This is a genomic window from Breoghania sp. (assembly GCF_030066895.1).
In the GTDB taxonomy this organism is placed as follows: Bacteria; Pseudomonadota; Alphaproteobacteria; order Rhizobiales; family Stappiaceae; genus Breoghania.
Window position 1 is genome coordinate 1 of the sequence record NZ_JASJAV010000007.1, and the last position, 56484, is coordinate 56484.

At 60.8% G+C, this 56484-nt stretch carries 58 protein-coding genes and 11 pseudogenes (1 of these 69 only partly in view); 32 read left to right on the forward strand and 37 right to left on the reverse strand.

Translation table 11 applies throughout. The annotated features are described in order from the left end of the window. On the forward strand, positions 1 to 801 hold an 801-nt coding region (locus QNJ43_RS09095), incomplete at its 5' end, for a radical SAM protein (protein WP_300469286.1). Positions 802 to 804: 3 nt separating this feature from the next. Beyond that, positions 805 to 1188 carry a DUF4070 domain-containing protein gene (locus tag QNJ43_RS09100; RefSeq protein ID WP_300469599.1) on the forward strand — a complete coding sequence of 128 codons (384 nt, stop codon included), beginning with the start codon at positions 805 to 807 and terminating at the stop codon, positions 1186 to 1188. A 48-nt stretch (positions 1189 to 1236) separates the two neighbouring features. Here the strand turns inward: QNJ43_RS09100 and QNJ43_RS09105 are convergent, their stop codons facing one another. From QNJ43_RS09105 to QNJ43_RS09140, 8 genes and pseudogenes are all read right to left on the reverse strand, one after another. After that, positions 1237 to 1860 carry a class I SAM-dependent methyltransferase gene (locus QNJ43_RS09105; RefSeq protein WP_300469288.1) on the reverse strand — a complete coding sequence of 208 codons (624 nt, stop codon included), beginning with the start codon at positions 1858 to 1860 and terminating at the stop codon, positions 1237 to 1239. 88 nt (positions 1861 to 1948) lie between these two features. After that, positions 1949 to 2723: pseudogene (gene cobM / locus QNJ43_RS09110) on the reverse strand (precorrin-4 C(11)-methyltransferase). Positions 2724 to 2728: 5 nt separating this feature from the next. Further along, positions 2729 to 4585 carry a precorrin-3B C(17)-methyltransferase gene (gene cobJ, locus QNJ43_RS09115; RefSeq protein ID WP_300469290.1) on the reverse strand — a complete coding sequence of 619 codons (1857 nt, stop codon included), beginning with the start codon at positions 4583 to 4585 and terminating at the stop codon, positions 2729 to 2731. Then, positions 4555 to 5112 carry an SAM-dependent methyltransferase gene (locus QNJ43_RS09120; RefSeq protein WP_300469292.1) on the reverse strand — a complete coding sequence of 186 codons (558 nt, stop codon included), beginning with the start codon at positions 5110 to 5112 and terminating at the stop codon, positions 4555 to 4557. The genes cobJ and QNJ43_RS09120 overlap by 31 nt, the downstream gene beginning before the upstream one ends. A 164-nt stretch (positions 5113 to 5276) precedes the next feature. Beyond that, positions 5277 to 6488: pseudogene (gene cbiE / locus QNJ43_RS09125) on the reverse strand (precorrin-6y C5,15-methyltransferase (decarboxylating) subunit CbiE). Then, complete coding sequence (locus QNJ43_RS09130) at positions 6485 to 6634, reverse strand: hypothetical protein (RefSeq protein ID WP_300469293.1); 150 nt, start codon at positions 6632 to 6634, stop codon at positions 6485 to 6487. The pseudogene cbiE and the gene QNJ43_RS09130 overlap by 4 nt, the downstream one beginning before the upstream one ends. After that, positions 6634 to 7295 (reverse strand): annotated as a pseudogene (locus QNJ43_RS09135) (precorrin-8X methylmutase). The gene QNJ43_RS09130 and the pseudogene QNJ43_RS09135 overlap by 1 nt, the downstream one beginning before the upstream one ends. Beyond that, positions 7292 to 8410: pseudogene (locus QNJ43_RS09140) on the reverse strand (sirohydrochlorin chelatase). The pseudogenes QNJ43_RS09135 and QNJ43_RS09140 overlap by 4 nt, the downstream one beginning before the upstream one ends. 430 nt (positions 8411 to 8840) lie before the next feature. Here QNJ43_RS09140 and fmt point away from each other — a divergent pair. From fmt to truA, 4 genes are all read left to right on the forward strand, one after another. Further along, on the forward strand, positions 8841 to 9770 hold the full coding sequence (gene fmt / locus QNJ43_RS09145) for a methionyl-tRNA formyltransferase (protein ID WP_300469294.1): 930 nt from the start codon (positions 8841 to 8843) through the stop codon (positions 9768 to 9770). A gap of 52 nt (positions 9771 to 9822) precedes the next feature. Then, positions 9823 to 10362 (forward strand): N-acetyltransferase, encoded by a 540-nt coding sequence (locus QNJ43_RS09150; RefSeq protein ID WP_300469296.1) that lies wholly within the window; start codon positions 9823 to 9825, stop codon positions 10360 to 10362. Positions 10363 to 10443: 81 nt separating this feature from the next. After that, positions 10444 to 10941 (forward strand): hypothetical protein, encoded by a 498-nt coding sequence (locus QNJ43_RS09155; RefSeq protein WP_300469298.1) that lies wholly within the window; start codon positions 10444 to 10446, stop codon positions 10939 to 10941. Then, positions 10910 to 11647: a tRNA pseudouridine(38-40) synthase TruA gene (gene truA, locus QNJ43_RS09160; protein WP_300469300.1), complete on the forward strand. Its 738-nt coding sequence runs from the start codon at positions 10910 to 10912 to the stop codon at positions 11645 to 11647. Before QNJ43_RS09155 ends, truA begins: the two co-directional genes overlap by 32 nt. A gap of 8 nt (positions 11648 to 11655) precedes the next feature. Here the strand turns inward: truA and QNJ43_RS09165 are convergent, their stop codons facing one another. From QNJ43_RS09165 to QNJ43_RS09180, 4 genes are all read right to left on the reverse strand, one after another. Continuing rightward, on the reverse strand, positions 11656 to 12249 hold the full coding sequence (locus QNJ43_RS09165; RefSeq protein WP_300469302.1) for a hypothetical protein: 594 nt from the start codon (positions 12247 to 12249) through the stop codon (positions 11656 to 11658). A 3-nt stretch (positions 12250 to 12252) separates the two neighbouring features. Then, positions 12253 to 13452 (reverse strand): succinyl-diaminopimelate desuccinylase, encoded by a 1200-nt coding sequence (gene dapE / locus QNJ43_RS09170; protein WP_300469304.1) that lies wholly within the window; start codon positions 13450 to 13452, stop codon positions 12253 to 12255. A 37-nt stretch (positions 13453 to 13489) separates the two neighbouring features. After that, positions 13490 to 13912, reverse strand: coding sequence for a DUF805 domain-containing protein (locus QNJ43_RS09175; RefSeq protein WP_300469307.1), 423 nt, complete (start codon positions 13910 to 13912; stop codon positions 13490 to 13492). Positions 13913 to 14025: 113 nt separating this feature from the next. Further along, the gene (locus QNJ43_RS09180) at positions 14026 to 14700 is read right to left on the reverse strand and encodes a LysR substrate-binding domain-containing protein (RefSeq protein ID WP_346432914.1); all 675 of its coding nucleotides are present in this window, start codon (positions 14698 to 14700) and stop codon (positions 14026 to 14028) included. Positions 14701 to 14883: 183 nt separating this feature from the next. On the opposite strand from QNJ43_RS09180, the gene QNJ43_RS09185 reads away from it, so the two are divergent. After that, positions 14884 to 15495 (forward strand): cysteine hydrolase family protein, encoded by a 612-nt coding sequence (locus QNJ43_RS09185; RefSeq protein WP_300469311.1) that lies wholly within the window; start codon positions 14884 to 14886, stop codon positions 15493 to 15495. A 101-nt stretch (positions 15496 to 15596) separates the two neighbouring features. Here the strand turns inward: QNJ43_RS09185 and dapD are convergent, their stop codons facing one another. Next, entirely contained in the window at positions 15597 to 16451 is an 855-nt protein-coding gene (gene dapD, locus QNJ43_RS09190; protein WP_300469313.1) for a 2,3,4,5-tetrahydropyridine-2,6-dicarboxylate N-succinyltransferase, read from the reverse strand. Positions 16452 to 16633: 182 nt separating this feature from the next. On the opposite strand from dapD, the pseudogene QNJ43_RS09195 reads away from it, so the two are divergent. Further along, positions 16634 to 17518: pseudogene (locus tag QNJ43_RS09195) on the forward strand (DMT family transporter); the annotation flags it as partial. A gap of 16 nt (positions 17519 to 17534) precedes the next feature. Here QNJ43_RS09195 and queF read toward each other — a convergent pair. The 6 genes and pseudogenes from queF to ilvD form a co-directional block, all read right to left on the reverse strand. Further along, complete coding sequence (queF, locus tag QNJ43_RS09200) at positions 17535 to 18002, reverse strand: preQ(1) synthase (protein ID WP_300469601.1); 468 nt, start codon at positions 18000 to 18002, stop codon at positions 17535 to 17537. 82 nt (positions 18003 to 18084) lie between these two features. Then, the gene (locus tag QNJ43_RS09205; RefSeq protein WP_300469315.1) at positions 18085 to 18900 is read right to left on the reverse strand and encodes a methyl-accepting chemotaxis protein; all 816 of its coding nucleotides are present in this window, start codon (positions 18898 to 18900) and stop codon (positions 18085 to 18087) included. Then, the gene (locus QNJ43_RS09210; protein WP_300469317.1) at positions 18839 to 19246 is read right to left on the reverse strand and encodes a HAMP domain-containing protein; all 408 of its coding nucleotides are present in this window, start codon (positions 19244 to 19246) and stop codon (positions 18839 to 18841) included. The genes QNJ43_RS09205 and QNJ43_RS09210 overlap by 62 nt, the downstream gene beginning before the upstream one ends. A gap of 29 nt (positions 19247 to 19275) precedes the next feature. Beyond that, entirely contained in the window at positions 19276 to 19830 is a 555-nt protein-coding gene (locus QNJ43_RS09215) for a PAS domain-containing protein (RefSeq protein WP_300469319.1), read from the reverse strand. Between the two features lie 386 nt (positions 19831 to 20216). Further along, positions 20217 to 20744: a peptide deformylase gene (gene def, locus QNJ43_RS09220; protein ID WP_300469321.1), complete on the reverse strand. Its 528-nt coding sequence runs from the start codon at positions 20742 to 20744 to the stop codon at positions 20217 to 20219. Between the two features lie 142 nt (positions 20745 to 20886). Further along, positions 20887 to 22767: pseudogene (gene ilvD, locus QNJ43_RS09225) on the reverse strand (dihydroxy-acid dehydratase). Between the two features lie 375 nt (positions 22768 to 23142). On the opposite strand from ilvD, the pseudogene rmuC reads away from it, so the two are divergent. The 7 genes and pseudogenes from rmuC to QNJ43_RS09260 form a co-directional block, all read left to right on the forward strand. Further along, positions 23143 to 24198, forward strand: a pseudogene (rmuC, locus tag QNJ43_RS09230) (DNA recombination protein RmuC); the annotation flags it as partial. 424 nt (positions 24199 to 24622) lie between these two features. Further along, positions 24623 to 25983 (forward strand): annotated as a pseudogene (locus QNJ43_RS09235) (esterase-like activity of phytase family protein). Between the two features lie 325 nt (positions 25984 to 26308). Further along, positions 26309 to 26803 (forward strand): hypothetical protein, encoded by a 495-nt coding sequence (locus QNJ43_RS09240; protein WP_300469323.1) that lies wholly within the window; start codon positions 26309 to 26311, stop codon positions 26801 to 26803. Then, the gene (locus tag QNJ43_RS09245; protein ID WP_300469325.1) at positions 26751 to 27494 is read left to right on the forward strand and encodes a hypothetical protein; all 744 of its coding nucleotides are present in this window, start codon (positions 26751 to 26753) and stop codon (positions 27492 to 27494) included. Before QNJ43_RS09240 ends, QNJ43_RS09245 begins: the two co-directional genes overlap by 53 nt. Beyond that, the gene (locus QNJ43_RS09250) at positions 27455 to 27709 is read left to right on the forward strand and encodes a hypothetical protein (RefSeq protein ID WP_300469327.1); all 255 of its coding nucleotides are present in this window, start codon (positions 27455 to 27457) and stop codon (positions 27707 to 27709) included. Before QNJ43_RS09245 ends, QNJ43_RS09250 begins: the two co-directional genes overlap by 40 nt. A gap of 60 nt (positions 27710 to 27769) precedes the next feature. After that, positions 27770 to 28060: a hypothetical protein gene (locus tag QNJ43_RS09255; RefSeq protein ID WP_300469329.1), complete on the forward strand. Its 291-nt coding sequence runs from the start codon at positions 27770 to 27772 to the stop codon at positions 28058 to 28060. Positions 28061 to 28125: 65 nt separating this feature from the next. Continuing rightward, positions 28126 to 28677: a hypothetical protein gene (locus QNJ43_RS09260; RefSeq protein WP_300469331.1), complete on the forward strand. Its 552-nt coding sequence runs from the start codon at positions 28126 to 28128 to the stop codon at positions 28675 to 28677. Here the strand turns inward: QNJ43_RS09260 and QNJ43_RS09265 are convergent. Continuing rightward, positions 28667 to 29890, reverse strand: a complete 1224-nt coding sequence (locus QNJ43_RS09265) for a hypothetical protein (RefSeq protein WP_300469333.1) — start codon at positions 29888 to 29890, stop codon at positions 28667 to 28669. The genes QNJ43_RS09260 and QNJ43_RS09265 overlap by 11 nt on opposite strands. Before the next feature lie 170 nt (positions 29891 to 30060). Here QNJ43_RS09265 and QNJ43_RS09270 point away from each other — a divergent pair, with 170 nt between their 5' ends. Further along, positions 30061 to 30627, forward strand: a complete 567-nt coding sequence (locus QNJ43_RS09270) for a polysaccharide deacetylase family protein (protein ID WP_300469335.1) — start codon at positions 30061 to 30063, stop codon at positions 30625 to 30627. Continuing rightward, the gene (locus QNJ43_RS09275) at positions 30609 to 30740 is read left to right on the forward strand and encodes a hypothetical protein (RefSeq protein WP_300469337.1); all 132 of its coding nucleotides are present in this window, start codon (positions 30609 to 30611) and stop codon (positions 30738 to 30740) included. The genes QNJ43_RS09270 and QNJ43_RS09275 overlap by 19 nt, the downstream gene beginning before the upstream one ends. On the opposite strand, the gene QNJ43_RS09280 is transcribed toward QNJ43_RS09275, so the two are convergent. Beyond that, positions 30728 to 31753 (reverse strand): glycosyltransferase, encoded by a 1026-nt coding sequence (locus QNJ43_RS09280; RefSeq protein WP_300469339.1) that lies wholly within the window; start codon positions 31751 to 31753, stop codon positions 30728 to 30730. The genes QNJ43_RS09275 and QNJ43_RS09280 overlap by 13 nt on opposite strands. A gap of 319 nt (positions 31754 to 32072) precedes the next feature. Between QNJ43_RS09280 and QNJ43_RS09285 the strand changes: the two genes are divergently transcribed. Next, entirely contained in the window at positions 32073 to 32603 is a 531-nt protein-coding gene (locus QNJ43_RS09285) for an alpha/beta fold hydrolase (RefSeq protein ID WP_300469341.1), read from the forward strand. Next, on the forward strand, positions 32597 to 32809 hold the full coding sequence (locus QNJ43_RS09290; RefSeq protein WP_300469343.1) for a hypothetical protein: 213 nt from the start codon (positions 32597 to 32599) through the stop codon (positions 32807 to 32809). The genes QNJ43_RS09285 and QNJ43_RS09290 overlap by 7 nt, the downstream gene beginning before the upstream one ends. A gap of 156 nt (positions 32810 to 32965) precedes the next feature. Here QNJ43_RS09290 and QNJ43_RS09295 read toward each other — a convergent pair whose 3' ends face one another. Further along, a complete protein-coding gene (locus tag QNJ43_RS09295; protein ID WP_300469346.1) occupies positions 32966 to 33202 on the reverse strand; it encodes a hypothetical protein in 237 nt (78 codons plus the stop codon). On the opposite strand from QNJ43_RS09295, the gene QNJ43_RS09300 reads away from it, so the two are divergent. Further along, positions 33189 to 33461, forward strand: coding sequence for a hypothetical protein (locus QNJ43_RS09300; protein ID WP_300469348.1), 273 nt, complete (start codon positions 33189 to 33191; stop codon positions 33459 to 33461). The genes QNJ43_RS09295 and QNJ43_RS09300 overlap by 14 nt on opposite strands. 307 nt (positions 33462 to 33768) lie before the next feature. Here the strand turns inward: QNJ43_RS09300 and QNJ43_RS09305 are convergent, their stop codons facing one another. The 5 genes from QNJ43_RS09305 to QNJ43_RS09325 all read right to left on the reverse strand — a co-directional run bounded on the left by QNJ43_RS09305 (position 33769) and on the right by QNJ43_RS09325 (position 39613). Continuing rightward, positions 33769 to 35331, reverse strand: coding sequence for a GumC family protein (locus tag QNJ43_RS09305; RefSeq protein WP_300469351.1), 1563 nt, complete (start codon positions 35329 to 35331; stop codon positions 33769 to 33771). Between the two features lie 134 nt (positions 35332 to 35465). Then, the gene (locus QNJ43_RS09310; RefSeq protein ID WP_300469353.1) at positions 35466 to 36212 is read right to left on the reverse strand and encodes a hypothetical protein; all 747 of its coding nucleotides are present in this window, start codon (positions 36210 to 36212) and stop codon (positions 35466 to 35468) included. A 140-nt stretch (positions 36213 to 36352) separates the two neighbouring features. Continuing rightward, positions 36353 to 36886 carry a hypothetical protein gene (locus QNJ43_RS09315; protein WP_300469355.1) on the reverse strand — a complete coding sequence of 178 codons (534 nt, stop codon included), beginning with the start codon at positions 36884 to 36886 and terminating at the stop codon, positions 36353 to 36355. A gap of 105 nt (positions 36887 to 36991) precedes the next feature. After that, positions 36992 to 37159, reverse strand: coding sequence for a hypothetical protein (locus QNJ43_RS09320; RefSeq protein ID WP_300469357.1), 168 nt, complete (start codon positions 37157 to 37159; stop codon positions 36992 to 36994). Between the two features lie 30 nt (positions 37160 to 37189). Continuing rightward, entirely contained in the window at positions 37190 to 39613 is a 2424-nt protein-coding gene (locus QNJ43_RS09325) for a cellulase family glycosylhydrolase (RefSeq protein WP_300469359.1), read from the reverse strand. 204 nt (positions 39614 to 39817) lie between these two features. On the opposite strand from QNJ43_RS09325, the gene QNJ43_RS09330 reads away from it, so the two are divergent. From QNJ43_RS09330 to QNJ43_RS09360, 7 genes are all read left to right on the forward strand, one after another. Next, positions 39818 to 40339, forward strand: a complete 522-nt coding sequence (locus tag QNJ43_RS09330; RefSeq protein ID WP_300469361.1) for a hypothetical protein — start codon at positions 39818 to 39820, stop codon at positions 40337 to 40339. Between the two features lie 58 nt (positions 40340 to 40397). Continuing rightward, positions 40398 to 40961 carry a glycosyltransferase gene (locus QNJ43_RS09335; protein WP_300469363.1) on the forward strand — a complete coding sequence of 188 codons (564 nt, stop codon included), beginning with the start codon at positions 40398 to 40400 and terminating at the stop codon, positions 40959 to 40961. A 225-nt stretch (positions 40962 to 41186) separates the two neighbouring features. Further along, on the forward strand, positions 41187 to 41645 hold the full coding sequence (locus QNJ43_RS09340; protein ID WP_300469365.1) for a WecB/TagA/CpsF family glycosyltransferase: 459 nt from the start codon (positions 41187 to 41189) through the stop codon (positions 41643 to 41645). Continuing rightward, complete coding sequence (locus QNJ43_RS09345) at positions 41638 to 41952, forward strand: WecB/TagA/CpsF family glycosyltransferase (RefSeq protein WP_300469367.1); 315 nt, start codon at positions 41638 to 41640, stop codon at positions 41950 to 41952. Before QNJ43_RS09340 ends, QNJ43_RS09345 begins: the two co-directional genes overlap by 8 nt. Before the next feature lie 518 nt (positions 41953 to 42470). Beyond that, complete coding sequence (locus QNJ43_RS09350; protein WP_300469370.1) at positions 42471 to 42713, forward strand: hypothetical protein; 243 nt, start codon at positions 42471 to 42473, stop codon at positions 42711 to 42713. 233 nt (positions 42714 to 42946) lie between these two features. Further along, complete coding sequence (locus QNJ43_RS09355) at positions 42947 to 43201, forward strand: hypothetical protein (protein WP_300469372.1); 255 nt, start codon at positions 42947 to 42949, stop codon at positions 43199 to 43201. 317 nt (positions 43202 to 43518) lie between these two features. Further along, complete coding sequence (locus tag QNJ43_RS09360) at positions 43519 to 44265, forward strand: hypothetical protein (protein WP_300469375.1); 747 nt, start codon at positions 43519 to 43521, stop codon at positions 44263 to 44265. Between the two features lie 52 nt (positions 44266 to 44317). Here the strand turns inward: QNJ43_RS09360 and QNJ43_RS09365 are convergent. The 4 genes and pseudogenes from QNJ43_RS09365 to QNJ43_RS09380 form a co-directional block, all read right to left on the reverse strand. Beyond that, positions 44318 to 47209, reverse strand: a pseudogene (locus QNJ43_RS09365) (efflux RND transporter permease subunit). After that, positions 47208 to 47420: pseudogene (locus QNJ43_RS09370) on the reverse strand (efflux RND transporter permease subunit); the annotation flags it as partial. The pseudogenes QNJ43_RS09365 and QNJ43_RS09370, both read right to left, overlap by 2 nt. 156 nt (positions 47421 to 47576) lie before the next feature. Beyond that, positions 47577 to 47870: a hypothetical protein gene (locus tag QNJ43_RS09375; RefSeq protein WP_300469378.1), complete on the reverse strand. Its 294-nt coding sequence runs from the start codon at positions 47868 to 47870 to the stop codon at positions 47577 to 47579. Continuing rightward, complete coding sequence (locus tag QNJ43_RS09380; protein WP_300469379.1) at positions 47809 to 48528, reverse strand: efflux RND transporter periplasmic adaptor subunit; 720 nt, start codon at positions 48526 to 48528, stop codon at positions 47809 to 47811. The genes QNJ43_RS09375 and QNJ43_RS09380 overlap by 62 nt, the downstream gene beginning before the upstream one ends. Positions 48529 to 48889: 361 nt before the next feature. On the opposite strand from QNJ43_RS09380, the gene QNJ43_RS26925 reads away from it, so the two are divergent. The 5 genes from QNJ43_RS26925 to QNJ43_RS09400 all read left to right on the forward strand — a co-directional run bounded on the left by QNJ43_RS26925 (position 48890) and on the right by QNJ43_RS09400 (position 52922). Then, positions 48890 to 49306 carry a response regulator gene (locus QNJ43_RS26925; protein WP_346432915.1) on the forward strand — a complete coding sequence of 139 codons (417 nt, stop codon included), beginning with the start codon at positions 48890 to 48892 and terminating at the stop codon, positions 49304 to 49306. A gap of 76 nt (positions 49307 to 49382) precedes the next feature. Further along, on the forward strand, positions 49383 to 49562 hold the full coding sequence (locus QNJ43_RS26930; protein ID WP_346432920.1) for a winged helix-turn-helix domain-containing protein: 180 nt from the start codon (positions 49383 to 49385) through the stop codon (positions 49560 to 49562). Beyond that, entirely contained in the window at positions 49559 to 51016 is a 1458-nt protein-coding gene (locus QNJ43_RS09390; RefSeq protein ID WP_300469382.1) for an ATP-binding protein, read from the forward strand. Before QNJ43_RS26930 ends, QNJ43_RS09390 begins: the two co-directional genes overlap by 4 nt. Before the next feature lie 278 nt (positions 51017 to 51294). After that, positions 51295 to 52758 (forward strand): cache domain-containing protein, encoded by a 1464-nt coding sequence (locus tag QNJ43_RS09395; RefSeq protein ID WP_300469384.1) that lies wholly within the window; start codon positions 51295 to 51297, stop codon positions 52756 to 52758. Further along, on the forward strand, positions 52740 to 52922 hold the full coding sequence (locus QNJ43_RS09400; protein WP_300469386.1) for a hypothetical protein: 183 nt from the start codon (positions 52740 to 52742) through the stop codon (positions 52920 to 52922). Before QNJ43_RS09395 ends, QNJ43_RS09400 begins: the two co-directional genes overlap by 19 nt. 117 nt (positions 52923 to 53039) lie before the next feature. Here QNJ43_RS09400 and QNJ43_RS09405 read toward each other — a convergent pair whose 3' ends face one another. The 6 genes and pseudogenes from QNJ43_RS09405 to QNJ43_RS09425 all read right to left on the reverse strand — a co-directional run. Then, the gene (locus tag QNJ43_RS09405; protein WP_300469389.1) at positions 53040 to 53672 is read right to left on the reverse strand and encodes a cytochrome c; all 633 of its coding nucleotides are present in this window, start codon (positions 53670 to 53672) and stop codon (positions 53040 to 53042) included. Then, on the reverse strand, positions 53635 to 53832 hold the full coding sequence (locus tag QNJ43_RS09410; RefSeq protein WP_300469391.1) for a hypothetical protein: 198 nt from the start codon (positions 53830 to 53832) through the stop codon (positions 53635 to 53637). The genes QNJ43_RS09405 and QNJ43_RS09410 overlap by 38 nt, the downstream gene beginning before the upstream one ends. A gap of 92 nt (positions 53833 to 53924) precedes the next feature. Further along, complete coding sequence (locus QNJ43_RS09415) at positions 53925 to 54344, reverse strand: c-type cytochrome (RefSeq protein WP_300469393.1); 420 nt, start codon at positions 54342 to 54344, stop codon at positions 53925 to 53927. A gap of 4 nt (positions 54345 to 54348) precedes the next feature. Further along, positions 54349 to 54732, reverse strand: a complete 384-nt coding sequence (locus tag QNJ43_RS26935) for a GMC oxidoreductase (RefSeq protein WP_346432916.1) — start codon at positions 54730 to 54732, stop codon at positions 54349 to 54351. A gap of 70 nt (positions 54733 to 54802) precedes the next feature. Further along, complete coding sequence (locus QNJ43_RS09420) at positions 54803 to 56128, reverse strand: GMC family oxidoreductase (protein WP_346432917.1); 1326 nt, start codon at positions 56126 to 56128, stop codon at positions 54803 to 54805. A gap of 24 nt (positions 56129 to 56152) precedes the next feature. Next, positions 56153 to 56484, reverse strand: a pseudogene (locus QNJ43_RS09425) (gluconate 2-dehydrogenase subunit 3 family protein); it runs 402 nt beyond the window's last position.

Genomic DNA, 56484 nt, shown 5'->3' on the forward strand with positions numbered 1-56484 from the left:
GGGGGCCCCCCCCACGGCCGGTTCGATGCGGAACGGTTCAAGGCGGATGTCACAACGACCCCAGTGCCGCGGTTCGATCTGCTCAAGTTCAGGGATTACACCCAGATCTGCGTGCAATTCTCGCGCGACTGCCCCTTCACCTACGAGTTCTGCAACATCATCGAGATCTACGGCCGCGTCCCGCGCACCAAGACGAACGAGCAGATGATGGCGGAGCTGCAGGCGCTCTACGATCTCGGCTATCGTGGGCATGTGGACTTCGTCGACGATAATCTGATCGGCAACAAGAAGGCCGTGAAGGCGTTCCTGCCGGATATGATCACCTGGCAGAAGGAACGACAATATCCGTTCCTCTTCACCACCGAAGCCTCGCTCAACCTGGCCGACGATCCGACTCTGTTGACGATGATGCGCGATGCCGGGTTCTTCGCCGTCTTCATCGACATCGAGAGCCCCGATCCGGACATTCTCGTTGCAACCCGCAAGAAACAGAATACGCGGCGCGACATCGCCGCCAGCGTCCACAAGATCTACGAGGCGGGCATTTTCGTGCTGGCGGGTTTCATCGTCGGGTTTGACGAGGAAAAGACGAGCGTCGCCGATCCGATCTGCGGCCTGATCGAGGAGGCGGCCATTCCCGTCTCCATGGCGGGGCTGCTTTTCGCCCTGTCCGATACGCAGCTAACCCGGCGACTGGAACGCGAAGGACGGCTTTATCCGGGACATGCGAAGTCCGACGGGGATCTCGGCGATCAGTGCACCTCGGGGCTCAATTTCGACACACTGCGCCCGCGCGGGTAGATCCTGACCGACTATCGCTGCATCGTTGATCACATCTACACACCGGAGAATTATCTGGCACGCGTGCGCCGGGTGGTGGACCGGCTCGACATGTCGGGCCCGAACGGCGATCTTTCCCGAGCACGGTTCAAGAGGGATATCATTGAGTTCTTCCAGATAAGCTGGGCGATGATCGTGCGGCAGCCCGAACACCGGCGCCCCTATCTCTCGCTTCTGTCCTATTGCATCCGACACAATCCGCATGCGCTCAATGCGGCGTTGATCATGTATGCGCTTTTCGTCCATCTGGGGCCGTTCTCACGCTATGTCGTCGGCGAGATCGACGCTCAGATCGCGGCGGTGGAGAGCGGCGAATGGCAGAGACCGGTTCTGGAAGCCGCGCAATAGGGAGCGAACCGCCGCCGTGACCGGGGACGGCTCGCTCGACCTTTTCGATCAGGCGGCTTCCAGCACGCAGAGACGGCAGGTCATGCCTTCCTTCTCGTGATAGGCGCTTTCGGAAATGCCGCGGATCGTGACCAGCCCGCGCCGTTCCATGCCCTTCAGGTGCTCGAAATATCCGTCGGACGTCCAGCCGTTTTCGTGCATCGTCACGATGACCGGGGCGCCCGGCTTGGCGACACGGCTCAATTCATCCAGAGCCTTCGGCCCGACATGGCCGGAGGTGAAGACACCGACGCAGATCACGCCCTCATAGCTGTCGTCTTCGATATCGAGCGGCTTGGTCAGATCGGCGGTCTGCAGGTCGTCATAGACCTCCTTTGCCTTCGCTTCGTCGAGCATGGCCTGGCTCAGATCGCGCCCGTCGACGGTCGCCTTGCAGCGCCGCGAAATTTCCAGACCAACAAGGTCGGTCCCACATCCCGCATCGAGCACGCGGGCATCGTCGCCGACGTTCCTCGTCAGCGCCTCGGCGGCAAGGGCAGGCGCAACATAGCCCATGCCGGATAACGTATCTTCTTCGTAACTCTTCGCCCAGTCGCTGTAGACGTTGCTAATATCATCCTTGTCACCCTCGAAGGCATAGACACGACGCAGCAACGGGTTCTTGGCAGCCATGGGGCAGAAACTCCTTATATTGTTGAAGGTGCCCCATTGGAGTAACGGCCTGGGCCGCAAATCGCAAATATGACCCAAGGTCATGGATTCACGCGGTTTTCTTTCTCTTCAGCCGCAACACGTGAACATGATCGGCGTCATAGAGCGCGCTGTCGCGGAAATCCGCGCCGCGCGCCAGCGCCCTACCAACGAAGATCAAGGCGGTGCGGGTGATCTTGGCCGCGCGCACCTTTTTGCGGATGTCGGCAAGCGTCCCATGCAGGAACGCTTCGTCGGGCCAGCCGACGCGATAGGCGACGACGGCAGAGCAATCGGCGCCATACAAGGGAATGAGATGGCGCTCGACCTCGCGCAGGTTGCGGACCGAGAGATGGATCGCAAGCGTGGCGCCCGACTTACCGAGCGTTGCCAGATCCTCGCCTTCCGACATGGACGAGGACTTCATCGCCGTGCGCGTCACGATGATCGTCTGGGCGACCTCGGGGATCGTCAGTTCCGTCTTGAGCGCGGCGGCTGCCGCCGCAAAGGCCGGAACGCCGGGGGTGATCTCGTAAGGGATCCTGAGGCCATCGAGGCGGCACATCTGTTCGGCGATCGCGCCATAGATCGAGGGATCCGCCGGAATGAACGCGCGCCACATCGTGACCGGCGGCATGCGCGGCTTCCATCTCAGCCAGGATTTCATCGAGGGTCATCGAGGCGGTGTCGAGGACACGGGCACCCTCGGGCGCCTCGGCAACGATCGATTCGGAAACCAGCGAGCCTGCATAGAGACAGACCGGGCACGTCCGGATCAGCTTCAGGCCGCGCACGGTGATGAGATCGGGATCGCCGGGCCCGCCGCCGATGAAATGAACGGTCATGTTGGTCAGGCTTTATCTGCCGTTTGCGCCTCGGCAGCGTGCTTGGTCGCGTAGCCGCGCGGCGTGTAGACATAGGACGTCATCGCGCCGCGCGGGACGGCTCGCGTCGCCGTGGAGCCGACGAGGACCACCGTCAGCATGTTGACCTCGTCGACGCTGAGGGCGCCGAGGGTCGTCACCCGCACGCTTTCGCCCGGGCGGCCGAGATTGGTGGTCAACACCACGGGCGTTTCCGGTTTGCGGCGTTTCAGCAGGATCTCGCGGGCCCTTTCAAGCTGTGTGCGACGGCGCTGGGAGACGGGATTGTAGAAGGCGACGACGAAATCCCCGACCGCAGCCGCCGCCAGATGCGCCCCGATGGTCAGCCAGGGCGTGAGCAGGTCGGAGAGCGAAATGGTGCAGAAATCGTGGCCCAGAGGAGCGCCGACGCGGGCGGCGGCGACCTGCAGCGCTGAGATGCCCGGCGTCATGACGATTTCCACCCGGCGGGCGGCATCGCTCACCCCGCCCTGATCGCCCGGACGGTCGACGAGTTCGTAGACCAGTGCGCCCATGGCGTAGATGTCTGCGTCCCCGGAAGAGATCAGCGCCACATTGCGCCCCGCTCCCGCCAGTTCCAATGCGGCGCGCACCCGGTCTTCTTCCGCACCGAGCGGATAGTCGTGCCGGTCCTTGCCGCCGATGGAAGAGGCGATGATGTCGAGATAGAGGGTGTAGCCGACCACCGCGTCAGCCTCCGCGATGAGCCGCCCGGCTTCGGGCGTGCGCCAGCTCGGATCGCCCGGCCCGATGCCGATGATCGACAACCGACCACGCGGACGGCCGACCTTTTCCGGATCCACCAGATCTTCAGAGCGCGCGATCGCCACGGTCGCATTGGCGCTCTTGCGTTTTTCGACGACGAGCGCGCCAGTCTCTCCCACACCGGCCAGAGCCGCGGCCTCGGCCACGCCGTGACAGCCGACTTCCGAGAAAACCACGTCCGACGGATTGGCCAGTCGCGGTGTCTCCATTTCCAGACGCTTTGCATCGAAGAGGCGCAGCGGTACGTCGAGATCTTCGGCCAGCGCGATCATCGCGGCTTCATCAGCTTTCAGGTCGAGCGCCGCCAGAGCGGCGATGCAACCGGGTGCCAGATCCGCCTCCTCAAGAGCGCCGAGGATGAGGGTGCGCAACTCCTCCGGCGGACAATCGCGGGCGGAACCGACGCCGACGACCAGTTTCTGTGGATGGTAGACCAGCGTTTCGGAATTCGTTAGCGTCGGCTCTTCCGTGGTAATCAGCCGAATTTCCTTCATGCCCTTGGTCGATGTCACGGATTCCCGGCGCCACACGTCGCGATGATCGAGCCAGTGCGGGCTTCCCTCGCACACGGCCGTCGCTCCGGCGAGCAGCGCCGCCATGGCGGATTTGGCGTCGTCCGAGCTCTCTAGCCGCCAGCCTTTCGGCGGCTCATCCAGAGAAACGCCGAGAAGCCGGTCCCCGGCCGTCGTCACCGCGGCGGCGGAACCGAGGCGCGTTGCAATCTCGTGGGCCAAATCGTTGGCCCCGCGATGGCCGCCCAGAAGCGGCACTACGAAAGCACCGTCGACGGAAACCGCCAGAACGGGCGATTCCTCGCGCTTGTCCCCAAGCATGGACCCGAGTGCGCGCACGAGGATACCGGCTGCGCAGACGCCGATGATCGGCGTGCGCTGGGCAAAGAGGGTGCGGATATGCTCGCTCGTGTCCTCGAAGGTGAGATCGGCCGCCATGACGCGGCCGGCGAGACCGTGGATGCGCCCGCCGATCGCTCCGGCGATGCGCCTCGCTGCATTCGTGGCGGAAGGGCTCAGGACGATGATTGCGGCGCGAGGTTCCACGGCTCGTCTCCCTTGTAAATTAGGACTATCGAGAAATAGAGCGCTTCATCGTCCGCAACGTCAAGAAGATGCTGTGCAACCTGATGTTCGAGCGTCACCCTGGCGATGTAGCCCACCCGGTCCGTCACCCCCAGTTCCTCCACGATCCGCCGCACCTTCGGGAGATGCCGCCCGACCTTGATGATCGCAGCCGCATCGCAAGCCGCCAGCTTCTCGCGAAAAGTGGCCTCATCAAGCGAGGCTGGGATGACCGCGAAATGATCGTTGCGCGCAGCCAGTGGCCGCCCGAGGAGGGCGGCGCAGGCGGTCAGCGAGGAGACGCCGGGCACGATCTCGCACGTGTACTCAGGATACAGTCGCTCGAAGAGATACATGAAGGAGCCGTAGAAGAACGGGTCACCCTCGCACAGGACCACCACGTCGCGCCCGACCTCCAGATGTGCGGCAATGTCGGCCGCCGCGCGATCATAGACCTCGCGCGCGGGGACCGTTCGCTGCGCATGGGCACGACGATGGGAATTTCGCACGCGCTCTCGGCGATGAACCCGGCCACGATAGAGCGGGCGAAACTCTCGCCCGTATCAGGGGCGGGATAGGCGATGACGGTCGTATTCGAGATGAACCGGTGGGCCCTTCAACGTGATCAGGTCCGGATCGCCGGGACCGACGCCAACGCCATACAGTGTGGCACTCATGATGTGCTCTCCCACGGTTTTGTCAGGCTCCACTGGATGACGGGCATGGCCGGACGCCAGCCGGTCAGATGCCCCACGGCGGGAGAACGGGAAACGGAAAGGCGCACGAGATCGCCGCCGCGCTCGGCGTGAAGCGCGAGCAGAACCGCCTCACTTTCAAGCGTCACCGCATTGGCGACGAGCCGACCTCCGGGCTTCAATGCGGCAAAAGCCGCCTCGGCCGTTTCAACGGACAGTCCGCCGCCGATGAAGACAGCATCGGGCGCAGCGAGACCGTCGAGGCCCTCCGGCGCCGTTCCTTCATGGATATCGAGATCCGGCACGCCGAGGGCGCTGGCATTTTCCGCCATGAGCACGCGGCGGTCGGCCCTGGGCTCAAGCGCGATCGCACGGGCGCGAGGAACTGCCCGCATCCATTCGATCGCGACAGATCCACAACCTGCCCCGACATCCCACAGGAGGGCACCGGGAACGGGGTCAAGTTTGGCCAACGTCAGGGCCCGTACCTCGCGCTTGGTCATCTTGCCGTCGTGATGGAAGGCATCATCCGGCAGTCCGGCGACACGCGGTAAAAGGCGTGCATCGGGACCAGCGACACACTCGATGGCGAGCGTATGAAGCGTAGCAATGTCGGCGTTCCAATCGCTCGGCGTTCCTTCCACGCGACGCTCATTCGGCCCGCCGAGATGTTCCAGTGCGACCATGCGGCTATCGCCGTATCCGGCTTTCTACCAGCATGTCTGCGACGGCGCGCGGGCTGTCGGCAACCGTCAGCGCCAAGATGCGGGCGCCCGGCGCCAGCGCCAGTTTCAGGCGTTCGACGGGGCGTCCGTGCAGACTCACCGTCTCGACTTCGGCCAACGACCAGCCCATGCGCGAAGCGGCAAGCTGGAAGGCGGAGGTGGACGGGATGACGATCATCTCCTCGAGCGCAATCCTGCGGGCAAGCGTTGCGCCGATGCCGAACCACATGGGACCGCCGCTGGCGAGCACGGCCACGGGACGACCGCGCAAGGCGATGATGTCCTCAAGCCCGTCCTTGAACGGAGAGGGCCAGGCGCGCTGGTCGGCATGCACCCGGCAAGCTCCAGATGCCGCTTGCCGCCGTAGACGATCTCCGCATCGCCCAGCAGACGACGCGCGGCGGGAGTGAGCCCGTCCAGGCCGTCCTCGCCCATGCCGATCACGAACAGCCAAGGAAAGGTCATGACTCGCCCAGGCGGTAGGGACGGTGCGGCTTGGTCTTGTCGAGTTCGCGCGGCGCCCCATCTCCGGCAGGCGCACCGCCATGCGACAGGAACCCGCGCGCGCATGGCTCCGCTCCCTGAACACGGCCCGGTCTTTCGTTCCCCATCAGCCATCGCGGCGTTCCTCAACCAACCCGGCCTCGATCAAGCCGGCTGCGACCGCATTGACGGCTGCCGCCGCCATCACCGAACCGCCGCGCCGTCCGTGAACGGTGGCAAAGGGGACGCCGCGCGGATTGGCGGCAAGTTCCGCCTTCAATTCCGCAGCGCCCACGAAACCGACGGGGAAGGCCAAGATCGCGGCGAGTTTCGGTCAGCCTTCGTCCAGGCATCCCGAGCAGATGGAAAAGTGCGGTCGGGGCATTGCCGATGACGACGACCGCCCCCTCGATGCTGTGACGCCACAGTTCCACTGCCGCGGCGGTGCGGGTCGTTCCCTCGCGAACCGCGAGCCCGGCGACGCGTTCATCGTCGAGCATGCACAGAACCTCGTTGCCGTGCAGGCGGCGACGGATGATGCCCGATGCGACCATATTCGCATCCGCACAGGATCGGCGCCCCTATCTCGAGCGCTGCTCGCGCACAGGCCACGACGTCGTCGGTCGCCTCGAAATCGTCGATCAGATCGACCATGCCGCAGGCATGGATCAGCCGAATGGCGAGAGGATGCAGATCCGGCGCCAGATCATTGAGCGAGACTTCGGCCCTGATCGTGGCGAAGGAATTCCGATAGATCGTTTCCGGATCGCGTTCGTACTGGAGGCTCACGCCCCTTCTCCCCGTTTCATGCTGCGCGGTCCAAGCGGATGGTCGGCATGCGGATACGGGTGATGGTGATGGCCGTGGTCATGATCGTGCCCGTAATCGTGGTCGTGTCCGTGGGGGTGATCATGGGGATGATCGTGATCATGTTCATGCGCGTGGCCGGACGCCGGGCCGGTCCCTTGATGTTCATTATCATGACAACCATCTCCATGATCGTGGTGGTGATGCCCGCCGCTGATGCCTTCCACGTGGTGATGGTGGCTTTCCTGCGGCAGGCCGATCTCGGCCTCGAAACCCAACACCTGTTCGCGGTACTTGCACAGCTGACAATTCATCACATTGGCGCCGTCGAGGATCTCGTGCACCCGCGCCTCCATCGTGTCGATGACGAGGGGGTGGTCGTTGAGATAGAGCGTCTTGATGAATTCGATGTCCGGATGCCAGGCCACGACCTTGTCGGTGTAATCATAGATCCGCTGCACCAGAATGCCGGTGAAGAGGAAGTACGGGAAGACGATGATGCGCCGATAGCCGAGCTTGGCCGCATGTTCCAACCCCGGCTCAACGAGCGGGAAAGTCACGCCGGAATAGCAGGTCTCGCCCCAGCCGAAGCCCATGCCCTCCCACAAGAGACGCATGACCTTGGCGACGTTGGAATTGGCATCGGGATCGGAGGCGCCGCGCCCGACCACCATCAACAGCGTTTCATGCGCGGGCACTTAGTCGCCCCCCGCCTCCTTCGCAGCCTCGACCACCTGACGGATCCTTTCCCCGGCCGCACGCACCATGCGCGTATCCACGGCCAGCTCGCGGCCGTAGTCGATGCGCATTTCCGGATGCTGCGCCTGATAGGTGTTGAGAACGGAAGGGATGTCGTTCTTGGCGTGACCGGCGGCAAACAGCATGCCCGGCACGGCCAGAACCCGAGTGCAGCCGGCGGCGCGCAGATTGTCGAGCCCGGTGCGGATGGTCGGGGTGGCGAATTCCAGATAGCCGTAATCGACCGGCAGATCGGGGAAGCGTTCGCGCAGGCGTTCGGACAATACCGCGAATTTGGCAACCGCATTCTCGTCGCAGCTGCCGTGGCCGCAGATCATGAGACCCAGTTTCTCGCTCATCACATCACTCCCATATGGCAAACGGCCTCACTGTCACACGATGCGACCGGCGTGGAATTGCGAATGGGCAATGGAATCCTTGACGCCATCATGACCTCCCGCTTCTGTTGGTCCAACGTCCGCGAGAGCGCTCGGGCACGCTCCGCATTGCCCGGGCGGGCAGCGGAAACGATCATTTGCGCCGGACAGCTCCGGGTTTGATCCCCTGTTTGGGTCGATCGCACCGGACTCGCTTTCAATCTCTTCCAAGACGCCATCCTGTTGCGGCGCGCCGCTAAAGGAGGCGGTCGCCGCAATCAACCGACAATAACCCGAGGTTCACAGCGCCCTGTGGCAATTTCATCAAGGATGACGGTTGCAACGGCGGGGAGGGACGTCACATACAGGGTGAACGCTTCGCCGCACACCGTCTTATCGACAGGGAAAATTCATGTCGCTCAGAGTCGTCTTCATGGGTACGCCGGACTTCGCCGTACCCACGCTCATGGAAATCATCGGGCAAAGCCACGAGGTCGTCGCCTGCTACACACAGCCTCCCCGACCCGTCGGACGCGGCATGGGAGAGCGGCCCTCTCCGGTGGAGGTCAAGGCGGAGGCGTTCAACATCCCCGTCTATACGCCGCGCACGCTGAAAAGCCCGATCGAGCGCGAGAGCTTCCTGTCGCACGAGGCCGACGTCGCCGTCATCGTCGCCTACGGGCTGATCCTGCCCAAGGGAATTCTGGAAGCCTCCGCTCACGGGTGCCTGAACCTTCATGCCTCCCTCTTGCCGCGCTGGCGCGGAGCCGCACCGATCAACCGTGCGATCATGGCGGGCGATACGGAGACGGCTGTGGAAGTGATGCGCATGGAGGAAGGGCTCGACACAGGCCCGGTCTGCATGGCGGAAAAACTGGCAATCGGGCCGGACATGACCGCCGGCGAATTGCACGATGCGTTGTCGCGGCTCGGCGCGAACCTGATGGCGCGCGCCCTGGCTGCCCTGTCGCGCGGGGCGCTCGTCTCCGAGCCTCAGTCGGAAGACGGCGTCACCTATGCCGAAAAGATCTCCAAGGCGGAGACGCGCATCGACTGGTCGCGTTCGGCGCAGGAGGTGCACAATCACATTCGCGGACTGTCGCCCTTCCCCGGCGCGTGGTGCGAGATGCCGCGCGGCGAGACGCAGGAACGCGTCAAGGTGCTGCGCAGCACGCTGGCCGAAGATTCCGGCAAACCCGGCGAAGTGCTTGACGGTCTGACCGTCGCCTGCGGCGAGGGCGCCGTTCGTCTCACCCAGGTTCAGCGCGCAGGCAAGCGCGCGATGGAAGAGGAAGAATTTTTGCGTGGCTCGCGGCTTGCCGCAGGCACGCTTCTGCCCTAATCCCCATATCGGGTAACGGGTTTCAAAACGTCAAACGAAGCGATGCAAGCACATGAGCGAACCGCAAACACCCCACGGTTCCCAGGGTCCGGATCTCAAATTTCGAGTTATCGGGCCCAATGACGCAGTTCTTGTCAGCCGACTGGTCGGCGAGGCATTCGAGCGCAACAACGAGGCCCACATTGTCGGGGCCCTCCGCATCAGCGACGATCACCTTCTGGAGCTGGTGGCAAGCGACGGAACCAATATTCTGGGCCAAGTCGTCTTTTCCAAGGCCCGGGTCACCGAGGGCGATGCAACCTTCAAGATCGTGGTTCTGGCACCGCTGGCGATCCGGCCGGACATGCAACGCATCGGCACGGCACTGGTGCAGGAAGCCCTGAAACGCCTGAAACGCGACAACGTCGATCGCGTCCTGGCCGTCGGACAGCCGGCCTATTTCGTCCGGTTCGGCTTTTCCGCCGACCTTGGAGAAAAGCTCGACACGCGGTGGAGCGGCCCGGATCTGTTGGCACTGGAACTGACCGAAGGCGCCTCGAACCGGCTTCCGGCGACGGTTGCCGTCAATGAGGTTCTGAAAAAGGCCAAATAAACGGTGCACAATCGCTACGGAAGCTCCTGAACGAATAGTGTCCGTATTGTGGCAAGTGACGGGGTGCTCTAGCCTTCGCACGTGGCGCATGTCGACTTCCGCAAAGGCTGGGTTTTGTTGCTGCCGTTTGTCCTGGTGTTCTTTGCGGGACTGGCGGCGGACATCGCGGCGATATTCCTGATCTGCAACCTGCCCTTGATGAAACGCACGTGGGATCAAGGGTGGGCAATGTCGTCTGCGCTTTGGGCCGCATTGTCGCTCAGCCTGACGGTGCTGATCGGCTCCGTCCTGTCCGGCCTCATCCTGAAGATCGGTCTTCTGGGCAAAGAAGCCTATGTGCCGGAAAGCTTCCCGATCTTCCTGTTGCGCCCGACGCTGGAATTCTTTCTCGCCATGCTGGCCTCGCTGGCGCTGGCCCTCCTCACGTTCGGTCTCGTGCGCGGCTCCCTCCGAACTCGTGCAGCGCCTCGCCGTGCCGATGGTGCTGCGCTGGCCGTTCACGGCCCTCTCCCATGTCAAAGACGATACTTGAGAAACACGACAAATCGTGCCCCGCTACAAGCTCACAATCGAATATGACGGCACCGGCCTCGTCGGCTGGCAGCGCCAGGAAAACGGCATGTCGGTGCAGCAGGCAATCGAAGAAGCGATCGCCGCTTTTACCGGCGACACGATCCGCATTCGGGGGGCGGGGCGAACGGATGCAGGCGTGCATGCCACCGGTCAGGTGGCGCATGTGGATCTGGCGCGCGAATGGGACGCCGACACGGTGCGCGAGGCGACGAACGTGCATCTGAGAGAGCATGCAGTCGCTATCCTCACAGCCGAGCGCGTGACGGAAGAGTTCGATGCCCGCTTCTCGGCCGTCAAACGCCACTATCTCTATCGCATCATCGACCGTCGCACGCCGCTGGCGCTGGAACGGCATCACGCCTGGCACGTGCGTCACCGGCTCGATACGGACGCCATGCACGAGGCCGCGCAAGCCTTCCTCGGCAAACACGACTTCACCACCTTCCGGGCGAGCCAGTGCCAGGCCAAGAGCCCGATCAAGACGCTCGATGCGTTCTGCGTGGAGCGCTCAGGCGACGTCATCAACCTCACCTACTCCGCACGCTCCTTCCTGCACAATCAGGTCCGCTCCATGGTCGGAACGCTGAAGCTGGTGGGCGAAGGCAAATGGACGGCGGGGGATCTCAAAAGCGCGCTGGATGCGGCCGACCGAACCCGGTGCGGCCCGGTCTGTCCGCCCGACGGTCTCTACCTGGCGCGCGTCGATTACTGAGCCTCAGCTCACAGGCTGACGAGCTGGCTGTAGGCGAGCGAAATCACCGTGGAGAGCACGGTATCGAGCACAACGATGCCGATCGCAAACGAGATGCTCGCCTCCAGCGCAACGCGCGCGACCCGAAACCGGAAATAGAAGCCGATGCCGGTTGCCGCCAGCGACAGGAAGGTGAAGCCGTCGATCCCGACGATCCCGGCCCCGTAAATCAGAGCCGCGATCAGCAGCGGCAGCGACACGATCAATTCGCACCAGTTGTGCACCACCACGAAGCCCACATAGTGCGCGGAGATCCCCAACGGGCGGGCCAGCAGGGCCAGCAACAGCGGGAAGAGGAACCAGTCGAGCAGCAGGCGCACGATCTGGATCCCGTAGAAGGTCTGCGAGGCCAGATGCTCCGCCCCCGGGATCTGATCGATGGCGATCTGCAGTTGAATGCCGGAGACGATCAGATAGGCGATCAGAAGCGGCACGACGATCAGAAACGAGCGCCAGAATCCTGAAACCGACAGGTCGAATCCCCGAAGTCCCTGCGGATTTCCCTTGAAGATCTCCCAGGCTCCGGCGAGCAAACTGCGGATTTCAGCGCCACTGAACAGCATGCATCACGCCTTGAAATAATCGGACAGGAAGCGTCGATAGATGGAGGCCAGCTTCTCGAGATCCTCCACCGACACGTGCTCGTTCACCTGGTGCATGGTCTGCCCGACGAGGCCGAACTCGACCACCGGGCAGTAATTCTTGATGAAGCGGGCATCCGAGGTACCACCGCCGGTGGAAAGCTCCGGCTTGCGCCCGATTTCCGCTTCCACCGCCGCGCTCAGCGTTTCGATCAGGGTCTTGTCGTTGGTCAGGCAGCTGTCGCTACCGTCCTCGCGAAATTCCAGTGTGTAGCGGACCGTATTGCCCGCCACCTCGCGCAGCACCTCTTCAAGACGACGGGACAGGGTCTCGCGCGACCAGGTATCGTTGAAGCGCACGTTGAACCGCGCCTGTACCTTTTCCGGGATAACGTTGGTCGCCAGATTGCCGGTATCGATGGTGACGAATTCCAGATTGGAGGGCTGGAAGCGATCGTTGCCCTCATCCAGAACGAGCTCATTGAGCGCGCCGTACAAACGCATCATGCCCGGGATCGGGTTTTCGGCCAGATGGGGATAGGCAACATGGCCCTGCTTGCCAGTGACGGTGATCGTGCCGGTAAGAGACCCACGACGACCGACCTTGATCGCCTCGCCCAGATGGTTCGGATTGGTCGGCTCGCCGACGATGCAGGCATCGAACCGTTCGCCGCGCTCCTTGCACCATTCCATCAGCCGGACAGTGCCATTGACGGCGGGGCCTTCCTCGTCACCGGTGATCAGGAACGAGATCGTGCCGGGAAGTTCATTCGTTTCGTCTGCAAGATAGTCAAGTGCAGCCGCGGCAAAGGCTGCCACGCCGCCCTTCATATCGACTGTACCGCGGCCATAGAGGACACCGTCAGCGATCTCGCCGGAGAAAGGCGCATGGTCCCAGCTTCCCTCATCCCCCGGCGGCACGACGTCCGTGTGCCCGGCAAAGGCGACGTGCGGAGCGCCCGACCCGATCTTGGCGAAGAGGTTCTCCACGTCCGGCGTTCCCGGTGCGGAGAAGGTCACGCGATGCACCTCGAACCCGGCCGCTTCCAGGATCCCCGCCAGATAGGCAAGCGCTCCGCCCTCTTGCGGCGTCACACTGGGGCAACGGACGAGATCACGGGTGATTTGGACCGGCGCCGACAGGTTCCGGTCGTTGGAAACGGCGTCGGTTGAAGGAGCAGACATGAGAGATCCTGACGGATTGGAAAGACGGGCAGACGGCTCAATATGACGGCCTGTCGGGGCCGGGGCCGAAGCGGTTCGATCCGGGATCGCCCGGGACCAGCCCCATATACAATGCAAACAGCAGGTTGGCGAACGGAACCATCCAGACCAGCGCCGCGATGCCGGACCAACCGTGGTCGCGACAGCGCTTGGCAATCAGAACCACAGCCGACCATTCGAACGGCAGAATCGACAGCAGCACGTTGATGCTGGCGCCCGTCATGCGCAGCTCTTGAAGAGTGCTGTCAGGATTGGTCTCGATGACCAAGCTCGCTTCCCAGGCGCGCCCGAGCACGAACATGACGGAAAGCACCACCGCGAAAGAAAGCCAGTAGACCTGGCGCGAGATGCGCCCGCTCGGGCTGAAAAACAGCCAGAGCATCTCCTTCAGGCCGGCAGGCGTCGGAGGAGGATCCGTCATGGGGCATTGATCCTGAGAATGAATGCGACGGGAGCGGACGCGAAACGCCCATCCTCACCGTCGCTGGCAAAAGTTACCTATTGTCGTTGAGGGCCGGACTCAAGAGGCTTGTTTCATTGAGTTTGTGCCGGACCAACGTTTCCGCCCCGTCCGGCAGTGACGGATGGATCGATCACACCGATCCCGCGTTCCGAATCCACCATCCACTCCGGCAGCATGACCGCGCCGACCCCGGTCTCCATGGCCGCCCGGGCGCCGGAAAGCGTGGCGATCCGCACGATCGTCGGTTTACCGCCGAAATGGGACATGATCGTCGCGATCTCCGGCAACTCGTCGAGGTCGCGCTCATAGGCAATATAGCCCGCCAGACGCCGATCCATTCGCCCGGCCAACACGAACCGGATGCGTCCGAGACGACGGGCCATCAGTTTTCCGCGTTCGGGATGATGCAATCGAATGGCGATATCGACCTCGCGACGGGCAAGTGAGGAGACTTCGTTCGTGCCGATCAGTTCCAAAACCAGATTGGGATGGCGCTCGGCAAACTGGGCCAGGCGCGGCGCGATCAGATGTTCGATCACGCACAGGATCGAACTCACGCGCACCGTTCCGCGAAGCGTGTCGGCATGCGACCCGGCAATCGGCCAACGCGCGTTCCATCGCCTCGGCCGCCGCCACGATGGCAAGCCCGGCGGCATTGGCAACGAGCCTTCGGTCCTCGCGGCGAAACAGCGTCGATCCGGCGAGACATTCGGCAGCCGCCAGACGGCGTGCCACGGTCGTCTCATTGACCTGCAAGCGGCGTGCGGCGGCCGCAATCGTGCCCACACGGGCAACGACCAGAACCAGATGATGATCGTTCCAGGTCAACACCCCTGCATATTCGCAGGTTTAATCGGCACAAGCGAGGCGTTTTCGCGGATGGTCCGGCCGCTTAAGGTGAGGAAACAGCGCAATACGAGTTTTTCAATATGTCCTCCAGTTTTCAAGAGACACCGAGAACCCTTCGCGATCTTGCAGGGGTCTCGGAATGGACGCGGACGGAACCGGAGGGCGCGGCGGTTCTCATCATCGATGCGCAAGAAGAATACCGCTCCGGGGAGCTGGCGCTCGGTGACGTGACCCTGGCGCTGCAGGAAATCTCCCGTCTGCGCTCACGCGCAAAAGAGCGCAGGCTCCCGGTCATTCACATTCACCATATCGGCAGTCGCGGCGAACTGTTCGATCCGGAGACGCGCAGCGGGACGTTCTGCTCCGAAGCAGAACCGTTGGCGGGAGAAACCGTGATCGACAAGAGGTTGCCCAATGCCTTTGCCGGCACGGACCTGGCCGAGCGGATTTCCGCGCTCGACACACGACGCCTGATCGTGGCCGGGTTCATGACACATATGTGCGTCTCATCGACCGTCCGCGCCACATTGGATCTGGGGTTGGAATCGGCGATCGTGGCGAATGCGTGCGCGACGAGAGCACTGCCGAGCCACGAGGGCGGCGTGATATCGGCGAACGACCTTCACGCGGCCTCTCTGGCCGCCCTCTCCGACCGCTTCGCGCATATCCTGCCCGATGCGGCCGCGATCTGATCGTCGTTTCCACGCGCTGACGCGTGGAAACGGTTTGATGAAAAGGGGTTGCCCCTTGCGTCGACCGTGCCATCCTGAATGGCAGCGGCCTTGGAGAGACCTCAGTCCCGCAGGAGATCGTTGATCGACGTCTTGGAGCGGGTCTTGGCGTCGACGCGTTTGACGATGACGGCGCAATAGAGGCTCGGGCCAGGTGTGCCGTCAGACAGCGGCTTGCCCGGCATGGCGCCGGGAACGACCACCGAGTAGGATGGCACCTTGCCGATATGGATCTCGCCGGTGGTGCGATCGACGATCTTGGTGGAGGCGCCGATGAAGACGCCCATGGAGATCACCGCACCTTCGCCGACGGTCACGCCTTCGACGATTTCGGAGCGCGCTCCGATGAAGCAATTGTCCTCGATGATTACCGGACCGGCCTGCAGCGGCTCAAGAACGCCGCCAATACCGACGCCGCCGGACAGGTGAACGTCCTTGCCGATCTGGGCGCAGGAGCCGACCGTCACCCAGGTATCGACCATGGTGCCGATGTCGACATAGGCACCGAGATTGACGAAGGACGGCATCACCACCACACCCGGCGCGATATAGGCGGAGCGGCGCACGATGCAGTTGGGAACGGCCCGGAAACCGGCCTCCTCGAACTCGGGCGTGCCCCAGCCCTCGAACTTAGAGGGGACCTTGTCCCACCAGGTTGCGTCGCCCGGTCCGCCTTTGATGGCGGTCATCGGGTTCAGGCGGAAGGACAGCAGCACGGCCTTCTTCAGCCACTGGTTGACGACCCAGTCACCGTCGACTTTCTCGGCCACACGCGCCTTGCCCTTGTCGAGCAGGTCGAGCGCGGCTTCCACCGCATCACGGACCTCACCCTGGGTCGAAGTGCCGATATTGGCACGGTCGTCAAAGGCGGCGTCGATGGTCGCCTGCAGCGCAGCAAAGTCGGAATTGGCACTCATGAGTCGAAAATTCTCCGAAACGGCCTGATGGAGGGATCAGCGCGGGAGAAAAGCCGTCGCGGACCGTGAAGTCAATACGCCAGTAGGCCCACAAGGCCGGGTAAATCGGCATAGCGCGCACTGGACGTACCACAACGGCCGTCCTAAACGAAGGGCTCTTTTCCCAAGGCCAGACCCCTCCTATGGAATTGTGGATCCCCATCACGATCGCTGCCGCCTTTTTTTTCAGGACCTGCGCTCGGCCCTGCAAAAACACCTCAAGGGACGGCTCGGGACGACGGGCGCGACCTTCGTGCGGTTCGGATACGGCTTTCCTTTCGCCACCGCCTACGTGGCCTTCCTGCATCTGGTTCTGGGGCATGCCCTGCCGACGGCCAACATTCCCTTCGCGCTTGCAAGCATGGCGGGTGGACTGGCGCAGATCTTCGCGACCTTCCTGCTCGTCCACCTCTTCTCCTATCGCAACTTCGCGGTGGGCACGGCCTATTCCAAGATCGAGCCCGTACAGGCTGCGATATTCGGCCTGGTGATCCTAGGCGAGACGATCACGCTGTCCACCACGCTCGCCATTGTGCTAGGCGTTGCCGGAGTGATCGTCATATCTACCGCACGTCAGACGCTTTCCTGGCGCACGCTCGTTGCCTCGCTCATTGCGCGCCCGGCGCTGATCGGACTGACGTCGGCCGCGCTCTTCGGCGCTTCGGCCGTCTGCTATCGTGCGGCCTCCCTGTCGCTCGGCGGCCCCGACTATCTCATGAAGGCGGCGTTCACGCTGGGCTTCGTCACGGTCTTTCAGACCGCCGTGATGGGAATATGGATGAGAAAGCGCGAGCCTTGCCCATTGGCGTATCGCCGTCTGGGTCGGACTCGTCGGCGTCACCGCATCCGCCGGTTGGTTCGCCGCCATGACGCTGCAGAAGGTAGCCTATGTGCGGATGCTAGCGCAGATCGAACTGGTCTTCACCTTCGCGACCTTCGCGGCCTCGGTCTTCGTGTTTCGCGAAGCGATCAACCGCAAGGAAGTGATCGGCTGCGTGCTGATCGTCGGCTCGATCGTCCTGCTGCTGACCGCGCTAGAGCGGATCAGCCCCGGCCGCGATAGGACGGCACGCCCTGATCGGGGATCCAGACGCCTTTCAGCGGCTCGCCACTTTGCCAGAACACGTCGATCGGAATACCGCCGCGCGGATACCAGTACCCGCCGATCCGAAGCCAGCGCGGGGCCAGCCGATCGACGAGCCGCCGGGCGATGGCGACCGTGCAGTTCTCGTGGAACGCACCGCGGTTGCGGAACGAGGTCAGGAACAGCTTCAGCGACTTCGCTTCCACAAGCCACTGATCCGGCACGTAGTCGATGACGGTATGGGCGAAATCCGGCTGACCCGTCACCGGGCAGAGCGAGGTGAATTCCGGATAGACGAAGCGCGTGACGTAATCGGTATCGACGTGTGGATTGGGCACGCGGTCGAGAACGGCGTTTTCGGGATCGCTCGGGGCCTGGGTCGTGGGGCCGGGATCGGAGGGGTCAGAGGAGATGAAGGAATTCCGGATCAAGTGTCATCGAAAAGCAATAAGCACACATGCCGGATCCCCGCATCAAAAGCAAGGCGAAGCGGGATTGTGCTGCGCGCGTTCAGCCGACCTTCATCGCCGTTGCCAGGAAGGCGTTCAGGTCTGACCTGATCTTCTGGAGATATTCGACCTGGTCGGAGAGAGAGCCCGAGGCATGCAGCACCTGGGCGCTGATTTCCGCGGTTCCCTCATTGGCGGTGCGCACGGCGCTGATACCGGCGGTAATGTTGCCCGCGCCACGTTCGGCTTCCTCCACATTGCGCGCGATCTCGCCGGTGGCAGAATTCTGCTGTTCCACGGCGGAGGTAATGGCGCTAGATATGTCGCTCACCTTCTCGATCGCCTCGCTGATTCCCGCGTTGGCAACGACGGCATTGCCCGTCACCTCCTGCAGGGAGAGAATCTCGTCACTGATTTCCTTGGTCGCCGTCACGGTCTGACCCGCAAGAGCCTTCACTTCGTGGGCGACGATCGCAAAGCCGCGCCCCATCTCTCCGGCACGCGCAGCCTCTATCGTCGCGTTGAGCGCGAGCAGGTTGGTCTGGGCGGCGATATCGTTGATGAGCTGGACGACGACCCCGATGCGTTGCGACATCTCCGACAGTCCGTCGATCTCGCGGTTCATGGCGTGCGACTTCTCCACCGTGCCGCGCGCGATCTCCGCCGCATTCATGACTTGACGGTTGATCTCGCCGATGGAGCCGGTGAGTTCCTCGGTCGTATCGGCGACATTGCGCATGTTGGCGGCAGCTTCCTCCGCGCCCGAGGAGACATCGAGCGAACGGCCGCTCGCCGCTTCGCTGGCGCGTGCCATTTCACCCGAAGCCGACTTCAGTTCCCCTGTCGCCCCATCGAGCCGGTCCACCGTCTCGTGCAATCGCTCCTTGTAGCCGCGTTGCCAGATCGCGGAAAGTCTCGTGACGATCGCGGATCTTGTCGGTCGCGGCATTGATGCTGCGCGTCGCCGCGCCGAACGCGCCGACCATGCCTTTTTCAGAAATCAGCCGGAAGTGCTTGTTCTGACCGACATAGTCGAGACAGGCCTTGGATTCCCGTAAGTAAGCATCGGTCCGGTCGATCAACAGGTTGATCGCATGAATCAATTCGCCGAGATCACCGATCTCGTCGATGTTGAGAATACGCGCCTCGAAATCGCCGTTGGCCACCGCCCTGCAAACCTCGGCCGCCTTGCGCAACGATACGCGTTTCGTCCTGAAAAACATCGTAATCTCGTCCTGTCCTTGATCAGACCTCAAGCAGCCTTGCCATGTTTGCCGGGGGCGGTGAGAGAGGCGATGAATTCGTCGTAATCGAGACCGGTTCCGGCGATCGTGTCGACCAGCATCTTGTAGCCCGCAGCGAGCTGTTCCTTGCCGTTGACATGCCGGGCTTCTTCTTCGCAAAGCGCACGGTAGAGAGGAATGATCGGATCTTCGAGGACATGGCGGTCCGGGACGCGGCGGTTGGAGCGGTAGCCGATCATCTTGCCGAAAAGGTCGTAGCTGGGCGTGACATGGGCAAAGACCCAGTAGTGATCCCCGTTCTTCGCCCGGTTGACCACATAGCCGAAGATCTCCTGACCCGCCTCGATCGTGTCCCAGAGAAACTTTAAGATCGCGCGCGGCATCTGGAGGTGGCGGATGATGCCGTGCGGCTGCCCCAGAAGTTCGGATTCACGATACCCCGCCACATTCAAAAACGTCCGATTTGCGTAAGTTATGCGTCCCTTGAGATCCGTCTTGCTGACGATCACGTCGTTCTCATCGAAAAACCGTTCTACTCCCATCAGAGACAGCGATTTCGTCATATTCCCTCCCCACATCCTTTTTCTAAAGAGACATAAAGCGTTACTTGGACGCTCTACCCCATGAATTAACTCTAATCCCGTTGCGTAAAATTATGTTAATTCGCAATATATTTAGGACTACGTAATAAATAATATTTATATTTACTAATGCTGGATTGAGAGATGCTCGGAACGCACTTGTCCCGCGCCTCCCGAACGCGCCTTATCGATTGCCGAATGCGGGACAGAAATATGGACACGCCTCACCGGCCGCGCACGATGACATGCACAGAAGGAGATCTCGACGCGGGTGGAGACTGGTCGCGGCGCCGCGCCCGGGGCCCTCTGTGCGGCCCTGCGTCCTGACGAAACGGAGATAGTTTATCTTGGAGCGGTTACGCCGGTGCTCAGGCGCTGGCGCGCTGCTTTTCGTGGCGTGCCTGCTTGGCGAACTTCTTCACCACGCGCTCACGCTTCAGCCGTGAGATGTGATCGATGAACAGAACGCCGTTCAGGTGGTCGATCTCATGCTGGAGACAGGTCGCCGGCAGGCCATCGGCCTCCAGCTCGCATTCATTGCCCTCGCGATCGAGGAACTTCACCCGAACCTTGGCCGGACGTTCCACATCCTCGTAATATTCGGGGATGGAGAGGCACCCTTCCCGGTAGACGGACTTGTCCTCCGACGACCAGACGATTTCCGGATTGATGAAAACCTTCGGGTCCTTGGGCTGATCGTCCTTGGCGACGTCGAGCACCAGCAACCGCTTCGGGATGGCAATCTGGATTGCCGCCAGACCAATGCCCGGTGCATCGTACATGGTCTCGAGCATATCGTCAGCGAGCTGACGAATATCGCCGTCCACCTTTTCAATCGGCTTGGAGATCTGACGCAGCATGGCGTCGGGGAGGAGGAGGATGTCGCGTTTGGCCATGAACCATCAGATAGGGGATCTGAAGCCGGCGGTCAATCTCGAGATATACGGAAACAGGCTGAAAACGGCGAAAAACACGCCGTCCGTAAGTTGAAGGAGATGCCCCGGACCGGGGGCTCGGGACATCAATTCCTGTCTGCGACTAGTGGCGTTCCACCTGGCTGACATCGCGCACGGTGCCGCGCGCCGCCGAGGTTGCCAGTGCGCCGTAGGCCCGCAGTGCGGGAGTGATCTTGCGCGAACGCGGCTTGGCGGGCTTCCAGACGTCCTTGCCCTTGGCTTCCATCGCGGCGCGACGCTTGGCGAGATCCTCGTCGGAGACCGCCAGATGAATGGTGCGGTTGGGGATATCGATCTCGATCGTATCGCCCTCTTCCACCAGATCGACGGTGCCGCCCTCGACCGCTTCCGGCGAGGCGTGGCCGATAGAAAGCCCCGAGGAGCCACCGGAGAAGCGACCGTCGGTGATCAGCACGCAGGCCTTGCCGAGGGCCCTTCGACTTCAGGTAGCTCGTCGGACAGAGCATTTCCTGCATGCTGGGGCCGCCCTTCGGGCCCTCGTAACGCACCAGCACGATGTCGCCGGGCTTGATCTTGCCGGTCAGGATGTCGCTCACCGCCTGATCCTGGCTCTCGCAAATGCGGGCGGGGCCGGTGAAGGTCAGGATGCTTTCATCGACGCCGGACGTCTTCACGATGCAGCCGTCCTCGGCAAGATTGCCGTAGAGCACCGCCAGACCGCCGTCCTTGGGGAAGGCGTGGTCGTAGTCGCGGATGATGCCGGACTGACAGTCGGTATCGACCTCGTCGTAGCGCCGGTCCTGACTGAAGGCAACTTGCGTCGGCACGCCGCCGGGGGCCGCACGGAAGAATTCCTGAACCGAGGGAGAGTTGGTGCGCTTCACGTCCCAGCGGTCCAACGCATCGACCATCGTCTCGGCATGAACCGTCTTGACGGAGGCATCCAGAAGACCGGCGGGCTCGAGCTCACCCAGAATGCCCATGATGCCGCCTGCGTGGTGAACGTCCTCGACATGCACGTTGGCAACCAACGGCGCAAACCTTGCACAGCACCGGAACCCGGCGCGACAGGCGGTCGATATCGGCTATGGTGAAGTCGACTTCGCCTTCTTGAGCGGCGGCGAGCAGATGAAGCACCGTGTTGGTGGAGCCCGCCCATGGCAATATCCAGCGACATGGCGTTCTCGAATGCCGGCACAGTGGCGATGGAGCGCGGCAGCACGCTTTCATCGTCCTGCTCGTAATGCTCGTAATAGCGGCGCGCCAGATCGACGATCAGGTGACCAGCCTCCACGAAGAGCCGCTTGCGGTCGGCATGGGTGGCAAACGTCGTGCCGTTGCCCGGCAGCGCGAGACCCAGCGCCTCGGTCAGGCAGTTCATGGAGTTGGCGGTGAACATGCCGGAGCAGGAGCCGCAGGTCGGGCAGGCGTTCTGCTCGTAGGTCTGGACATCGGCGTCCGACAGCTTGTTGTCGACGGCGACGATCATCGCGTCGATCAGGTCGACGGATTTCGTCTCGCCGTTTTCCAGCACCACCTTGCCGGCTTCCATCGGACCGCCCGGACCGCCGGAAACGAAGATGACCGGAATGTTCAGGCGCATGGACGCCATCAGCATGCCCGGCGTGATCTTGTCGCAATTGGAAATGCAGACCAGCGCATCGGCGCAATGGGCATTGACCATGTATTCCACGCTGTTGGCGATGATCTCGCGCGAAGGCAGCGAGTAGAGCATGCCGTCGTGGCCCATGGCGATGCCGTCATCGACGGCGATGGTGTTGAATTCCTTGGCGACGCCGCCCGCCTTCTCGATTTCTCAGGCGACGAGCTGTCCCAGATCCTTCAGGTTAACGTGTCCGGGCACGAACTGGGTGAAGGAGTTGGCGATGGCAATGATCGGCTTGCCGAAATCGCCGTCCTTCATGCCGGTTGCGCGCCACAAACCGCGCGCACCGGCCATGTTTCGGCCGTGCGTGGAAGTGCGGGAACGATAGGCGGGCATGGGCGAACCTCTTAAACTCTTGGCTGTTCTTATGGCTGGCTGCACCTCTTTTGGCAGCTTTCCCGGGCATTAGGAAGGCCTGAGTTAAGGGAAAGCGGTACGGCAAGAGGCGATTTGACACGCAACAATGATGCGCAAAGGCGCATCGATCATTCGGTTCTTTGCGAATAATGCGAATCTGAAATCGCGGCTTGAGAAGAGCGAGAGGCATCATCGCCCCGAATCGTTCTATGTTTGTTTCATGGATTTTTCGGCACCGCTTTTTCAGTTTTCCGGGCGCGAGATCTCGTCGAACTTTGCCTTCTCGTGATCCTGCTTCTTGTCTCTCTTTCCCTGGCGCGCGGATGGCGGCGTTCGGAGCGGGCCGCACGCTTTCACGCGCGCGAACTGGAAGCGCGCATCGATACGCTACTGAAGATCCAGGCCGAGATGACCGGGCGCATGCAGTCGATGGCGGAGCATCTGGGAACCCGGCAATCGGACCTGATGCGCTCCGTCAACGAGCGGCTCGACGGGTTCGGACACAAGCTTGGCCAGTCGATGGCACAGTCCTCAAAGATCACGCAGGAGAGCCTTGGGGCTCTGCACGAGCGGCTCGGCATCATCGACCGGGCGCAGAAGATCATTAAGAACTTATCCGGACAGGTCGGCGAATTGCAGCAGATCCTGTCGAACAAGCAAGCGCGCGGGGCTTTCGGTCAGGGGCGGATGGAAGTGATCATCCAGGACGCCCTGCCTGAGACGGCCTATACGTTCCAGGCGACGCTATCGACCGGGAGCCGCCCCGATTGCGTCATTCACATGCCGAACGGCGCACCGCCGCTGGTCATCGACGCGAAGTTCCCGCTGGAGACTTTCAACCGCCTGCATGACGAAGATGACGATGCGAAGGCCGCCGCCCAGCAGTTCCGCCGGGACGTGGCCAAGCATGTGCTGGATATTCACGAGCGTTACCTGATCGCGTGAGAAACGCAGGACACGGCCTTCATGTTCGTGCCCTCGGAATCGCTGTTTGCGGAGCTGCACGAGAACTTCGCCGATATCGTGCAGAAGGCGAATCGGGCGCGGGTGGTGATCGTTTCACCGTCGCTGCTCATGCTGTCGATCCAGGTGATCCAGTCGATCCTGCGCATGCGCAAACAGGCCCATGTCGTTCAGTCGGAAGTCCGCTTCCTGATGGAGGATGTCGGGCGGCTGGAAGACCGGGTCGCCAAGCTGCAGCAGCGCCACAGACAAACCGGGGAAGCGATCGAGCAGATCCTCACATCCGCCGGCAAGATCAGCCGCCGCAGTGAGCGAATCGATGCGCTGGACCTGGATGAGGAGGAAGAGGCCCGGCGGTCTGTTGCCGATGTTGCGGACGAGACGTCCGAGGACGTGTTGCCGATCCCGTTAAAACGGGCAGAACCCGGCAGCGCGAGAGCCGGGTAAAATGGATGCGCGGGCAGCGTTTCGTGTTTGTGGCCCATCCTTCGAGACGGTCGCTTTCGCGACCTCCTCAGGATGACATTGAATGTGTGGCAGACTTTGGCGAAAAAGGATTTGAGTTGTCGGCAACCCTTTAAATTCGGCGATCTGCTAACGGCGCTACCCACCCGATAACGTCATCCTGAGGAGATCGCGAAAGCGACCATCTCGAAGGATGGGCCGCACGCGAAATCCCAGCAAAACCGGCATCAACAATAGAACGCGCTCTACCCATTTTTAACGCCGAGGTCTCAATCACTTAGGCGGCTGTGTAATCTTCCTATCACACGAAGTTTCTAAATATCGCGTCGGCCGGGCAGCCACCCACCTCCCAGGCAGCGCCCGCCACTCCCGCCTTTCATGACAGCCAAATCTCGGGGATGCGACGATGCGAAACTTCCTGACCGCAGGCCTGCTTCTTTCCACCGCCCTTGCCACCTCTCTGGCCACCACGACGGCCGCCAGCGCCGATGAGAGCAAGGCGTTTGACGCCGTTCTCGCCGGTCACACGGTGCTTCCGGCCGAAACACTGATCCCGGCCCCGGCCGATGCTTCGGAAAGCCTCAAGGTTTCCGGCAAGTACACCGGCAAGGCGCCGATGCGCGTTTCCGCCGAGCCGACCGACGGCGCGGCCCTACCCTTCAACGGTCAGCCCGTGCAGGGCTTTTCCGGCATCAAGACGATGGGTGACGACACCTACTTCGTCGGCACCGACAACGGCTTCGGCAAGAAGGTGAACTCGCCGGACGCCATGCTGATGTACCACACGATCAAGTTGGATTTCGAAACGGGCGAGATCGAGATGGTGAAGACCACCTTCATCTCCGATCTCGACAAGGTCATCCCCTTCGTGATCATCAACGAGGGCAGCGAGAGCCGCTATCTGACGGGTGTGGATATCAACATCGAGGGTTTCCAGCCGATCGGCCAAGATCTATATCGGCGACTAATTCGGCCCCCTATGTCATCGCCGTCGATGCGCAAAGCGGCAAGGTCACCGACTTCTTCGAGACCACGGTCAACGGCGAGACGGTGCGTTCGCCCGACAATTACGCCATTCAGCTCCCCAATCCTTACGGTGGGCGCCCGGACTACAACCTCAAGCGCTCCAAGGGCTTTGAGGGTTTCGCCGCCTCCATGGACGGCTCCAAGCTCTATGGCCTGCTGGAAGGCCCGCTGTGGGACAAGACCGAAGGCGCCTATGAGCCTATGAGAAGGTGAACGGCGTCGATGCCTCGCGCATCGTCGAGTTCGACGTCGCCAAGGGCGAGTGGACCGGCCGCTCCTAGCTCTATCCGTTTGCCGCCGACAACCACGCCATCGGCGACTTCAACATGATCGACGAGACGCGCGGTCTGGCGATCGAGCGCGACGGCGGCCAGGGCGATGCGGAGAAGGCCTGCAAGAACGGCGAAACCGAAGACTGCTTGACCAACCCGGCGAAGTTCAAGCGCATCTATCTGATCGATATCAACGGCGTGGAAGACGGCCAGCCGGTGAAGAAGATCGGCTACATCGATCTAATGGGCATCAAGGATCCGAAAGGCGTTGCCCGCCTCGGCAAGCGCGAGGACGGCCGCTTCACCTTCCCGTTCGTGACGATCGAGGACGTCGACATGGTCAATGAGGAGACGATCATCGTCGGCAACGACAACAACTTCCCCTTGCTCCAAGGGGCGTGACCTTGTCGAGCGCGACAATAACGAGATGGTGATCCTGAAGGTCGGCGACTTCCTCAAGGCGCACTGAACTCGACCGGAAATCCCGATCGAGTATGCCCCCATCTGCCGAAAGGCAGGCGGGGTTTTTCGTTTGGCAGGCTGTCGGCGGGAGGTGGCTCCGACTTTCCGGATTGACTTATCGCCATATCACTAGAATACTAACTTTACAGTTACATTGAGTTAAGGTCCTATCAATCGAGGGAGCGGCGCAGGGCTTTGCGGCGATCGGGTCTGAGGCCCGAGTTCAGGTCATTCTCACGCTGGTGCGCCCGGGCGAAGCGGGTCTGCGATATTCAGGAGCGCAAGTCATTTCCACTGCCTTACTGGACGAGCTTGCGACCGCTACGGACTGAATGCCGGCCCACGTTCCGGGCACGGTGGCGAGCCCGTTCGAGGCGGCCGGACGTTACTCCATCGAGATCCCAACACCGCTGTACGACAAGGATGCCTGGTACCTCACCAATGTGGAGCTGAGCGGTCCGGGGTCGAGGATTCTCGTCCTCGAGGGCCTTGCCACGATCGCAGAGGTCTACTGGAACGGTGAGAAAGTGCTGTCCAGCGAGAGCATGTTTCTCGTCCATGACATCGAGGTGGACGCGCACGCAACGAACGTTCTGGCAATCTGCTTTCGGGCGCTCGCACCGCGGCTTGAAGCTCGCGGCCCGCGCGCCCGCTGGCGCCCTCAGCTTACCTCTTCCGAGGGACTGCGCTTGATCCGGACCACGCTTCTCGGTCACATGCCCGGATTGGTGCGCCGAGATTCACGCGGTCGACCCATGGTGGCCGATTTTGCTGGTGAAGAGAAACGAGGCCGAAGTTGTTGTCACAAAGCTTGCGACACGCCTTGAGGACGATGGCACGGGGACACTGTCGCTTGCCTTTTCAACCACCGGGATTGACGGCGAACCGGCGATTTATTGCGCCGGAGCCAGAACCGAAACGATCCGTCAGGATGACGGCATCTGGCACGCGGATCTCTCGATCCCCGGTGTCGCGCCCTGGTGGCCCCATACGCACGGGACGCCCGCTCTCCAGAACGTTCGGCTGGAGATTGGAAGCCAAAGCTTTGATCTCGCACGCACCGGCTTTCGCCGCATCGACGTGGATCGGGGCGACGACGGACAGGTATTTTCGCTGAAGATCAATGGTGTCGACGTCTTCTGCCGCGGCGCGGTCTGGACGACGGCGGATATCATCGATCTGCCGGGCGGTCGCAAAAGCTATTGCCATTGGTTTGAGCTTGCGGTCGAGGCGGGCATGAACATGCTGCGCATCGGCGGAACGATGGCATACGAGAGCGCGGAGTTCTTCGCCCTGTGCGACGAGCTCGGCGTGATGGTCTGGCAGGATTTCCAGTTCGCCAATTACGACTACCCGATCAAGGACGAAGCCTTCGTCGACAGCGTGCACAAGGAGGCGCGGCAGGTTCTTGACGCGACACAAGCTCTCCCTCGCTCACAGTCCTTTGCGGCGGCAGCTAGATCTACCAGCAAGTCGCCATGCTCGACCTGCTGGAAAGCCGCTGGAAAGAGGAACTGACGGAGACGGTGCTTGCGGAAATCGCCGCGAGAATGCGGGCCGACGTTCCATATGTGCCGAATTCGCCCTGCGGCGGCGCCATGCCGTTTTCACCGAATGCAGGCATTGCGCATTATTACGGGGTCGGGGCCTATCAGCGTCCGCTGGAGGATGCCCGCAGAGCCAACGTCCGGTTTGTCGCCGAGTGCCTCGCTTTTTCGAACATACCGCAATAGGAAACGCTCGATGCTCATCTGGCCGTCGCATCTGGGCACGATCAGCGCTGGAAGGCGCGGGTGCCGCGCGACCGCAGGGTGGGATGGGACTTCGAGGATGTGCGAGATCACTACCTCAAGCTTCTCCACGGCGAAGATCCGGCGGCACTTCCCTATGGCGATCCGGCCCGCTATCTGGATCTGTCGCGCATTGTTACCGGAGAGGTAATGGAAGCCACCTTCGCCGAATGGCATCGCGTGGCTTCGTCATGTGCGGGAGCGCTAGTCTGGACTTTCCAGGATCTGCTGCCCGGCCCGGCTGGGGCGTCATCGATGCGACGGGTGAGCCGAAACCGGCCTGGTATGCTCTGAAGCGCGCCTTCCGCCCCCTCCAGATCGCTCTGACCGACGAAGGCACGAACGGACTTGCCGTCCATGTGACAAACGAAACCGGGACCAAGCGGGACATCACCGTCTCGATCGCCTGTCTGCGCGAGGGAAAGACACCGGTTGTTTCCGGTCAGCTGGATATGGCCCTCGATCCGCGCCAGGTACTCGAACTCCCCGCCACGGACCTGTTCGAGGCCTTCTTCGACACGACCTACGCCTATCGCTTCGGTCCAGTGTCACACGACGTAACGGTGGCTCGGCTGGTCGATCGCGACACGGAGCATACGCTTGCCGAAGCGTTCCATTTTCCGCATGGCGTACCCGCAGCACGCATCGAGCCGGAGATCGATATTTCCGTGGAAGCAACCGAAACGGGAGACTGGACCTTGCGTCTCGCAACAACCCGTTTCACACAGTCGGTTAATATCGTGGATGATGGATTCCGGCCCAGTGACGATTGGTTCCATCTGGCGCCGGGCGCTAAGAAAATCGTCGCCTTGAAGCAGCGCCATCGGGCTGCCGCCGATGTTACTCCGAACGGGACTGTCACCGCACTCAATGCGACCGGCGGACTAAGCTACCGAAGCCCTAATCCTTGAGGGACGGGCCGGTCTTCTGCCTGAGGACGATGACCCAGGTCAGGATGATCAGCACGATCTGCAGGGCAAACCACATCACCGCCGCGCCCAGCAATCCGCCCACCGTCGCGCCGAACCAGACGACGGGAATAAGAGCAGGCTCATCGCGATGAGAAGCGACATGCGGATGGTCTGAAGCCCGATGGCGCGCAATATGTCGGCGCCGATGACCAGCGGAATGTAGTCGACCACGAAGAACAGGACGACGGCGACGGGAATGGCAAGGCCTGTGGCAATGGGCAGAAGCCTCAGTCCGAAGGCGATGGAACTGTTGCGGCCGCCTTCTGCATAGCGGAAGTGCCGGGTTGTAGTCGCATAAAGAAAGGCGCGCACCGGCGCGGAGGCTGCATCCATGATCCGGAACCCGGCCGCATACTGACCGCCGAACCCCGGCATCCAACGCATGCACGACGACGGGCTTGTCGATATCTCTCATACTGCCGATGGACAGGAATTCGATGCAGTAAAGGCCGCTCAGCTTCAGGTCCTCGCGCACGAACCCGAAAACCGGACGTCCGAGATCGCGGACCACCAGCGTCATGGCCACGGCGGCGGAAAGCGCGCCGGAGACGAAGAACCACCAGGCCCAGATATCGACGGTCAGATGCGAGAAGGTCGAGGCGGCGATCAGAAAGCAGAGCTTGGAGGCCGCCGTGAACACGTTGATGAAGAGCTGTTTGTGCACCCTGTCGAAGGCCATGTAGGCATTCGCCGCCAATACGATGAGGCGGGTGAACAGCAGGTCGGAAAGCGAGAGGATGCACAGCGGCAGCAACTCGATCGCATCCCCGATCAGATAGTGCAGGAAGAACAGCGTTGGCACGGCGACGAGGGGAAAGGTCACCGCCATCATGATCAGCGATTGACCGAAATAGAGTGGGAACGACTTCGGATCGACGGCGACGCGCTGGACAAGCAGGTATTCGCTGCCAAGACCGATGATAAGGCCGGCGATGATCGAAACGCTGGTGATGCTCACGAACACGCCGTAACCGCTCGCACCCAGAGAACGCGAGACCAGCATGAAGAAGAAGAGCTGGATTACGAGCTGCAGGCCGAAATTGATCGTGTAGGAAATCGTGTTGGCGACCAGCGGCGACCGCCTGACACGCGCAATGAGTGCGGCGACCTGGCTTTGCGGTTCCTCATCGGGACTAGATGGTTGTTTCGGCATTGTTCGTCCCGAAGCGGAGTGCGACCGTAGCCCGCGAAGCACCGTGACAGGCCTGCGTCATGAGCCGGAGGCAGATCGATACCATGTTGATCTTCCGACCGGATTAAAACCTATGCGCGATAATCGGTAGATCCCGCTATCCGGCGAATGCAGAAAGACGAACAAGACACATGCTGGCCAGAACCCTCGCACTCACCTTTCACGGTATTGGCGCGCCCATTGTTTCACAGGCTCCCGGCGAAGGACGCTACTTCGTCACCGAAGACATTTTCCGGGACACGATCAGATCGCTTGCGGGGCTGGAGGCGAAAAGCGGTGTGAAGATACGCATCACGTTCGACGACGGAAACCTGTCCGATCATGCGGTCGGTCTACCAACCCTTCTGCAAAACGGCCGCACCGCGCGCTTCTTCGTCCTGGCGGGCCGGATCGAAAAGATCGGCTATCTGAGCGGCACGCAGCTTCGCGAGATGGTGGCCGCAGGAATGAGCATCGGCACTCATGGTTGGGATCACGTCGACTGGAGTGTCCTCGATGAAGCCGGACAGCGGAAGGGAACGATCGACGCGCGCTGCAAGATCGAGGACGAGGCCGGATGCGCAGTGCGTGAAGCCACCATTCCGTTCGGCCGATTCGACAAGGCCCTGCTGGCGCATCTGAAGCAGTGCGACTACGACCGCATCTACACAAGCTCCGGGGAACTTTCCTGCGACGGGGCATGGTTCTGCCCACGTTGATCGGCAACCGACACGTTCAGCCGCAATGCGATCTGCCGCCGCGGCTCAGCCTGCGCCAGATCGTGCGCGGAACGGTCTACGCGCAGCTTCGGCGCGTTCGCTACCGGATCTGACCGGCCCATCCGTCATATGCAAGGAATATGCCTAGTCCGGCTGCCTGTAGAGCTGGGCCAGGGGAAGCCCCAGCACGGAGCGCAACTTTCCCAGATTGAGCGCAAGCTTCTGGCGCATACAAGCTTCTGGCGCATACAGAAGAAGGCCGCGCGATCAACGGGCCGAAGCACCAGCACCGGAACGGCCGCGGCGCAAACCTTCGCCCCCGCATCCAGCGCGAACAGGACCGACTGAACGATCCCGGAATGATCGGCCCTGCAGGCATCGGCATAGGATTGCCCCGAGCGGAGGATTGCCCCGAGCGGACCGCACGGCTCAGAATGTAGGAGGGCATCAGCCGCTCCTGCGGCACATGCTCGTGGGCGATGGCATCGTCCGTTGCAAAAATGCGGGCTCCGCGCGCGGACGCGGCCGCAAAGAATGCCGTATCCCCGCCGCCCGTCACCCCGAGTGCCGGATCGAAACGAAGACCGAGGCGGCGAACCAGGTCGATCTTGAGCAGGGTGTTGCCGCCACGCCCCGTCGAAAGCCTTTTGTCCCGGTAGCCAAAGTCATCGTAGAGCGGGTTCGCGCGCACGAGCCAATCCGGAGCACTGTCGGGATATCTGAGAAAGACGTGGCCGATGATGACATCCGCCTCGAATTTGCGGGCGCAGGTCAGAAGCCGCAGCAGCCAATCGGGTTCGACCCATTCGTCGTCATCGACAAGCGCGATCCAGTCGCCATGGGCCGCATTCAGCAAGGCGTTGCGGGCGGCAGAAATGTTCCCGGAGGCCACGGACAGACAGGTCACGGGAGGATCGCCAAGGTCTGCCTCTTCGATGACACGTGCGGCGGCGGCATCACGGGAATCGTCGGCAACTAGAACGGAAAAGGTCGTTGCGGGGGTCTTCGTCAGACGGGTAAGCGAGTGCAGCATATCTGCAAGCGAGGGGCGGCCGATGCTGGCAATGGCAATCGAGATGACTTCCATCGAGGCCGGATGCTGCACGTTCATCGCTCTGGGACTCATCGAGACGGGGTAAGGCAGGCAAACGCAAACATGCGTTACCTTAACCTTGCTATCTTTGACGCATCATTAAAGGCAGATTAGGGATTGTGCTCTCTCGTATGGGCGAAGAATACCCGGACGGTTACCGTGTACCATGTCGTTTGAAGGACCGCGTACCCACAGATGAATGCTCCCCGTTTTGAACTCTCGAAAGCCGACGAAGCCCTCGACATGACGGAACCCGCAGTGCCGTTAGTCACCGACGAGATCGTCGGATTTTTCCATGCCGCACCGGGCGACACGGCGGTCTTGCTGCTGAGCCCGTGGGAGCTACGAGGAATTGTGTTCGCGCAAGACCTATCGCATTCTCGGGGAAAAGCTCGCCGCAGCAGGCTACCCGACATTGCGGATCGACTATCCCGCGACGGTGAACTCCGCCGGCGACAGCGCGCAGCTTGAGGATGGGGAAGCCTGGCGAAAGGCCGTGCGGCGCGCGCTCGATGAGATCAACAGCCTGTGCTCGCCCGACCGCATCGTTGTCATGGGGAAAGGGATCGGCGGCGCATTGGCAATGGATCTGGCGCGCGAGAGCGATCTTGCCGGGCTCGTTCTGCTGGCGCCGATTGCCCAGGGCCGCGGCTATCTGCGCGAGCTGACCGCATGGACGGCCATGACGAAGCCGACCTTCCTGGTCGATGCATCCGACGGACCGCAAGGCGGATTGATGGCGGGCGGGTTCTTCCTTTCGGCTGCGACCACCACCGAACTGAAAGGCCTGAATTTCCTAAAAGGGGAACGCTCAAGGCCGGACACACGCTGCTGGTTGAGCGCGAAAATCATTCCGGAGACGCCAAGCTCGCCGATGTGCTGACTGCCCAGGGAACCGTCCTCGACCGTCTGCCTTTTGAAGGCGATGTCGACTACATATCCAACCCCACGCTCTCCATCGTGCCGATCTCCGCAATCAACGGCATCATGGCGTGGATGGGCGAACACTTCCCCGTCTCGCCGCGCTCTGCGGATGCGCCTTCCCCCTCGCAACTGCCTGCGAGCCTGCAGGAAGAGCATTACAAGTAGACGGTCGTGCGCTTTGGACCGCGCGACATGTTTTTCGGAGCCTTCACCACGCCCACAACACGCCCCTAGAAGACGGTTCTGCTTTTTCTGAATTCCGGCTACGACCATTCGGTCGGCTAGGGACGCTCGACGGTGGACTTCACCCGGGCGCTCGCCTCATCCGGCCTTACCTCTCTTCGCATAGACGTTGCCGGTATCGGCGAAAGTCGGCTCTGGCCGCAGGAACCGTCCCAAGTACTCTATTCCGATCAGCAGCTCGATGACGTGAAAGCCGCCATCGACTGGCTGACGGGAGACGCGGGCGCGGATCGGATAATCGTGATCGGACGATGCAGCGGAGCCTATCTTGCGCTCATTGCTGCGGAAGCGGATCAGCGCATTGCGGGGGGCCATCTCCATCAATACCCGCCGACTGGCCTGGGATCCGAGCGAGGATGTCGAAAGTTCGTTGCGCGAGCCGATCCAGACGCTCGACACCTATCGCCGCAAGATGCTCGACAAGCGGATGCTGTTGCGGGTCCTGTCCGGAGATCTGCCGCTGTCACGGGTCGCCAATCGGCTCAGCGGGGCCTTTGCCCGTGCCGCCGACAGGAAACTGGCGCCGATCCTGCGCGGAGCGTCGCGCCATTTCCAGCTCAACAGGGTCATTTAGGCGCGCTTCAAGGCGCTGCGCGACCGGCATGTCCCCATCAGCCTGATATTCTGCAGAGGCGACCGCGGACTTCACGATCTCACGCAGTGGTTCGGCGAGAACTTCAAGGGGCTCGCGGCCTACGACAATGCGGAATTCTCGATCATAGAGAACGCGGACCACAACCTGACCCCGCCCGCATCCCGCGCCGAGGTGCTGGAGTTGTTGCGGCGCTTCAGCACTGCGGGCAACACCGAGCCTTCCGCCTGAGCTTCAGCTCTCGTGCTTCTCGTGTTCTTCGGGATCGGCGTAATATTCGTCGAGCGCCTCAAGGATGGCGGCGACGGCCTTGCGGTCGACTTCCGGCAGGTGCTTGAGGCGCGGAATGCTGCTCAATACCGTGAGCATTTCGGAGTTGTCGGAAAGCCCGGCCGCCGGAATCAGATCGGGCAAGGCCCCCCGCGTCCCGGTTTCTCGACGCGGTCATTTCCGCCCGAGCATGATCGCGTTTGAGGCTCGCGGAGACCTGACGAACCGCCTCTCCGCCCACGACGCCGCCCGTCCCCACAAGCAGCCCCAGAATACCGGCGAGAGCGACCATCAGTTTCTTTCTCGGCCAAACTGGATGCTCCGGAGCCCGGGCCGAGGCGATGATGCGCGCGCCGGGAACGACCACCTGCTCTAGTTCCGCAATCTCCTTCGCGCAGCCCAGAATGTTCTGAGAGAGCGTGCGGGTGGTCTTCGCCTCGGTTTCCAGCTCACGCAGGTGGATCGATGCGGCATCCCCCACATTGGCTTTCGAGACGGATGATCCGATCGCCTTCTCAAGGTTGGCGACGCGTTCACGCGCCACGGCGTAGTCCATCCTCGCGGCGTCGGCGATGCGTTCGGTTTCCGCCTGCAGCAGCCCCTTGATCCGCGTGACCTGCGACTTGGCGCGGATCAGGTCCGGGTGGGAGGGCAGAAGTTCCGTCTCCAGATTGGCCTCCAGCCGTACGGCGCGCGCATACTGATCGCGCAATTGCGAGACCGATTGTGAGACGGGCTGAGAGGCGGAAAGATCGTTGATCGCCTCGGGGCTGATGTCCTTTTTCAGGACGGCGGAGAGCTCCTTGTAGCGCGCTTCCTTTTCCGCGACTTCCGCCCGCGCTTCGGTAAGCTGCGTGTTGAGATCGCCCAGTTCCTGATTGATGAGCAGGCCGCTCGTGCCCGTGCTCTGCAAGCCGTTCTTTTCCTTGAACTTCTGAACGGCGCTTTCCGCCTTCTGCAGCCGTTCGCGCAAGCTGATCAGACGCTTATCGATCTGTTCCATCAGCTCGACGGACGACGTTTCCTTCTGGCTTTTCTGGTCGGCGAGATAGCTGTGCGCGATGGCTTCGGCGATCTTCGCAGCCTTTTCCGGCTCCCGAGATTCCACGGAAATGCTCACGACGAAGGTGAGACCTTCGCGCTTGACGGTCAAAGCCTTGCCGAGGTTCTTGACGGCCTTGTTTTCCTGCTGCACCTCGCTCAATGGCTTGTCGCTCTGTTCGGGAGCAGAAATCATTCCAAGCCAACCGGACAGCAGCCCCGTACCGCCCTCGATGCCGAACTCCTCGTCCTTCACGAGATTGAACTGACGCACCACCGGCCGCAGTATCGTATCGGAGGAGATCAGGGCGACCTGACTGTCGATGACGCCGCTTTCATTGCCAGAGCGGGTGGGAAGATTGGGATTGTCGAAGGGTTGGCGAACGGAGGGGTCGATCAGCACGAGCATGGAAGCCCGGTAGATCGTAGACACCATCAGCGTGAAGCCGGCCGTCAATCCAGCGAACACGACAGCCGTCAGAAGCACGAGCCATATACGGCGGAGCAATATCGTCAACATTGCCAGGGTATCGATAAACATCGAGCCGGAGGAGTTGCGGGAGGGAGATTGCACGGTCGCGCACCTAACAACTACGAAACAGTCTTAATCGTTGGTAACGCACTCGGGTTAGAACTTCACTAACAGCTCAGAAAACTGCAGAAACTCTGTTCCCCTTACGGGGTGGCGCCCGGATCGGCCCCATGGGAGGGCGCCCGCGGCAGCAAGGCGGCCATGATGAAAAGCATCCAGATCAGCGAGTAGCCGCGAAACCAGCTGCTTTCAAGCATGTTGTGACACGCCACGGTGATCACGATCGTCATCGACAGCCAGCAGAGTGCGGGTCGCGTCGCCGCCGTGCGAGCTGCTGCAAACAGGGCGGTCAGGATCAGCGCCAGAAGAATGGCGAGGCCGATAAAGCCGGTTTCCACGACGAGATCGAGATAACCGTTATGGGCCTGCAACAGGTCAACCACGAAGCCCGGAGCTTCCCGTTCGACGATCGATCGGCCCCAATCCCCCAGAACGATGCATATCCCTGACCGATGAGCGGGTCGCGGGCGATGACGTCGAGAACGAACTGCCAGATGAACTGTGCGCCTGGTGAAGGTCTCGTCGCCGAAGAGCAGCATGGACAGTTTGGCAAGGCCGAAACGCGTCATGGCGGAGAGATAGAACCAGACAGACAGGCCGAGGACGAAGCAGAACGACAGGAACAGCGCCGCATTCATCCGCAATGCGCGGGTGATGACGATGACGAAGCAGATGAGCGGGGGAAGAAGGATTGCGAGACCGAGAGAGGTCTTCGACTTGCTCATCACCATAGCATAAAGAGCTGCAAGCGCCAGAACCGTGAAGAGGGCTCTCAGTTTGCCGTGTTTCACGGCCGCCCCGTAAAGGCAGAACAGCAGCGCGAACGCCATCAAAGCGCCCAGACCGTTCCTTCTGCGAGTAGATGCTTTCATGCCCGAGCGGTCCCGCCGGGGTCAGCAGCACGACGGCCGTATTGACGATCACCGTGAGCGCGACGATGGCAAGGACACGGTCGAGCAGCGCATCCCGGTCATCGGCCAGAACGATCGAAATGCCGAGGGCGAGCACGATGATGACCTGCAAGGCAAGCCGCCGGAAGGCGATCGCGGGGACTGGCGACCAGAGCACGCTGGCCGCCGCGAAGAGCAGATAAAATCGAAATGCCGAGGGCGAGCACGATGATGACCTGCAAGGCAAGCCGCCGGAAGGCGATCGCGGGGACTGGCGACCAGAGCACGCTGGCCGCCGCGAAGAGCAGATAAAGCAGCATCAGGAGCGCGACCGGATCGCCGAGCAGACGCCCTATATTGCGGAAATTGTGCCAGGCGGACAGGATTGAGGCGCCCAGAACGGCGCCCCAGAACAACTGGTTGAACGGATTTGACTGCGACGCGAAGACGTTGATGTCCGCAGCGCGCGCCGATGCTCCCCAGTGCATCAGAACGGGAGAGATGAGGAAGGCATAGGCCATGATGAGCGCCGAAATCCAACGCAGCACGAAGCCCGCGAGCGTATTCGCCTCAGCTTCGCGTGCCAGCATGGGATTGGAGTAGCGGTCCGTCACGTCGTTCCAATGAAACCCGTCTGTCGCCGCCCGATCGGGCGATACCGACGCAAACGATAGCATTGCCCGCGATTCGGCGCAGGTGCGCTTCACCGCAGTCGACGATTATCGGCGCAAGGCATCGATATCGAGACCGAGCGCTCTTGCCGTCTCGACATCGACAGTGCGTTCGGCATTGTCAGAAAGCAGGCCGAACCCTTGCGTATAATCCCAAAGCGCCCAGCCGAAACCGTGGCGTTCGGCGGTTGTTCGAACATCCGTCAGCCAGCGCAAGCGGCTTCCGTCATCGACGATCCCGGAGGGTCAGCGGATCGCACTGAATTCGCCGACGAGAACCCGTTCCGGCGCGATGCCGTATTCTCGAGCCCAAACGCCCACGACCGCGAACCGCTTGTCTATCGTCGCAGGTCCCGGTTTCCTGTTGCGGTAATGGTTTCCTGTTGCGGTAATAAAGGAGATCTCCTTTTGCACCGCGGCGAGCGCATCTTCCGGCTGCGGCTTGCCCGCCTTTGCGAGTTGCGCGAGGTGGACCTTCGTCTGGCCCAGCGTTTTTCCCTCGCTGCCATCGGCCGCCGGATAGGTCAGGCCCGCAAGATAGCGTGCCGGGGATGAGGCCCAGGACAGCGATTGGTGGGTGAAGAAATAGGGCTCGTAGAAGCGGAAATCGAACAGCGTGCGCCCATCAAAATTGTCCGGGTCAAGTCGCACCAGCCCATCCACCGATGACCAGCAACCTCCCGTCACAACGAGTGGCAGGTTTGGGGCAACCTGACGGAGAGCGGCGAAGAGACGCCGTTGCGATACGGTCCAGTCCTCGCCGTTCGAACGCACGCAATCGGGCTGCGGTTCGTTCATCAGTTCCAGGGCAAAGTCCGCCCCCGCCTCATCGATGAAGCGCTTTGCAACGGTCGTCAGAAAGTCCCGATAGCGCCTGAACTTCTCGCCCCGGGGATCCTCGAGAATGTCCGCCGGACGCCATTGCGAGGAATAGGTGGCGGGATGGATGTCGAGGAAGACGTTCAGGCCATGGCCTTGCAGGCGCGCAACCCATTGCTGCACATCGTCCAGCAGCAGCTGCAAATCGCTGTCATCGGCGGCCAGGAACGGGCCGACATCAACCGGCAACCGGACAAAATCGAAGCCGAGCTTTCGAAGGCGGTCGAGTTCATCGTCCGACATCGCAACCAGATCGCCGCTGAAAGGCGGCCAGAGATAGTGACCGGGCCGGGCGGGATCGGATCGCGCGAAACTCAACTTTCGGGAAAGATTGACGCCGCGCCGAAAGCTCTGAATACGCGCCGCTTTCTCGGTTTCGACGGCCAAAGCCTGAGTTGATCTCAACGGTGCGGCGACTTGTGAGACAGGCGTGTTACCGCTTTGCGATGCGCTCGCATTGATGGAGGATGGGACAGGCACGCCCAGCGCCAGAACGATGGCCCCCAGTGACAGGGCGCCGACAAGGGAGCCGAGAAGAGCGCGCCAATGGCGGCGAAGGCCCCCGCTCCTCATCATTGGGCCGCCTTGGCGAAGGTCAGCAGGTAGTCGCGATAACGCCCGAGCACGGCCTTGGCATCGAAACGCGAATACAATTCGGCGGCGCTGTCGCGGATGGTTGCGCGGTAGGTTTCGTTCTGCGCGCCGAGTGTCTCGAACCCGGCCTGGATCTCGTCGACATTGCCCGGCGTGATCGCAACGCCGACATCCAGACCGTCGATAACCGGTGCCTTGCCCATACAGGATGGGAATCCCGGCAAACAACGCCTCCAGATAGACCATTCCGAAGGTTTCATTGAAACTCGGCAGAACGAGCGCGAGATAGTGCGGCAGGGTGGAGGTCAGTTGCTCATTGTCCATGCGACCGAGAAGACGCACGCAATCGGTCAGCTTCTTCTTCTCGATCAGCGCCTTGACGGCAGCGACACTCTCCTTACGGCCCCCGCCGATGAGATCGAGACCGATTTCGGGATGCGCAGCATGGTAGCGGCAGAAAGCCTCCAGCATGGGCCCGAAGCCCTTGCGCTCCCGGATATCGAGATTGAACACGCTGACAAAGCGCGGCTCAGGAGCGCAGGCGGGGATCGACGGACGCGTATTGCTAACGATATTGGGCAGAAGCGCCTGCTTGCCAGGCTCGATGGTCAGCCGCTCTTCCAGGATCGGACGGAACCAGGCGGAGACATAATAGATCCGCTGTGCCCGATCGGCGATTTGCTGGAGACGGGGCAGATATCCCGGCTTGAAGCGCACGATCTTGCGTTCCCCCTCTCCATGCACGGAGACGAAGAGTGCCACGTCATCCCCGTAATGGTGCACGAGCCACAGGGCGGCGAGCCCTTCGAAGGAGAACTTGTGCGCATGAATGATCGACGGGTGCAGTCCTTCGGTTGCCAGAGCCTCGGCAATCCGCCGTGCCACCACGGTCATTGCGGGCGCAAGACCGATGCCGAAGGGCGGCGCGAAATAGCGGTAGGCGAACAGACGAACGCCTTCCACCATGCCGCAATCACGGAAATAGGTCTGGTCCGGCCGGCTCGTGCGCGTGGCGGAGACGACCATGTGAGTCGCGTCAGGCGTTCCCGTCACGAGCCGTTCAACGGCGGTCGTCGTCGGTCCGCGATAGGGATCGGGATAATCCGCGCTGATATGCAGAACCGGCGGCTTTTCCGCCGGTTCCGGCTCCTGCACATGTCCGCTCCGGACGGCCGTGGCCGCCTGCATTGTTGTCATCGGAGAAGATTCCACCTCATCATCCGGAACAAATCCCTTGCGCGGCGTCTCGTCGCGCTGCCCCGCAAGGTGGGGCGATCGGGTTAAGATCTCGTGAAACCAGGTATTTATAACATCAAGAAAATAGCGAGTTCGCAGTTTACTGCAGGTCCATTTTTAAACGGCACATTGCCAGGTGACCATTCCTGAGAGGGGAGAGCGCGGATGGCCTCATTGCTGAGCGAAACGGAGGATGTCGCCACGACAGACTGCTGGCATCTGTCTGATGCCGCCTCTTCCCCTTTGGCAGAGCTCGAAATCGTCCACGTCGTTCGGCAATACGCCCCCGGTATCGGCGGGCTGGAGGAATTCGTTTCCGAACTGGCGGCCCACCAACGCAAAACGTTCCGCAGGGTGCGGGTCATGACCTGCGATCATATCTTCAGCGCGCCCGAGACCGTCCTGCCCGCACACGAGACAATCGACGGCATCGAGGTCGAGCGACTGCCCTATTTCGGCTCGCATCGCTATCCGGTCGCGCTTGGGTTGTGGCGGGCCATCGCATCGGCAGACATCATCCATGTGCATGCGGTCGACTTTGCCTTCGACGCGCTGGCCGACGAAGCCGCTGCATCGCAAGACGCTGATCGCGACGACGCATGGCGGCTTCTTTCACACTGCCAAGCTCGCGACACTGAAAAAGATCTAGTTCAACACGCTGACCCGGGCCTCGGTGAGCAAATATGACGCTCTGGTGTGCTGCAGTGAATCGGATTAGGCGCGCTTCGCCCCCGGGCGGGCGCGGGTGATCGTCAACGGCGTGGATGTCGACAAATTCGCGGGCGCCAGCGCCCCGCACCTCACCCGCAACATGGTGACGCTCGGTCGGTTTTCTTCAAACAAGAGACTCGATCGGCTGATCGCGCTTGCCGCCGCGCTCCGAGACGAAACCCCGCAATGGCACCTCGATATTTGCGGCGTTCCGGCGGATGTCTCGCTCACGGCGCTTGAAGCCGAGATCGCCAGCCACGGTCTTGAAGAGCAAGTGGACGTCCATGTCGGCCTGACGACCTCGGCCCTGCGGGACGTCCTCGGCCGTTGCAGTTTCTTCGTCAGCGCCTCCGAATACGAAGGGTTCGGCCTGGCGCTTATCGAAGTAATGAGTGCGGGTCTGTTGCCCGTCGTCCATCACAACGCGGCCTTCCAGGCCTTTGCCGCAGTTCATCCGGGCATCGACATCTGCGATTTCTCGGCCCTGATGAGGCTCCCGCGCGTCTCACAGCACTCCACCGTAGCGCAACGAAAGATCTGGATAGCTTTCGGCAGCAAGCCGTATCCACGGCCCGCGCCTATTCATGGGATCACCTGAAACTCGATTATGACAAAACCTATAGCGAAGCGCGGGGTTGAACTGCAGAATATGTAGTAATTTTACACTATGGCATTTTTCTCCACCTTGTTTCTATGTTTCTACCTAACAATGGAAATTAACGAGCCGGACCCAAAGTCTACTATCATTTTCACTAATACTTGTATTTTTAGCCAACGCCAATAACTGTCCATACATGACACTCCCGTTCAAGGCGCTGCTATCTTGCTCTCCAACGTCAACGCATCCAACCGGCCGGACATTGCGACGATTCAAATCGGCCCGCTCACCCTGCAAAGGCTTGAGCGCGAGAATGCGATCGCCCTGATCGGCACGGCTGTCGGGCAACGCCGCAAGCTGGACGTCGCCATCTGCAACGCCCATACGGTGCTGCTGGCTCTGGACGATCCCGACTATGCGAATGTTTTGAACCGCATGACGCTGCTGAATGACGGTGTCGGCGTCAATCTCGCCAGCCGACTCGTATGCGGCCATGGGTTTCCGGCCAATCTGAACGGAACCGACCTAGTCCCCGACATTCTCGCCACCCTGGATATTCCATTGCGCGTCTTCCTGCTGGGCGCATCGCCGACTTCCCTGGAGGGGGCTGCGAAGATATTGCGAAGGCCTATCCCCACCACGAGATCGCGCGGGCTGCCGGGACGGCTTCTTCTCGATGGATGACGTCGAAGAGGTGATCGAGACGATCAATGCCGCGCAGGCAGATCTCCTGCTGGTCGCCATGGGAAATCCGCTTCAGGAACATTTCATCATGGCCAACTGGGAGCGGTTGAACCCGACGGTCTGCATCGGGGTCGGCGCCCTGTTCGGCTTCATGCCCGGAGCGGTGGTGCGGGCCCTGGGCTTCGTCCGCACCCTGGGACTGGAATGGCTGTTCCGGTTTCTTCAGGAGCCGAGGCGTCTCGCGCGGCGCTATTGTATCGGCATTCCGCGTTTTCTCCTCGCCGCTCTGCGCTTACGGCGCCAGTAACTCCCATCTTCGCGAACGAACGGGGGGTCAACGCCTATCGAACGCCATCCGCGGGACCGCGGAGCTGGCAGGAGAACAGCCCAGTCGATCACGACCACTCGCAGACTAAGACAGGTCCTTGAAGGCACATCGCGAGTTGGTGCGCTCTTGTGACGCTGCTAAAACTGCTCTTTCGCCAGCGTCCTTTCCCGCTCTGGCAGTCAGATATCCTGTATATCCAGACATCAGAACCAATATATTTTCACTCTCACCCGCACCATTCCCTAGCGAAATCCGACCTACCCCCCATCTTACCATGCGACATATTTTTATATTCGAATACTCGCAGAAAAGTGCCTCCGGTCCCATACCTCTAAAATGACTTATAGATACACTCCGATATTTTATTTCTAGCCGACCATGTCTACAGGTCTCCTATTCTTATATTTCCACACAAACTATCAATTCCGCGAATAATACTATATATTTGCGATATTTATTCGCACATACCTATAATGAACGACAAGATAAATTAGATTTTGGGGCACTTGATTCTTGGTTTGTTTAGGGCAACCGGTCTGGGTGCCGTCCTGAGCCTTATGGCCATATCCACCTCAGCCACGGCCGAATATCTCTCCATCCCTGAAGACGCACGAAATTTCGACGTTCTGCACGCCATTGATCGCAGCATCGTCGACTTTGCGGCGCAGGGCGACCTCGACGGCGTCGATGACTATAGTCGCCAGAGCTACGAAGAAATAAAGAAGACCGACAAGATCTAAACTGAGGACTGGCCCACAAAATTCATAAGGGTGTCCACCTTCATAGTCATGGGCAGCAAGGAGATCATTGTCGATCACACGCATGACGTCGACGAGAATAGAGATAATATTGCCATACAGATTTTTATTTCAAGAAATATCGATATATTTCCGATCTGTATCTTGAGTAAAATCACAGTAATACCGGCATTTACATGCATTCATTTCGACGCATCGAGGAAAAACATTCCATATTGAGATACGACGAACACTGCCAACAAGGAAAGGAGGTCGCGCTTCTCATTCCGAATGGCGATCAATACAGCTTTCTTGTCGCCGAAACCGATAGCGTCGACATGAACGGTGTGCTCGACTACCTGAAGCGGACCGACCCTTTGGAAACATGGTCATCCATTGATGACATTGAGGTTTTGGAAAAATTGAGCGAGCTGATGCTCAACATGTCCACGACACTCGAAGAGGTGCAGGAAGACCCAGTCGTGACCTGATATGATTCGGACAAACAACACATTTGCGGAAGCGTACACAAGATGACCCAGAAAATATATGACATGCAAGTCGAGATCGAAAAGGAGCTTCTATCTCCGCTCAAATAAGTTAACTATTAAAAATATATTACTAATATAAAAAAATTCCATTAAATTGAATATACCCTGAAGATATACGTTTATAAACTACAAGACAAGCACGATTTAGTTCGGAATTATTATGGCGACCGCACTAACTGCGGCATCACCTTCGTACGCCCTGATCGCCAAGAGAGAGCTCCGCAAACGCGACAGACAGGGCCGACAAACAGATCGAATTGTTCAAGGCGCAGATAAACGCCCTGCAGATGCACGCTATGGACAGTGAACTCTTCTTTCTGCACAGCAAGAGCTTCGCGAAGGATGACAGTTTCGGCGTGCGCAAACTGAATGCGTCCGTTTCAGTGACCAATTACAATCTCACTGTCTTTGCCAGCGATGCCCATCACCTGCCCGGCGTTGCCTACTATGAAAATGTCCGGAATCCGAAATTCGACAAAGCATTGGAATACCAGGCTTATGTCACGTCCTTCGACAGCGAGGGCGGAGATGTCAACACGGCGATCTATCTGCACGGCGAACTTGGCGACGGGACGAACATCTACATCGCCTTCGACAATGAAGCCTACGAGGGCAAGATGGTTCCCGCCTTTGTGGAGCATTCTGATCGTGACGGATATGCATTCCTGATGGAGGATATCTACCGCTTCAAACAGGAAGTGAAGAATGAAGGTATCCCTATCAATCCGTCACAAAAGGAATTCGATGACATCGATATCTCGATAGACTTCTACAAGGATACCCGCGTCTTCAGCTGGCACCTGCCCGCCATGATCGAAGCGGTTCCGAAAAATGACACGGCGATACTCTTCCATCCCGGCTGGAAAAAGGGCGATGACAGCGCCCTGACCTGTTCCGGCGAAAAGCTTTACCGCTACCTGAAGGCGGTCTTTGCCGACGGCCCCGTATATCCGACCATCGACAATCTGGATGACGTTCCGACGCCCGGTAGCATTTGCGACTAGGCCTTGCCCGGACAGGACACAAACGCTGAACAACCCGCCCTTTTCGGGCGGCTTATCCGCGTCCCAAGATCCGTTCTTCGAATGAGCGGAAGATCAGGAACAGGCAGGGCACGACGAAGATCGATAACACCGTCGAAATCAGCATGCCGCTGACGACCGAAATGCCGATGGACTTGCTGGCGTTGGCACCTGCGCCCGAGGCCAGGATCAACGGCACCATGCCGAGGATGAAGGCGATGGATGTCATCAGGATCGGGCGCAGACGCAGCCGTCCCGCCTCGATGGCGGCGTCCATGAGATTGCGCCCTTCCTTGATGCGCATGTCGCGGGCGAACTCCACAATCAGGATCGCGTTCTTGGCGGCAAGCGCGATCAAGAGCGTGTTCTGCAGCTCGAGAGCCAGAAACACGGCGACGGTTCCCGCCAGAGCAAGCGGAACCGACAGGATGACCGGCAGAGGTCCGAGCCAGCTCTCGTATTGCCCCGCCAGAACGAAATAGACGAGGATCACGGCAAGGGCGAAGGCCAGATAGATCTGGTTGACCGTCAATTGCTCCTGATAGGACATGGCCGACCATTCGAAGCCCATGTCGCGCGGCAGCAGATCGTCGGCGGCCTTGGCCATGATATCCATCACCTGCCCCGAGCTCACATCCTGGCGCGGCCGACCGGTGATCGTGACCGCCGGATGCAGATTGTAGAGTGTCAGCAGCGAGGGACCGACCATCTCCCTGACGGTCACGAACTCGCTGACTGGCACTGGATTTCCTTGCGAATTAGGGATCCGGATATGCGAGATACCGTCGACGGTCGTGCGATAAACCCCGTCGGCCTGAAGGTAGACCTGAAAGGTCTGGCCGAATTTCGTGAACTGGTTGACATAGGCCGCACCGAGATAGCCGGACAGGGCATTGAAGACGTCGCTGACGGCAACCCCGGCGGCTTTCGCCTTCTTCCGCTCCACCTCCACCGAGACTTGCAGTGCATCGAACTCGGCATTCTGCGTCGCGCTCTGCATACGCGGATCCTGCTGGATCCGGCCGACAAGCTTCTCGACCATTGCGTTGAGCTGCGTGTAGTCGCCACTGCCGTTCGTCAGCTCCACCATCATGGTCGCGCCGCTAATATTGCCGACACCCTGGATCGGCGGCGGCGGCACGGCGATCGCGTGACCGTCGTCGAGGTTTTTCAGCGCCTTGTTGAGCGCCTTGTAGGTGGCCAGAAGCCCCTCGTCTTTGCCGCGTTCATCCCACGGCTCCAGCACGATATAGGCCAGCCCCGCATTCGACAGCGACGCCATGTTGTCGAGCACGGAGACGCCGGCAACGGTCAGGACATTGGCAACGCCCGGCACCGTCTTCAGGCGACGCTCGACCTCCTCCAGCGTTTTGTCCATCCGTTGAAGGGACGCACCTGCGGGAAGCTGAACCGCGGCGAGCATGTATCCCTGATCCTCGATCGGCAGGAAACCCGAGGGAACGCGGGCGAGCTCGACAAAAGCGAGACAGATGAGCGCCAGAGTCGCAAGCCCGACGGCCCGGCGATGACGCAGAATCTTGCCAAGCCATCGAGCATAGCCGCTTTCCAGACGCGAGAAGCCGCGATCGAAAAGCCGGAAGATCACGTTTCGCTCCGCAACCGGCGTCGGCGGACTCATCCAGAGCGCCGCCTGCACCGGCTTCAACGAGACCGCATTGACGGCACTGATCAGGGAGGTTCCGGCGATAACAAGCGCAAACTGGCGGTAGAGCTCGCCCGTCAGTCCGGAAAGAAAGGAGGCAGGCAGCAAGACCGACAACAGAACCAGGGTGATGCCGACGATCGGTCCGAAGAGTTCCGTCATCGCTTTTTCGGCGGCCATTGCGCCGGAGTGAACGTCGCCTAGATGCCGGGCGGTTCCTTCCACGATGATGATCGCATCGTCGACCACGATACCGATGGCCAGCACCAGCGCAAACAGGGTCGACATGTTGATCGTGAAGCCGAAGGCCACCATTGCGGCGAACACACCGATCAAGGTGACGGGTACGGTGGTTGCGGGGACCAGCATCGCACGCCAGTCCTGCAGGAAGAGAAGAATGACGCCCAGGACGATGACGCAGGCTTCGATCAGCACCTTGTAGACCTCCTTGACCGCGGCATTGACAAATGCCGTGGTGTTGAAGAGGACCGAATAGCTGACCCCTTCGGGCAGGGACCGGGACAGCGCCGCCATTTCCTTTTCGACCGCTCGGGAAACCTCGAGCGCATTGGCCTCCGGCAGCTGGCTGATGGCGATGGCTGCGGAAGGGTGCCCGTTCAGGCGGAAGACCTGGGCATAGGATTTCGATCCGAGTTCTATCTGCGCGATATCGCGAAGCCGCGTCACGCTGCCGGTCTCGAGATCGGATTTGACGATGACATCGCCGAACTGGTCGACATCCTGCAGACGGCCGTCGATCTCTATCGGCTTCTGGAAGGTCTGGGCGTCCGACAGGGGCCGCATGCCGATCGAGCCGCCCGGGACCGTCTGGCTCTATGCCTTGATCGCATTGCTCACGTCGGCGGGCGTCGTCAGTTTCAGCGCCAGCATGCGATCCGCATTCAGCCAGATGCGTATGGCATAATCGCCCGCACCGAAGATCGAGATGTTGCCCACACCAGGGACGCGGGCGAGCGGATCGGCCAGATTGATCTTGGCATAGTTGGAGAGAAACAGACTGTCGTAGTCGGGATCGGACGACGTCAGGGTGATGAATGCCAGAATGGACGTTGAACGCTTGCGAACCATCACCCCTTGCGTCTGCACGGAGGAGGGAAGCTGCGAAGAGGCAGCATCGACCCGGTTCTGGGCGAGGATCTGCGCCTCGTCCAGATCCGTGCCGATGGCGAAGGTGACGGTCAACGTGTAGCTGCCCATCGCTCGAGCTGGACGACTGCATGTAGAGCGTGCCCGGCACGCCATTCACCTGATGCTCGATCGGCAGCGCGACCGTTTCCGTCAGCATCTTCGCACCGGCACCGAGATAGCGGGCCATCACCTGAATGGTCGGCGGGGTGATATCGGGATACTGCGAGATCGGCAGACGCAGAAAGACCAGCGCGCCGATCAGGATCGTGACAAGCGCAATCACGTTGGCGAGCACCGGCCGCTCGATGAAGAACCTCGAATACATGATGCCGGTCCTCTAACGGTCAGCCGATGCGACGGCGGAAGATGCAGAACCGAAGTCTCCGCGAACAACATCCCCCGCCCTCACATCGGACGCCATATTGCGGACAACCGCATCGCCGACCGCCACGTCTCCGCGGACGCGCTGCTTTTCGCCGATCTAGTCCAGGAGCGTCACGGAGCGTCGTTCGACCTTGCCCCCGTCGGCGGCGACGAGGACGTAATGCCCACGTTGATCCGTTCCGATGCTCGATAAGGGGAGCAGGACCGCGTCGCGGATCTGTTCCAGAGGAACGCGCAGGCGCACGAACATGCCCGGCACGAGCGCCCGATCCTTGTTCGGAAGCACCGCCCGCAGATTGAAGGTCGCCTTGTTCGCATCGGTCCGGAGCTCAACATAGTCGATCGTGCCGGACAGCGGATAGTCCGGATCGCTGTGCGTGCCGACCTCCACCTTCACTTGCTTTCAAGGACCTGAACGCCTCCCCGCGCCCCTTCATCGCCCGGCGCATCCTGAGCGCCTCGCTCTCCGGCACCGTGAAGTTCACGTAGATCGGATCGAGGTTCATGATGATCGCAAGTTCGGTGCTCGTCGTGATCAACGCACCGACATCCTGTTTGTGCGCGGTCACATACCCGGAGAACGGCGCCGTGATCTGCGTGTGCTCGACATCGATGCGTGCCAGCTCCAGCGCGGCCTTGGAGGAGGCCAACTGTCCTTGCGCGATATCGCGGTTTGCCAGGGCCTCGTCGATCTCAGCCTTGGAGACAGCCGCACTCTTCGACAGACAACTCGCGCGTTTATAGGCCGTCTGGGCGTTGATAAGCGAGGCTTCGCTCTGGGCGACTTCGCCTTCCGCCTTTTCAAGGTTGGCCTGATATTCGGCCGGGTCGATGACGAAGAGAGGACACCTCTTTTCGACCCTCGTTCCGTCCTCGTAGTTGATGGACTTGAGAGTTCCCGAAACCTGGGCGACCAGCGTGACCTTTCGAAGAGCCTCCGCCGTGCCCGTTTCTTCCAGATAGCGGGTCATTTCCGTCTTGACCGGATGCACGACGGAAACGGTCTCGGCGGGCTGCTGTGCCTCATCCACCCGCGTCTCAGACTGCACGAGAAAGGCTCCGGCCACGACCGCCGCGCCGAGAAGACAGAGCCCCGGGACCCGGATGGAGGTCGTTCGAGGGGAAGGCTTTCGCAAATGTTCGGTCAATTGGGAGGCCGCTTTCTTTTCCTGCTCGACCGGACGCCCCAACAGTTGAAGACTGCCCGGAAGGCGCCGATCAAAGGAGAATGGAATAAGGCGGCTGCGTAAACCCGGTTTGTCCCGGTCAAGAGATTTGTGACGTTTTGTAAACGGCTCGAATTAAGGTGTAAACGCAGGCGAATAAGGCTGATCGATCTGCGATACTACCTTTGTCACTTTGAACGGAACTGCAACAATACCTGACATGGACAAACACAGCGCAGTTATCGTGATCGTCGAAGATGATGCGGAAATTCGCGACCTTCTGGCGGATTTGCTGACCCGCGAGAACTTCATTGTGCGCCCGGCGATGGACGCGGCGGGGATGGATCGGCTCTTTTCCGAAAAGGTACCGGATCTCGTCATCCTCAACATCATGCTGCCAGGAGAGGACGGCCTTTCCACCTGTCGGCGGCTTCGCGCCAAGGGGACGATGCCCATCCTCATGCTCACGGCCAAGGGACGCGAAGTGGATCAGGTTGTGGGACTTGAGATGGGAGCCGACGACTATGTCGTCAAACCCTTCGCCCCGCTGGAAATGATCGCCCGGATACGCGCCTTGTTGCGGCGCGCGTCCATGCCCTCCCAGACACCGGCACAAGCCGGCCGACGCTACCGCGTTCGACAGATTTCTGATCGATCTTGATGCGCGGCAGATCGAGGATGATCGAGGCATCGCGGTAGACCTGACGAGCGGAGAGTTCGGCCTGCTGGCCTGCTTCATCGAGAAGCCGCGCCGGGTTCTCAGCCGCGATCAGCTTCTGGACTGGACGCGCGGGCGGGAAGCAGATCCGTTCGACCGCACGATCAACGTGCTCGTCTCGCGTCTGCGTCGAAAGCTGTCAGCGGCGAGCCCCAACGGATACGTCTTTACCGCCCTTGTCCGGAAAATCGAGGCATGAGCCCCTTTTCGCGTAGCTCCGGACGGATTGTCTGGCGGCGGATTGCGCTGGTCGTCTTCCTGATCGCGCAGGCATCCTGGCTCGTGATGGTAATCACCGCCTATCTCGACGACCTCGGGACGAAAGCGACCTATCCGATCACCCCCGACCGGCTGGCGGCCATCATTCGGTCAGTCGAAGAAACGCCGGATGCGAAACACCTGCTCAGCGCCCTGGATTCCGCCAACCTAGAAGTTGCGACCAGGAACAAGGCGGACGGCCCCGTCACGCCTCAGGAGCAGGTCGTTCGCCGGCAAGACGACAATCTCCGCGCCTGCTATCTCACAGTGGTCGGTGATCGGCCTCTCGATATCTTTCCCTTCGAAAGACCATTCCAGCAGACGGATATCCTGCACACCCCCTGGCGAAAGCAGTTGGGCATCGAATTCCACATCGGTCTAAGGGACGGCCGGGTTCTCATCATCCGGAGCCTGGCGCCGGATGCATTCGGTGTCATGGGCATACCGATTGGCATGGCGGCAGGGCTCATGGCTGCGATCATTTCCCTGATCGTGGTGATTGCCATGTATCGGGAAATCCTGTCGCTCGCCAAGCTGTCGAAGGCAATCGACCACATGGACCTGTCCTCCGACCGAGTTCCCCTGCCGGACGTGCGCCACAAAAGCCCGGAACTTCGCTCGCTGGTCAACGCCTTCGACCGGCTGCAGACCCGGTTGTCGGAGGTCCTCAAATCCCGGTTCGTACTGATTGCAGGCATTTCCCACGACCTGAGAACCTTTGCGACCCGGCTGCGACTGCGCATTCACTCCATCCCCGACGAGCATCAGCGCATGCAGTCGGCGCGGGATATCGAAGACATGATCGCCCTTCTGGACAACGCGCTGCTGGCGACGCGGGTGGAAACGGACAATGCTTCAGAAGAACTTCTGGATCTGGCCGACCTGATCCGCAGCGAGGTAAAGGACCGTCAGGTCTCCGGCCAGCCGGTCAGCTTCGAAGGCCCCGTAGGTGACGAAGTCCTCGTCATCGGCAGTCGTCTGGGACTGCGCCGTATCGTGAACAACCTGATCGAGAACGCCGTGCGCTATGGCGAGCGCGCGAACGTCTCACTCGAAACCGACGAGCACATGGCCCGGGTTCGGGTGACGGATAACGGCCCCGGCATCTCACCGGACATGGCGGAAGCGGTGATGGAGCCTTTCGTGCGCGGAGAGCTCTCCCGAAACCGGAACACGGGCGGTGCGGGCCTCGGCCTCACCATCGCCAGAAACCTTGTGGAAGCGCGCAGGGCGGCACCCTCGACATCCAAACGTCCGACCAGGGAGAACCGTTCATCGGCTTTTCTCTCCCGCTCTTTGTCGCCGATTAGGCTGCATCCTCAATCGTCCGGAGTAACGATAGCGACGGCCAGCAAAGGACTTCCCATGCGGGGCGCGATTGGGGAGATTGGTTGAAGTCGCTCAAATTTCTAAGCACTTCCACATATCGCTATTAGAATATTCAATTGTTATCAGGCTTCATGTATAAGCATTATATACAATAAGATATTTATCTATTCTTATATAATACTCTTATATAATACTCTTATATAATACTCTTATATAATACTCTTATATAATACTCTTATATAATACGATACGTCGTGATACTTATACGTAGTAATGGAGATTTTATTTACCTGTATTTGGAATATTGAGCCTCACAAAACTGGACTTCTGTAAAGAGGTGCCATATGTCGCTCAAACTGATCCGATCCTTCTCGGGAAAATTGTATTCTCTCGTCGGTTTTTTCGGCATCTGCTTTGTCCTCTTCCTTACCTATCAGATGTACGCATTGTGCTCGAACCTTGAGCAGTTCAAGCGGAACGAGATACGCAGCGTCGTTCAGCCGGCGGCGAACGTCGTCGATCAATTTTACCAGAAAGCTCAGGCAGGAGAGCTGACGGAGGAAGACGCCAAGACTCAGGCCAAGTCGGCCTTGCGCGGCATGAAGTACCGGGATGGCGACTACGTCTTTGCTTACGACCTGCAGGGCACGACGCTCGTTCATCCGGTGAAGACGCAAAATGAAGGCGTCAACAAGCTGGAAACGACCGACGCGTTCGGCAAGTACCACATCAAGGAAATGGTGTCGGTCGCAAAGACAACGGGTTCCGGCTTCGTCAAATACGGCTTCATTTCCCCGGAAGAAAAGCCCTTTGAGAAAACCAGCTACGTGCAGGTTTTCAAGCCGTGGAGGTGGTTCCTGGGATCCAGTGTCCTGATGGTCGATATCGCCGCCGCGGTCAGTCGCGGTCTCTTCATCGCGCGATCTCTGGTTGTTCCTTTGCGCCGATTTAGCTCGCAGATGAGCGAGGTTTCGAACCAGAATCTGGATATCGAAATCGAAGGCACGGACAGAGAAGATGAGCTCGGCGATATGAGCCGCTCAGTCGCGGTATTCCTCGAAAACGCCGTGGAACATAACCGGCTTGAGGAAGCTGGGAAGCAGGAGCAGGTTGGCCGGCAACGCCGTCAGGAACAGATCGAAGGTCTGATCCAGAATTTCCGCGTGGAAGTCGAGGCGGCCCTTTCCTCCGTGTCCGACAACTCCATGGAGATGGATGACGCGGCCCGCTCCCTGAAACAGATCGCCTCCCATACGGAAGAAAACGCTGTAAGCGCAACGAAGTCCTCTGAACAGTTGACCCGCAATGTGCAAACCGTGGCGTCTGCTGCAGAAGAGCTTGCTGCCTCGATCAGAGAGATCACCCGCCAGGTGAGCCAGAGCAGTCAGGTGGTCTCCAAAGCAACGCGAGCGGCTCAGGAATCCAACCAGAAGGTTGCCAGCCTGGACGAAGCGACCCAGAAGATCGGCGAGGTGGTCAGCCTTATCCAGGCGATCGCGGAGCAGACCGACTTGCTGGCCCTCAATGCGACCATCGAAGCGGCTCGCGCCGGTGAGGCGGGCAAGGGCTTCGCCGTCGTTGCCGCGGAAGTGAAGGAACTGGCCAACCAGACGTCGAAGGCGACGGAAGAGATTTCCGCCCATATCGGCGCGATCCAGAGTTCGACCACCGATACGGTTGCCGTGATCGAAGAAATCGCCTCCGCCATGGAGGAGTCAACGGCTACACCACCACGATTGCGGACGCGGTCGAACAGCAGGTGCTGGCAACTCAGGAAATTTCCGAGAACGTGCAGGAAGGTGCGATAGGAACCCGCCGCGCGATGGACAATATGGGCCAGGTTGCGGAAACGACGACGGATACCTCCAAGACGGCCGATGCGGTGCTCGAAGCCTCCCGGCAGGTTGCGTCCAGCACTCAGAACCTGTCGGAACGCATTTCGCGCTTCCTCCAGGGCGTCGCTGCTGCCTAGTTGTTGCCCGGTCGCGCGATCGATCGGCTCCTCTCAACAACTACGAACCGAATAAAAAAGGGCCCGGCATCGTCGATGATGCCGGGCCCTGATTGTTTTCCAGACTGGATCCGCAGATCAGTCCTTCACGTTGGTCACCTTCTGGCGGGCTCCGAGTTCCTTGCGCATCTTGGCCACGTCATCGACCTTCACCCGGCTGCCCTGATTGCCGAAGGCGTTGCGGATATAGGTCAGCATGTCGGCAATCTGCTGGTCGTCCATCTTCCAGGCGAAGGACGGCATGCCGGCCGCAGTCTGCAGGGTCTGGGTGTGCGCGGCCCGCGTCCCCATCAGCATGGCATGGATCAGGTTGGTGTAATACCGGGTCGTGATCCGGTTGTTGCCAGCGATTGCCGGGACCATACCCTTGATGCCCTCGCCTTCGACCCCGTGACAGGCAGAGCAGTTGACCTCGTAATTGTGGTACTCCTCGGCTTCCTTGTCCTTGGAAAACTTGAAGCCCGGATCCTTCTTCAGGTCTGAAGGCGGCAGCGACAGAACGTAGGTCGCGATGGCCCTGAGATCCTTTTCGTCCAGGTACTGAAAGGAGTGCTCGATGGCTTCGGCCATGGGGCCTGAGGCGACGGTTCCGTGGGTCGCCCCGATCTTCAGATATTCAACCATGTCATCGGGCGACATCCAGCCCGCCCCCATCTCCTTGTTGGAAGTGATGTCAGGTGATGCCCAGCCGCCGGCCGAGGTTGGAGCCATGCAGAAACTCCGAGAGCTTCTCACCGCCCAGGAAGTTGCGCGGCGTATGACAGGTGGAGTAATGTCCCGCCCCCTGCACCAGATACTTGCCGAGGTTCCATTCCTCGCCCTTCGACGACTCGGGCTCAAAGCCCTGTTCTTGAAGAACAGCATGTCCCATCCGGCCATGGCCAGACGCTGATCGAACGGGAACGGCATGGCCGCGTTTTCGTGGATCTCGTTTGTCACCGGCTTGATCGTGGACATGTAGGCTCACAGGTCGTGCATGTCCTTGTCCGACATTTGGACATAGGCGGTGTAGGGCATGGCCGGGTAGAGCAGACCATGCTCGCCGATGCCCTGGCGCACAGCATTGAAGAAGTCGCTCTCCGTCATCCTGCCGATGCCGGTCTCCTCATCCGGCGTGATGTTGGAGGAGATAAGGTCGCCGAACGGAGTGCCGATCACGTAGCCGCCGGCAAAGTCGCCCTGGCCCGCCGTATGGCAGGCGACGCAGTCGGCCTGGCGCATGACGTATTCGCCGCGCTTGATCGCCGCCGCATCGGTGATCTTCACCTGAGACAGCGGCATGGTGTCGTCGGCGACATCGGAGCGGCTGGTGTCGAAAGTTCGCCAGAGCCAGGCCCCGGCGCCCACGACCACCACGACGCCGATCTTTTTCCAGTTAGCCATTCTTTCAGTCCTCCACCAACGGCCCGGGATTGTTGACGTAGGTCTCGTGGATTGCCCGAGCAGCGCGGATGGCGAGCGCCCCGACCGTCAGGGTCGGGTTGTAGCCGCCGTTATTCGGGAAAGCCGAAGCGCCGACGACGAACACGTTGTGGGCATCGCAGCTCTGCAGGTAGGTGTTGAGCACCGACCGGGTCGGATCCGCGCGGATCACCGCACCGCCGATGGTGTGGGAGCTGTGCTGCTTGTAGGGGTTCCAGCTTTCAGCAGCCTGATTGTCGACGGCCAGATGCTCGCCGCCGGCTTCCTTCATGATCTCGACGGCCTTGTCGGTCACGTAGCTGGCCATCTTCTGGTCGTTCTTGTTCCGGTCGAAGGTCAGGCGCAGCAACGGCTGGCCGTGACGGTCCTTGTAGTCCGGATCGAGCGACAGATAGGCGTCGCGAGTGCATGGACGTGCCCTAACAGAAGATCGCGGCCGCTTCCTGGTAATCGCGCGCGCAGGCGGCCTTCGATTCCGAGCCCCAGCGCTTGGCGCCGGGGCGCAGGCCGTTCATGTTCTGAATCGGACGACCGTTGATCGAGTAGCCCATGATGCCGGCGCCACCGATGAAATCGAGATCGGCGTGATCGAAATTGTCAGAATTGTGATCGTCGATCTGGACGCCCAGCGCACCGCCGCCGATGAACGGGTTCATCTTCGCACCATCGAAGAAGCCGGTGACGGACGAACAGGTCTGGTAGCAGTAGTTGCGACCGATGGTGCCCTTGCCGCTCTCGGGGTCGTATTGCTCGCCTATGCCGGACAGCAGCATGAGCCGCACGTTGTCCATCTGGTAGGCGGTGAAGCAGACGATGTCGGCGGGCTGGAAGCCCTCTTCGCCGTCGCTGGTGGCGAACTTCACCCCCTTCACCGTCTTCCCGTCCTCATGCTTGACCGCATGGAGGATTTCCGTCTCCGTCATAACGGTGAAGTTCTTGCGACGCATGAGAGCGGGAAGGATGCAGACCTGCGGCGAGGACTTGGAGAAGTTGCCGCAGCCGTGGAAATCACAGAAACCGCAATAGGTGCAGGGCCCCATGGTGATGCCGAGAGCGTTCACATAGGCCTGCGAGATGTTGCCGGCAGGGATCGTGAAAGGATGGTAGCCCATCTTTTCCGTCGTCTCCCGGTACATGTGCATCCAGTTGGTGTCTTTCAGCTCCAGGGTCGGATAGTCGCGCGAGCGCGGGCCTTCGAAAACGTTGCCGCCCTCGAACGTCTGGCCCTTGATGTTGCCGACCGTGCCGACCGTGCCGGACGTGCCCGCGATGCGCTCGAAGCGATCGTAGTAAGGCTCCATGTCCGCATAGGTGAGGCACCAATCCTGAAGCATCAGGTCCGCATCAATCTTACCGGCGCCATAACGCTCTTTCGTCTTGGTGGCGGCCTCCAAATCCCAGGGCAGGAAGCGCCAGGACATGCCAGCCCAGTGGGTGCCGGCGCCACCTACATCCCAGCCGAACTGAAACGCGGACCAGTTGCGCACGGGCGCGGCGGTCTCGCCACTGTTGTTGCGGAACGTCATGGTCTCGACACTCATCGGCTGGAGCATCTTGCGGCAGGTATGCCAGCGCAGCTCATCGGGATCGATGGCGGGAGGAAAGTCGATCGAGGTATCGCGCCACTTGCCGCGCTCGAAGGCGACCACATTGAGACCGGCGCGGGTCAATTCCTCGGCCATGACGGAGCCGGCCCAGCCGAGCCCCACGATGGCGACATCGGCCTTGGGACGTTGGTTGCTCATATTGTTCTCCTGAAGTCCTTCGGCTCAGTCATTCGGGATCAGGCTGAGGGGCGTCAGCTGCAGGTCTTCACCGCGCCGATCGATGTAGGGGCGGTAGTCGTAACGAGCCCCCGGGAAACCAATCATCTTCCAGCCGACCATGTCCCTGTTGCCGCCATAAAGCGGGTCGGCCAGGTAGCCTTCGCGGGTGTTCTGCAACACCAGCTCAAAGAAGGCCTGGCCGTTGACGTCCTTGCCCAGATCGATCTTGCCGGCCTCGAGGTCGGTCAGGATTTCGTCGATGCGATCAGGCGAAAGGGCGGAGAAGGTGCCCCATCGGTCTTCTGGACGTAGGCTTGAAGGGCCTTCAGGCCGAT

Bases quoted from the DNA above. Each gene is read 5' to 3' on its own strand.
- QNJ43_RS09105 (WP_300469288.1), bottom strand. From the start codon at position 1,860: ATGGCTGCCAAGAACCCGTTGCTGCGTCGTGTCTATGCCTTCGAGGGT.
- QNJ43_RS09130 (WP_300469293.1), bottom strand. From the start codon at position 6,634: ATGGGGAACGAAAGACCGGGCCGTGTTCAGGGAGCGGAGCCATGCGCG.
- fmt (WP_300469294.1), top strand. From the start codon at position 8,841: ATGTCGCTCAGAGTCGTCTTCATGGGTACGCCGGACTTCGCCGTACCC.
- QNJ43_RS09150 (WP_300469296.1), top strand. From the start codon at position 9,823: ATGAGCGAACCGCAAACACCCCACGGTTCCCAGGGTCCGGATCTCAAA.
- QNJ43_RS09165 (WP_300469302.1), bottom strand. From the start codon at position 12,249: ATGCTGTTCAGTGGCGCTGAAATCCGCAGTTTGCTCGCCGGAGCCTGG.
- dapE (WP_300469304.1), bottom strand. From the start codon at position 13,452: ATGTCTGCTCCTTCAACCGACGCCGTTTCCAACGACCGGAACCTGTCG.
- QNJ43_RS09175 (WP_300469307.1), bottom strand. From the start codon at position 13,912: ATGACGGATCCTCCTCCGACGCCTGCCGGCCTGAAGGAGATGCTCTGG.
- QNJ43_RS09180 (WP_346432914.1), bottom strand. From the start codon at position 14,700: ATGAGACGACCGTGGCACGCCGTCTGGCGGCTGCCGAATGTCTCGCCG.
- QNJ43_RS09185 (WP_300469311.1), top strand. From the start codon at position 14,884: ATGTCCTCCAGTTTTCAAGAGACACCGAGAACCCTTCGCGATCTTGCA.
- dapD (WP_300469313.1), bottom strand. From the start codon at position 16,451: ATGAGTGCCAATTCCGACTTTGCTGCGCTGCAGGCGACCATCGACGCC.
- QNJ43_RS09210 (WP_300469317.1), bottom strand. From the start codon at position 19,246: ATGTTTTTCAGGACGAAACGCGTATCGTTGCGCAAGGCGGCCGAGGTT.
- QNJ43_RS09215 (WP_300469319.1), bottom strand. From the start codon at position 19,830: ATGACGAAATCGCTGTCTCTGATGGGAGTAGAACGGTTTTTCGATGAG.
- def (WP_300469321.1), bottom strand. From the start codon at position 20,744: ATGGCCAAACGCGACATCCTCCTCCTCCCCGACGCCATGCTGCGTCAG.
- QNJ43_RS09240 (WP_300469323.1), top strand. From the start codon at position 26,309: ATGCCGGCCCACGTTCCGGGCACGGTGGCGAGCCCGTTCGAGGCGGCC.
- QNJ43_RS09250 (WP_300469327.1), top strand. From the start codon at position 27,455: ATGCTCGACCTGCTGGAAAGCCGCTGGAAAGAGGAACTGACGGAGACG.
- QNJ43_RS09265 (WP_300469333.1), bottom strand. From the start codon at position 29,890: ATGCCGAAACAACCATCTAGTCCCGATGAGGAACCGCAAAGCCAGGTC.
- QNJ43_RS09270 (WP_300469335.1), top strand. From the start codon at position 30,061: ATGCTGGCCAGAACCCTCGCACTCACCTTTCACGGTATTGGCGCGCCC.
- QNJ43_RS09275 (WP_300469337.1), top strand. From the start codon at position 30,609: ATGGTTCTGCCCACGTTGATCGGCAACCGACACGTTCAGCCGCAATGC.
- QNJ43_RS09280 (WP_300469339.1), bottom strand. From the start codon at position 31,753: ATGAGTCCCAGAGCGATGAACGTGCAGCATCCGGCCTCGATGGAAGTC.
- QNJ43_RS09295 (WP_300469346.1), bottom strand. From the start codon at position 33,202: ATGGCCCCCCGCAATGCGCTGATCCGCTTCCGCAGCAATGAGCGCAAG.
- QNJ43_RS09305 (WP_300469351.1), bottom strand. From the start codon at position 35,331: ATGTTTATCGATACCCTGGCAATGTTGACGATATTGCTCCGCCGTATA.
- QNJ43_RS09310 (WP_300469353.1), bottom strand. From the start codon at position 36,212: ATGGCGTTCGCGCTGCTGTTCTGCCTTTACGGGGCGGCCGTGAAACAC.
- QNJ43_RS09325 (WP_300469359.1), bottom strand. From the start codon at position 39,613: ATGACAACAATGCAGGCGGCCACGGCCGTCCGGAGCGGACATGTGCAG.
- QNJ43_RS09330 (WP_300469361.1), top strand. From the start codon at position 39,818: ATGGCCTCATTGCTGAGCGAAACGGAGGATGTCGCCACGACAGACTGC.
- QNJ43_RS09345 (WP_300469367.1), top strand. From the start codon at position 41,638: ATGGATGACGTCGAAGAGGTGATCGAGACGATCAATGCCGCGCAGGCA.
- QNJ43_RS09390 (WP_300469382.1), top strand. From the start codon at position 49,559: ATGAGCCCCTTTTCGCGTAGCTCCGGACGGATTGTCTGGCGGCGGATT.
- QNJ43_RS09395 (WP_300469384.1), top strand. From the start codon at position 51,295: ATGTCGCTCAAACTGATCCGATCCTTCTCGGGAAAATTGTATTCTCTC.
- QNJ43_RS09405 (WP_300469389.1), bottom strand. From the start codon at position 53,672: ATGGCTCCAACCTCGGCCGGCGGCTGGGCATCACCTGACATCACTTCC.
- QNJ43_RS09410 (WP_300469391.1), bottom strand. From the start codon at position 53,832: ATGGGACATGCTGTTCTTCAAGAACAGGGCTTTGAGCCCGAGTCGTCG.
- QNJ43_RS09415 (WP_300469393.1), bottom strand. From the start codon at position 54,344: ATGGCTAACTGGAAAAAGATCGGCGTCGTGGTGGTCGTGGGCGCCGGG.
- QNJ43_RS09420 (WP_346432917.1), bottom strand. From the start codon at position 56,128: ATGAGCAACCAACGTCCCAAGGCCGATGTCGCCATCGTGGGGCTCGGC.